This is a genomic window from Trichocoleus sp. FACHB-6, assembly GCF_014695815.1.
Taxonomy (GTDB): domain Bacteria; phylum Cyanobacteriota; class Cyanobacteriia; order Cyanobacteriales; family FACHB-T130; genus Funiculus; species Funiculus sociatus.
Window position 1 is genome coordinate 1 of the sequence record NZ_JACJOY010000072.1, and the last position, 57,671, is coordinate 57,671.

A 57,671-nucleotide genomic window follows, 5' to 3' on the forward strand; every position below is an offset into this window, starting at 1 on the left:
TTATGAGTTATTGCCAGAAACATCGGAGACTTTTATTTATCTGGCAATGATCCGTATCATGGTCAGGCGGTTGGCATAATATTTAACCCCTCACCACTTTTCAAACATCCTCTAACCTTGGTAGCCCGAAAATCAGAACCGCGATATATTCCACTCAACTCAGAAACGCTATACAGCGGCTTGCAGTCGGATGAAGTACAGGCTATGTGGAGAGATCCTAGACTTTTTGGAGAAGTTGGGGATCTGTGTATCTCACTCACCCGAACAGCGCTGTATAGAGAAATGTCACTGACACAAGCAGAGGCAGAAATTTATTTCCAGTTTAGGCCAATTAAATCCCATTCCCTGTATTGAGCAATATTTTAAGGGTATTGGTTAATATCGTTCACTTAAAGCTAAAAATACAAACCTTACTGCAACTTCAGCCGCCTTTGTCCGTGTAGCTGCGCCTTTAATGTTAAAGCAGAAGTATTGCGATTACTCCCATTTGTTACTCAAAGATTACCAATTTTCTCCAAAATAGGTATTTTTTTGGCATTTGGTTGTGATATTCCCTACCAAAGAACATAACAATTAATTCAGCCAAATTGCTGATAAAACACCCTACAAAATCAGCAATTTGGCTGAATTTTAGTAAATTAGGCTATTGTTATCTTGAGGTGCAAGTTACGTTGAAATAATTCTTAATCTTGAACCCAAGCATCTAATTCTCTGGATAGGTGTTAATATTATATCCGTCTGTTTGGTTCTCGATCCCAGCGGCAGTTACTATTACAGGGTGTAGAAGATTTGCCACCAATTGCAATTATGGTGTATTAGTACCTAAGTATGTACTTACCGGAGGTTGATGTCCGTCATGCTACGCTAGAAGCTTCATTGGTGTTATAGCCTTGCGTAGGGATAAAGCGATCGCTTTCTACCTTGTCTTTGAATCTGCTGTCATCAAGACAGCCGAACCAAAACAAGGCACTTATTCTTATAAGCACTGAAAGTAGGAAATTTAGCTCAAAGCAGAAGCAATAACTTTAGTGTAAAATTTTAAACGGCTCAGAAAATCCTCTTGCGAAGCAAATAAATTTCAGATATATTGTCGTAGCAACCTGGTCATGTTAAACTTTCACTTCATCGGGGATCTATTGTTATAAATCATCAGGTAATCTACGCCTCAAATTCTTGAACAGTCCAGCAATGGGGTGTTTTATTTAGTTATTTTTGCTGATGAAATACCTGTTAAATCTGTTAGAGCGTATCTACCTACCTCTAACAGTCATATTGACTTGTTCGATTGCCTATCAGTCGTTACCTGTTGGCTCAGTTGAAATCTTAAATTCAGCTTCAGCTAATGGTGACAATCTGCCACCAGGCGGCGTGCAATCGAATCAAACAACGCTTACAGCAGGACAAGCTGTACTAGAGTTGATTAAAACAGGCGATCGCGCGGCAGCTGAACCGGGCGATACCGTTATTTACCGCCTCGCGCTGAAAAATACTGGTACAGCAGCCGCCAGCAACATCGTCATCACAGACAAACTGCCTGTCGGTTTGCAATATTTGCCTAAAGCTTTGCAAGGCTCTCTCTCTACTGGCACCTCAACTACTCCAGTAACATTACAGCCAGCTAGCACCTCTAACCGGACAATTACCTTTATTTATCCCAGATTGGCTCCCAATGAGACATTGAACATTGTCTATGCCGCCGTAGTGACACCAGACGCAGTGCGGGGTGACGGGAAAAATCAAGCTCAGGAAGCCAGGAGCAACATCGCCACGCATCAGCTACGCATTAGACCCGGAATTTTATCAGACTGCGGCACCCTAATTGGGCGGGTATTTGTCGATAAAAACTTTGACGGAGAACAGCAGCCAGGAGAGCCTGGAGTGCCAAATGCCGTAATTTTTATGGATGACGGCAACCGCATCACCACCGATCCGAATGGGCTGTTTTCTCTAGCCAATGTGCTATCCGGTTATCGTACAGGCACTCTGGACTTAACCAGTCTGCCGGGATACACGTTGGCTCCAAACAAACGCTTTATTGAGCGCAATAGTCAGTCTCGCTTGGTGCAGCTGCAACCAGGAGGACTGGTAAGAATGAATTTCGGAGTGACACCCGCGTATGGCGAGGGGCAGCCATGAATAAGGCAAAAGGCAATCATGCCAAAGCAAAAGAAAAAATCTTTTCTTCGTTTTCTTTGTTTTTAGTTTTTACAGTTTATTTTCTGCTTCCCCGATCTGTTAAGGCTCTGGAACTGCCTGTAGAATCTTCGGATAAAGCAAACGAAGATGGATTTGAAATTTCGGATGCAGAAATTGCTCCCATTACTGAGGAGACAGCTACTGAAGAAACGACAACAGAAAATTTAGAAGTCTTACCAGCAGAGAATTTACCCCAAACGTTGCCTCTCTACGGACTTCAGGAAGCGATTGGGGAGGAGCCGGATACAGCAGCGCTACCGCTTAACTTGCTTTTGCATGAAAACTCTCTTCCTCAACAAACGCAGGTTGCAACACCAGCGGCTTTACCCGTTTTGCAGGAAAGGTTTTTATCTTCCCCGCGTTTTGAGGGGAAACAAGGAAATCAAACAGAAGTTAAAAAGTTAGCCCAATCCGAATCGCCCAGCAACCCAATACCCCAGGAAACACAGGGTTCTACAAAGGAAACGCCAACTAACAGCGAACTGAGGGAATCTGTATCGCCAACTAATGCTCAACCTGAAGAATCCGGCAATGAAAGCACTTTATCACCCACAGAAGTACGGATTCTTGCCCCCAAGAGTAAAGAAATAGGAGCGCGTTCCACTAACCTTGTAGTTCAGTACAATTCCCAGTCTCAGATACAAGTCACCGTCAACAACAAGCCTCTCGATCCTAAAATTCGCTCTAGTGTTGAGCGAAACGAGGCACAGAATATTACTACTCAGGTTTGGTATAACATTGCTTTGGAGAAAGGCGAGAACGCGATCGCCATCCAAGCTGCACAAGGCACGCCAGTTACTCTCCAATTAAATGTTAAAGACACAACCGAGCGCATAGAAATCTCTCCAGTCGGAGATGCCCGCGTTCGCGCTGATGGTCGTTCCACAATTAAGCTGGAAGGCAGAATCACCGATGAAAACGGAGAATTAATCCGCCAAGATGCGGTAGTAACTTTAACTGCCAGTGCGGGTAAATTTATCGGTGCTGACGACGACAAAGACTTACCCGGATTTCAAGTCGTTGCCAAGGAAGGACAATTTGCCGCCGAACTGCAATCCGGTTTGGAAGCTCAAAAAGTCCGCATTCGTGCTGCCACAACTACCGCAGAGAAACGAGAGCAGATTGAGCGAATCAATCGGACGCAAGAAAATAGCTCCACACCAACAGCATTGCCGCCTTTGACTGAAAATCGAGCCATCAGTCCTGAAGTTGGTGGATTACCTAGACAAAGCGATCGCCCCATCAATCCTCAAGTAGGATTACCTACCCAAAGCGACTACTTACTACCCACTAAACAGGCTAACTACAGCAACGAATTAGAAACTTTTACCCAGGTAGAATTTATTACCAACCTACGCCCATCCATAGCTTCGGGCGTGATAAATTTACGGATTGGATCTAGAGGTACAAATTACTGGGGTTCTCGTCGCGATTTCCTCGACCCCGACACCATCGACGAAGGCATCGGCATTGATTTGAGCGCTGCTGTCTTCGCCACAGGCAAAGTAGGGGAATGGCTATTTACAGGAGCATATAATAGCGCCCGCAACCTCAACGAAACCTGCGATGGCATCACCCGCCTATTCCGAGGCCCCCAATTCTGCGAACAACAATATCCCGTCTACGGCGATAGCTCCACAGTCGATTATCTAACCCCCTCCACAGATAGCGTCTATCTGCGGATGGAACGTACTTCTCCAGTTCCGGGTTCCGAACCAGACTATGGGATGTGGGGCGACTACAACACCACAGAATTTTCCCGCGCCTCCCAACTATATAGCGCCACTAATCGTCAACTGCACGGGTTCAAGGGCAACTACAACCTGGGCAATTTACAAATTACTGCCCTGTATAGCCCGGATGTCGAAGGCTTCCAGCGAGACACCATTGCTCCCAGTGGCACCAGCGGCTATTACTTTCTCTCCCGCCGCCTGCTGATTCCTGGCAGCGAAAATGTTTTTGTAGAAACAGAGGAAATTAATCGCCCCGGAACCGTTACGTCGCGCAAACAACTATTTCGCGGTGCAGACTACGAAATTGACTACGACCGAGGGACACTGCTGTTCCGCCGTCCCGTCTTTGCTACAGAGTTTGACCCCTTTGGTGTCACTCAGGTGCGGCGAATTGTGGTGACTTACCAGCATGAAGCTACACCAGGCGACAGCACGAATATCTATGCTGGGCGGTTGCAATATAACTTCTCGCAAGAGTTTGGGCAACAAAGTTGGCTGGGGGCGAGTTATTGGCGACAAGACGAAGGGGCGCAAGATTTTGAACTGTATGGGGCAGATTTCCTAGTCCCCTTGGGGAAAGACGGGCAAATTGTTGGGGAATATGCCCACTCAAGGAACAACAATCCCTTTTTGGGAAATGTGACAGGGAATGCCTATCGATTGGAAGCATATGGCGCGATCGCTCGTAGTATCTTAGCCCGTGGTTATTACCGTTCGGTGGAAGAAGGCTTTGCCAACAACGCTACCACCAGCTTCACCCCCGGACAAACTAGATACGGCGCTAGCGTCGCGACCCAAGTTACTACCAGCACCCAAGTAAGTGCCAGCTACGACCACGAAATTAACTTTGGCATTGCTCCCGCCGAAAGGATCAACTTTTTCGACATCTTCGATCCCCAACCCCAACCCATACCGGGAGAACGAGTCGATAACTCCCTCACCACCATCCGCGCAGGGGTTTTGCAAAGACTTGGTGCTGCCGATCTCAGCCTAGAATACGTCAATCGCTCCCGCGACGATCGCCTTGGCGATACCTTCGACAGTGATGCCAGCCAAATCGTCTCCCGCGCCAACATTCCCCTGAGTCGCGCCCTCACCTTCCGTGCCCAAAACGAGCTAAACCTGGACGACAGCGACCCGCTTTATCCCAACCGCACTACTTTCGGACTCGACTACGAGGTAATGAAAGGCGTAAGCCTGCGACTTGCCCACCAATTTGTAAATACAAGAGTATTTGGGCGCGACTCGATCAGCAGCTTAGACACAATCGTAGAACAGAAAATAGGCGAAAACACCTCTATCACAGGTCGCTACTCGATTATTAGCGGCTTCAACAGCATCACTGGTCAGGGAGCCGTCGGTTTAAATCATACCTGGGCGATCGCCCCAGGTTTACGAGTCCTGCTTGGTTACGAGCATATCTTCAGTGACCAGTTTGGGCGCACTGCTGCTGGACAACGATTTGCCCAACCCTATGCCACAGGTCAAAGTGCCTCTGCTTTGGGGATTATCGGCGGCGATGCCTACAGTGTGGGGCTGGAATACACTGATAACCCCAACTTCCAAGCATCCGCCCGCGTCGAACATCGTACCGGATCTGGTGGTAACAATACTGTTATCGCTGCGGGTGCGGCTGGGAAACTTTCACCTTCTCTAACTGCTTTGTTCCGCTATCAACAAGCCAATGGCGCAAACCAATTATTACGGGCATTGGGAGACACGGTAGATATCAAGCTGGGCATGGCTTACCGCAACCCAGCCTCAGATAAATTTAACGCTTTACTCAGCTATGAATATCGCCGCAATCCTTCAACAATTCCGGAAACATTGCTGTTAGGAACTGGTACGGGATACACAGAGCACGTTTTTGCTGCTGAGGCGATATATGCTCCTTCCTGGCGGTGGGAATTTTACGGTAAAGGGGCGGTGCGCCAAAGCGAAACTTATTTATCCAACAACTTCAGCAATTCTTCCACCGTGTTTTTAACACAAATGCGGGTGACTTATCGATTGGGCTACCGCTGGGATGTAGCGGGAGAAGGACGCTGGATTGGTCAGCCGGATGTGAATTTCAACGAAACAGGTTTTGCGGTAGAAGCGGGTTATTATGTAACGCCTGATTTGCGAGCTTCGTTGGGATATAGCTTTGGTAGTGTGGACGATCGCGATTTTAGCGGCTATCGGTCGGATGGTGGGATTTATTTCGGTTTGACGCTGAAGGTAAACGAGCTATTTGGCGGCTTTGGGCGACAAAAAGTTGCACCACCCCAACAGCAAGAATCTTTGGTGCAACCTGTAGCAACAGAAAGTCAAAAGTAAAAAGAAACATGAAAAAGAAAATTATTTTTACCTTCTTTCTTTTGCCGAGTTACTTTTGCTTTTTGCCTTTAACTGTAACTGCTCAAACAGCAAATTTTAGGATTGTTGTTAATAGTAATCAGGATGGGGCAGTCAATCCTGATAGCGCTCTTACTTTGCGCGAAGCTATTGAGATTTCCAATGGGACTTTGCCCTTAGAGCGTCTGAGTAGCACTGAACAAACCCTGGTTTCACCTATTAATGGCAGTAATTCACTAATTGCCTTTGATTTGCCAGCCGCAGAAACTACTATCCGCTTAGTTGATGTTTTGCCACCCCTATCCTCTCCGGGATTGGTGATAGATGGTACAACCCAGCCGGGGTATGATGCCGAAAAATCCGCAACTGCGGAAATTGCAATTCCAATTCCTTCGGTTACAATAACTCCCGCAGCCGAGCGAGAGGTATTTCGCGGCTTAACAATTGTTGCTGATGGGGTGACAATTCGCGGTTTGAGTCTTTACGGTTTCACGTCTCGTCTTGAGGCTACTGCCACTTTACCACCAGCAGATATTTTCATTGATAGTCCTCAGTCTGTTGCAGTTGTTGGCGATCAAGGAAAACAGACACCGGAAAATGCTCCAAAAAATGTAGTAATTGAGAACAACTGGTTAGGGATTCCACTAGATCAAAAAGTGCCTCAAACTACTTCGGCATTTGGGGTATATGTGTTTAACAGCTTAGGGACGACAATCCGACGAAACCGAATTTCTTACCACGACGGTAGCGGGATAATTAGCGCTGTAAAAGCCAACAATTTGCAGGTAACAGAAAACATCATTGTTGGTAATGGAATTGCTGGGATGCCGGATGCTATCCGATTGGAAGGAGAGATTGAAAAAGCTCAAATTAGCTCAAATTTGATTTGCGGAAACGATGGTAGTGGTGTCTATTTGTTCAAGCCGGAAGGCTCAGCGCAGATTAATGATAACCAGATTACATATAATGGTCGCCGCTTTCGTCGGGCAGGAGTTTATCTGATGGGAGATGACCACCAGGTGAATAATAATCAAATTAGCAATCAAACTGGCCCTGGTGTGGTGGTGGCGGCTTATCCTAAGAGCGATCGCAACATCATCCTTGGTAATCGTTTTAATAACTTAGAGGGTCTAAGCATTGACTTAGTAGCACAGGAAAATGTGAACGTACAAGCCTACCAACGGGGAGACGGCCCCAACCCACTACGCAATTCCAAAAATCGTCGTCTTGATACAGGTAACTCTGCCATAAATGCCCCGCAATTTATCAGTTCCGAATTTTATACGCTGGGTACTACAACTAATATCTTAGGCACCGCCGATCCGGGTTCAGAGGTGTCAATTTATCGGGTTCAGAAAGAAACCGGGATATCCTATGGCCCTTTAAGCGAACCCTTGACTAGAGTTGTAGCGGATGAAGAGGGGAAATTTAGCGCCAGTGTAGAGATGCAACCAGGGGAATTAGTGAGCGCGATCGCTACCATCCCAAAATACGGTACCTCTGAAGCCGCCGCCAATGCTGAAATTGTGTCCCCGTCACCAGTCGGCGACCGGGTAAACCTCTCTTCCACCACCAACTTCACTAGCAGGAATATATTGCGAAGCAGACTGGGGACAATTCCTCAATGTACCACCGAGCCTATCCCGCCTGTAGTACAGCAACCGCCGGAAGAACCAGAACCAGAACCCACACCGCCAGAACCAATCAGAATTAGCGTACCAACCAACGTACACTTTGCCCTCGATAAAGCCACCCTGAGTCCAGAGAGTGCCAGAATTCTCAACCGAATTGCCCAAGTTTTACGAGAAAATCCCCAAATCGTCATTGAACTTCGAGGACACACCGATCCTAGAGCCAGCGATGCTTATAATCTGAACTTATCAAATCGACGCGCGATCGCTGTGAGAAATTACTTACTGCGTCAGGGAATTCCCCCAGAACGAATGATAATTCGGGCTTTGGGTGAAAGTCAGCCGCGAGTAGTTGGAAGAAGCCGTCTAGATCATGCCCGTAACCGTCGCGTCGAATTTATCTTCAGGGATACCAGAGGTATCGATCTGTTTGTCCAAGAAGAAGATTTGCAGTTGGAGTAGGAAAAAGGCTCTCATGCTCTCATGCAAAAGAAAAAAGTAATTCTTTATGAGAGCCTTTTATTTTTTGATGATATTGCCAGACCAAGTGTGAGGAAACTGTTAGTTTGATGTTGAAACTTTACCCGCATTCCCCAACAAATCAAACTCCCTTTAGCCGCTGGAGTCGCCTTTGCGGTAGCCTTGCCCTTGCCATCTGTGCCATTAGTACTGGTAGTGAAGTTGCATATGCTGAAGGCAGTCGGGAACTGACCAACAACACAGGCGCTCGCCCATTTTTAGAATATCGAAACGATCCTTTTCTGGGTACTCCTATCCCGCGTCGAACCAGAATTCGAGTTTACGCGAATCCAGGAGAAACAATCTATCTTGGTTCCAGTGCCGCCGGTATAGGAACAAGTGGCAGGATCGAATATAGACCGCCCAATAGGACTACTTTTACCTCTTGTGGTGCAGTCGGTCAGATTGTCAACCGAGCGCAAGAGCTTGCAGGTCCAGCCCCCCTCAATCCCGTAGGTTACACTCCCTGTATAATTACCCCAACTCAGACTACAGAAGCAGGAGCGGGAATTTGGGAAATTGACTTTATCAGCCCAAATCCTAATGCCATTGGCAATGCTGACAACCCAACCGCACGCAATGCTGACGAGCCTTGGACTCAGCCCAATGTTGGTGTGGTGACAGCTTGGGATGTCACAGTCGCCAACGGAAATACAGCTATCCCCGGTCGAGCCTATGCAAATTATCTGTCTCTCAACCTGGGAGATAATGGGCAAAGTCTCGATGCCCAAGGCTTTGTTCTCACCGATGAAGGTTATCTCTACCGAATCGACCTGAACCGTCTCGACCCTTTTGGATTTATCTTCTTTGCCAATAACAAAGGTTTCACAGCAAATCCAACCAGCGGTCCAATTTACCAATCTGTTCCGCTTGCAGGAAGTAACGTATATAACCCGGATCAGCCAGATTTCGGGACGGATGTCACCTATAAAATCTTCTTTAATCGGCCCAGTCCAAGCCTGCCGCTGGAAGCGCCCATAAGTCCAGCTAGTGGCGGTCGCACATGGCTACTAACACCAGCCGTGGCACCCCCTACTCCCACTGATTTTACATTTACAGGCACAGAGGGGACTAGCGGTCAAGCTGGTACTACTGACCCCTTGGGAGGTACTTTCAGCTTTAACACCCCTTCACAGGGCAGTTTCAGAATTGTTCTCGATCTCAATGGAGACAGTACATACGGCAACGCCAACGATCGCGTACTGGTTGGTGTGGCAGAGCCTGGGGTCAACACTGTACCTTGGGATGGCTTAGATGCCAATGGAGTGAATGTTTCTGCTAGAGATATCCCTTACGGAGCGCAAATTGTACTCAGTGCGGGTGAAATTCATTTTCCGTTTCTAGACCCAGAAAACAACCCGGAAGGTCTGATTATCGAACGACTCAATGAGCCAGCTGCGCCAACACTACCGGCTCCCAATCCTTTTGAGGTCTACTATAACGACGCTCCTTTAACTAATAATCAACAAGTTGCTGGAGCGCCCACTCCTGTAAACGCTTTGGGAGGGGTTTCCAGTATTAATGGCGCTCATGGGTTTACTAACCTCTTTGGTAATGACAGAGGTATTGATACGTGGACATACTACCCCTCTACAGTCACTGATCTTACAACAGGCATCAGGATATCAGCAGCCGATTTGCAAATTCAAAAAAGCCTTACAACTAACCCAGTCGTTGCAGGGAGTCCCATTACCTACAACATCACCGTCACCAACAACGGCCCTTCTAACGTAACCGGAGCAACAGTGACAGACACTGTTCCCGCTCAAATCACCGGAGTAACTTGGACTTGCGCCATTACTACGGGTACTGGTAGTTGCGGACAAGCTAGCGGTACGGGGAATGCTATCAACACTACGGTAAATCTCAATAGCGGGGCTGTTGCCACTTTCACAGTACAAGGTGCCATCTCTCCCATTACCCTATCTGGAGAATTGACCAACACGGCAACGGTTACGCGACCTAATGATGTCACCGACCCCAATCCTGACAACAACACGTCAACCAATACTACAACTATTCAACCCAACCCAGTCACGCCCACTGGCATCAAATCAGTTCGTCTATCCAACGACGCAGATGCTAGCGGTTCCGTCACCACTGGGGATACTGTTGAATACACCATCACCTACTTTAATGGAGCTCCTACTCCAGTCACCAATTTGCTAGTGACTGACCGCATCGACACCAGTAAGTTGCGTTTCGTTCCAGGGAGTTACAGCTTTACCGCCTCTGGTGCTGGAACAACGGTGACAGGAAATCCTAATTTCAACGGCACAACTGACCAGAACCTGACTAACCCAACATCTTTGGGAAATTTAGGGGGAAATGGCTCCCAGGTGGTTATCAAGTTCCAAGCGGTGATCACAGCGCCAGCTGGTACACAGATTCTCAACCAAGCTACTGCTACATCTACAGGTGGAACCGTTGATTTATCTGTCAGCGATGCGACGCAAAATGAAGGCGATTTGCCTCAAGTCATAGATGACGGTAATAACCAGGGGAACCTTCCTAATCCTGCGGATGATGAACCAACTGTAGTCAACGTAGGTGGAAATGCTGGAAACCCGCGTCTGCGTTTGGTGAAGCGAATTACATCAATTAGTCGGGGTGGTGTGCCGCTTAGGGGGGTTAACTTTGCAAGCTTTGTGGATGACCCAACTGATGACAATGATAACGCTGCTGGCTGGTCGCAACTGTCGCCAGTAGGAGTTTCCCAGTTAGCTTCTGAGACATCTTTGCAAAGCGGCGATGAGGTGGAATATACCATTTATTACCTTTCTGATGGTACTGCTCCAGCTAACAATGTCAGACTATGCGATCCGGTTCCGGCTGCGACAACGTTTATCCCTGACAGTTTTGGAGTCGGTGCCGGAATTTCTGTGAATCAATCCGGAACTGTTGCTCCCCGAACTAATGTTTTAGATGCAGACGAAGGGACATTTTTCTCGCCCTTAACTCCTTTGCCTGCGGGTAATGCTTGCCCTAGCCAAACTAATTCTGATGGGGCGGCAATTGTTAATCTGGGCAATGTTTCTAATCAAAGTGGTAGCAATTTTGGTTTTGTACGCTTCCGCGTCAAAGTTAATTGATACGGACAATAGGTTGTTTTTTGCAAACTTTACAGTTTCTTCACATGGTTCGCTAAAAATTATTACAAAATCCTAGATTTAGCGATCGCATCCATGCTTTACTTTATGACGATCCAAGCAATTTATTTTGGCTTGAATTGGCTTTTTGATTGTCAGAGCGATCGCTTTTGAATATGGGATGATTCTGGAAATTTAATTTAGTAGCGATCTCTATTGTTTCTAGGCGCACAAAATGGTATTTTTTAGAAAAATATAAATAACTTTTTGAAAAAATAAAAGCCCTCATCGCGGAGTTTTTGCCGTAAAAGAGATTTTTATACCTCTTTATGGTGTCGGTTTTGTCTGTAAAAATATCCGAATATCAAAAATTTAACAATTAGAACTATTGCTAAATAAAAGTTATTTTTAAAAGAATTCGCAGCTTTGTTTTAAACTAATTTATCCAAAATTATTGATACCGAAGAAATCCGACTTAGGCACATTATGCACCCAACTATAAAAAAAACATGGCAGCAAACAAAACTTTGAATCACTGTAGAAGTTGGCTAGGTTGCAGCCTTTCCCTTTCCGTGTGTGCCTATACATTATGGGTGCAACCTGCTCATGCTGAAGGTACCAAACAAATAGTAGCGGGAGGGGGAGCCAGACCCCTAACAGAATGGAGACCTCAGGCTTTTATATCTGGTGTTCCTCGTCGAACTTTACTGCAAGTTTATGCCAACGCTGGAGAAGTTATTAACTTGGGTTCAAGTGCCGTTGGTGTGGGAGCCGGAAATGCTGTTGTATTTGCGCCTGGAGTCACCGTTACCCCGACAACAACCCCCCTATTAGATTGTCAAGCCTCCCAGCCTACTACAGGCAGAATTACCAGCCGCGCCCAAGAACTTGCTGGACCTCTTCCGGCCGCAGGCGGATATACTCCTTGCGTTTTTACAGTTACTACCCCTGGAATTTATCAGGTAGCATTCTATGGTCCGGCTGGAGGGAATCCGGCTCCCGACGTTCAGGGAACCCCTACAGCCAGGATTGCAGATAATCCTGGCAATTTTAATGCTAATCAAGCCAGTGGTGTTGCTATTTGGGATATTACAGTACGCGCCAATGCCGCCTCTACACTTGATATAAATGGTCGTGTATTTAGTAACTATTTGGCACTTCTTACAGGAGGTAATGGAGCAACTCGTAAAGTAAATTCAAACCTGTTCGTTCAGACAAGGGACGGCTACCAATACAACGTCAATACTAATAATCTCGATCCAAACGGATTTATATTTTTCTCTAATAACCGAGGCTTTACTTCCGGTGGACAGGCACTTTATCGCTCTATAAATATTGGGGGACCGCCTACTTTTCCCTTGCCTCCTGGGGTAACATTCCAGCAACCTGACGATCCAGACACGCCGCAGGATTTTACTAATAAACTATTCTTTAACAGTCCCAATCCGGCAGCAATATCAGGACTAAGTTCAGTGCTGGGCTATGCAACCAGCCCACAACTTCCTGCTGCTGGTACTGATTTCACTTTTACAGGAGCAGAAAATAATACTCCGAATCAAGCTGGTACTTCACCGCTAGGTGGAAACTTTAGGTTCAATAACCCTAATTCCTCCGCAGGAAGCTATACCATCACCATTGATGTTAATAACGATGGTGATTACCTCGACCAAATTGACAGAGTAATTGTAGGTACCGCCGTACCAGGATCTAATACAGCATTTTGGGACGGAAGGGATGGGCTGGGAAATCCTGTACCTGCGGCTACCTTTACTTACAACGCCCAACTATCTATCAATGCTGGGGAAGCGCACTTCCCATTGCTAGATGCAGAAGGTTCCGGAGGATTAATTATCACGCGAACTCAGCCAGGAAGCAGCCCTAATCCCTCTACTGTCTACTACGACGATACCGATGGAAATAATAATCCTCTAGGTACTACTGGTGGGCGACCGAATCCAATCAAGCTATTAGTGGGTGGGAACAGTGCTACTGGTAATGTGCATCAATTTGGCAACAATAGTGGTACAGGCTTTGGTGACCAAAAAGGTATTGATACTTGGACATACTTCCCCTCTGTCGCAACAGGTCTTATGGGCGGTATCAACATCAAAGCAGCTGACTTGCAGATTACCAAAACAGACAATCAAACTACTGTAGCAGCGGGTGCGCCGATTACCTACACGATAGAAGTTTTTAACGATGGGCCTAGCGACGTGACTGGTGTGGGGGTACAAGACACGGTTCCGGCACAAATTACTGGAGTAAGCTGGACTTGCGAAATTGCAACTGGTACGGGGGCTTGTGGTGCTGCTAATGGTACGGGAAATGCCATTGATACTACTGTAAATTTGAATAGCAAAGCTAGGGCGCGTTACACAGTAACAGGCACAGTGTCTCCCACAGCTACAGGGACATTAAGCAACACAGCAACGGTGGTACGACCCAAGGATGTAACCGATCCTGTTAACCAAGACGGTCAGGGTGGAAACACGAACATCAATGAAACCGCCACCGATACAACCACTATTGCTGCTGCTGCTGCTGTTGCTGGGACAAAATCTGTAGCACTAGCAGCAGATTTAGATGGAACAGGTTCGCTTACTCCGGGCGATCGCGTTCGTTATACAATTACCTACACCAATACAGGCTCAGGGGCTGCTACTAATTTCCAAATAGTCGATCCTCTCCCTGCTGGTTTAACCATATTTGGGACACCCACCGTCACCCCAACGGGAGTTGGTACCAATGCCGCCGTAAATCCAGCTTACAACGGTGCTGGGACAAATACTCTACTCGATATTGGGGCAGTGCTGGCAACAAATGGCACCATCACCGTAACTGTAGAGGCTACTGTTGGTAGTGGTGTTACTGGCAACATATTCAATCAAGCTACTGCCACCTCAGATGCCCCTGGATTCCCGCCTAGTGGAGTGCCTACCGATGCCAGCACGCCACCAGGTAACATCGACCAGACTCCATACCCCAATAATGGTGCTACCGATCCCACGGGTATTACAGTTGGTGCCGTCCCCGTACCCCTGGCAAACAAATCCGTCCGCTTTGTCACCGACAACGACGGCACCCAAACACTTACTATCGGCGATGACCTGCAATATACCATCACTGTTAGAAATACTACATCAAGTCCTATCAATAACTTAGTCATCAGCGATGCGATTCCGGTTCAGTTGCGGGTGCTGCGAAATACCATCAATGTTTCTGGAGGTTTTACAGTCGCCTCCAGCCTGCCTAACGATGATTTCGATGGCACCGGGAATCCAGTTGCCTTAACCAATCCCGGAACCCTGGCAGCGGGTGCTACCGTGACTCTTACCTTCAACGCCCGCCTCAAACCAGGATCTGCTAGTCCTATTACTAACCAAGGCAGAGTAAACTACGCAGGCGATGGTGGCAATCCTGTACTTACAGATGCCAGTGACAGCAATAATCCGACGGCACCCGGTACTAACAACGATCCGGGCGATCCTGGTGTTGGCACAGGCAACAATGTCAGTCAGCCCAACAGCAGTCCTAGCGACCCCACGATCATCAATTTTGTCAGCCCGTTTGAACCTAATGGAACTAAATCTGTACGTATATTCACGGACGCCGACAACAATGGTGTTTTGACCACAAACGATGTGGTGGAATACACCGTTATCTATACGAACTCCGATCCAAGCAACGTTATTACTGACTTTCTAGCAACTGACTCTCTCCCCAGTGGGTTAGCCTTTGTTCCGGGCAGTTATAGCTTTACTTTCTCTGGAACTGGAACAACGGTGACGGGGAACCCCAATTACAACGGCACAACCGACACGAACCTCACCAACGCTGACCCCACAGGGGCGTTAGGTTCAGGAGGCGGACAGGTGGTCATCAAGTTCCGTGCTACGGTGACGGCGGCGGCGAATACGACGATTGCCAACCAAGCTAGTGCAACATCAGTGGGAGGATTGAGTCCTTCGATTACAGATGCGGTAGCAGGGTCTAGGGATTTGCCGCAGGGATTGGATGATGGAACTAATCAAGGAAACCAGGGCAATACTGGGGATGACGATCCGACATTGTTGACGGTGGTGGCAACGCCTGTGGTTTCAGGGACAAAAGCTGTCGCTATAGCTACCGATGCAGATGGTACGGGTTCGGTGACGACCGGCGATCGCGTCCGCTATACGATTACTTACACCAATACGGGTGCCGGGGCTGCCAATAGTTTCCAAATCAACGATGTCTTACCTGCTGGATTGACTCTCGCGGCAACGCCTACTGTAACCCCTTCTGGAAGCGGTACAGTGGCAGCAGTAAACCCAAGTTATAACGGAACGAACGCACCTACTTTACTCGCGGCTGGGGCTGTCCTAGCGCCCAATGGCACGATTACCGTCACCGTAGATGCCACCGTTAATAGTGGAGTTACCGGAAATTTATTTAACCAAGCGATCGCGTCTTCTCCCGCACCCGGATTCCCACCCGCGGGAGTACCCACCGATGCAGTTACGCCGCCAGGTAGCATTAATCAATCCCCCTACGGCGATACAGGGCCAAGCGATCGCACCGGATTAACCATCGGCTTACTTTCCGTCCCCACCCTCAACAAATCCGTCCGCTTTGTCAGCGACAACGACAATACCACCTCACTCACCATCGGCGATGACATTCAATACACCATCATCGTCAGAAATCCCACATCGAGTCCCATCAATAACTTAGTGATCAGCGACGTAATTCCCGTTCAGTTGCTGGTGCTAAGAAATACCATAACTGTAGAGGGTCTTGCCCTTGCTGCAAGTCTGCCAGCTAGCGACTTCAACGGCACAGGCAACCCTGTGACATTAACCCAACTAGGAACCCTACCCCCTGGTGCCACCGTAACCCTAAGATTTAACGCCCGTCTCAGGCTAGGAGCAGCTAATCCGATTACTAACCAAGCACGCGCTAACTACGCTGGAGATAACGGCACACCCCTACTTTCTGATGCTAGTAACTCCACAAACCCCACAGCACCGGGTTCCGGAGATAATCCAGGCAATCCCGGTAATATTGGCTCTGGCGGTAACGTCAACCAACCCAATCAAGGTAGTGCTGACCCCACCATTATTAACTTTGTTAACCCTGTTTCCCCCAGTGGTTCCAAATCCGTGCGTCTGTTCGCCGACACCGATGGCAGTGGCACTATAACCACTGGCGATGTCATACAATACACCATCACTTACATCAACACTAACCCCACAGATGCCGTTAGCAACTTCTTAGCGATTGACCGCATCAACCCCAGCCAGTTGAGGTTTGTTCCCGGCAGTTATAGCTTTACGACAACTGGGACAACAGTAACCGGAAACCCCAGCTACAACGGCACAACCGACACCAACCTGACCAATCCCACCACTAGAGGTCAACTGAATGCAGGTGGCGGCAGGATAGCGATCGCATTCCGTGCCACTATAACGGCGGGGGCTGATGTCCAAATTAGCAACCAAGCCAGTGCAACATCCACAGGCGGAACCGTCAATAACTCTTTGACAGATGCTGTAGCCGGAGCAAACGATGTGCCACAGCTATTAGATGATGGAGTTAATCTTGGCAACTTAGCCGATCCTGGAGATGATGAACCTACTGTGCTGGTCGTCGCTTCCCCACCATCACCGCGTCTGCGTTTGATCAAGCGAATTACAAATGCCACCAGAGGCGGTGTACCACTGGGTGGTATCAATTTCGGTCAATTTGTGGATGATCCGGCTGATTCCAATGACAATGCTCCCGGCTTTTCTCAAGTGTCGCCCATCGGAGTGAGTAAGTTGGGAGAAGAAACCCCTTTGACAAGCGGCGATGAGGTAGACTACACCATCTATTTCCTCTCTGATGGTACTGGCTCAGTTAACAATGTTAGATTCTGCGACCTGATTCCACCTGGGACAACGTTTATCCCTAATAGTTTTGGAGTTGGTGCCGGAATTTCGCTAAATCGAGCCGGGACAACGGGTTCGGTGACTAACTCGACGGATACAGATGCAGGGACATTTTTCTCACCGCTAGCGCCTTTACCTCCGGGTAATGCTTGTCCTAGTCAAAATAATCCTGACGGTGCAGTTATTTTGAATTTGGGTAATGTTTCTAACACCTCTGGCAATAACTTTGGTTTTATCCGCTTCCGGGTCAAGATTAATTAATTTGTCAGAAATTTCGTAGGCTGGGTTGAAGAACGAAACCCAGCACACTAATAGACTTATCCGCTAATTAACCTAGAACCCTGATAAATCAAGGGTCAAAACCTAATTTTCGGATATGTCTGATATGCCAGTTGTCAGAAATTGAGTAGGCTTCTTTTGAAGAATGAAACCGATTACGCTTGTTGGGTTTCTCGCCAACCCCCAACCCCCAATCCCCAATGACTCCTGACTACCGATATTTGCTTTTTTACAAGCCTTATGGTGTCTTGACACAGTTCACGGACAATAGCATCGGAGAAGCTAAGCGTAGTACGCTAAAGGATTATATCCCGGTGCCGGATGTTTACCCGGTGGGTCGTCTTGACCACGATAGTGAAGGATTGCTGCTGTTGACTAATGATGGACAGTTGCAGCATCGTTTGAGTAATCCTCGATTTGGGCATCCTCGGACGTACTGGGTGCAGGTGGAAAGGATTCCGGATGAAGATGCTCTGGAGCGTTTGCGTCAAGGTGTGGTAATTCAAGATTACCGGACGCGACGGGCAAACGTGAAGTTGTTGCCAGCAGAACCATCGCTACCACCGAGAGATCCCCCGATTCGATTTCGGAAAAATGTGCCGACAGCTTGGTTAGAGATGACTTTGTTTGAGGGAAAGAATCGCCAGGTGCGGCGGATGACGGCGGCGGTGGGGTTTCCGACCTTGCGACTGGTAAGGGTAGCGATCGCTCATCTGAGTATTATTGGTCTAGACCCCGGACAGTGGCGGGATTTAAGCTTAGGTGAGCTAGAACTATTAAAGAAGCTATGTCAGACTAATGGTAGTCGCATTAAGTAGTTGTTAGTTGTCAGCGATCGGTGAACAACTGTCAAGCAGACCTCTAGGTAGTAGCTAGACTGCAAAGCCGTTGCTAGATTCTATCTAGCGCGATCACACAAAAGCAAAACTTATAGTCTAGGCATATCTCATCGGGTGCTATGCTTGCCTATTGCGTCAAAGTCGAATGGCATGCCCTACAATAAAGGACTCTTCGAGAAGCCACTGGGCATCTACGAGGCTGATAACTGACAACCCGTTTCAAGGTGTTGAAAGTTTAGCCTACTTTAGCTTTAAGCCGGAAATTTATTTTTTCCTCTCAACCAGCCAATGCCATTCCATCAAAGTCTATTGACGCATACTAGAAACTTCTGCCTAATGAGGTTGGAAGCTTCGAGTGCGACATGGCAAACTAGAAAAGCAGTTAGTTTGTCTTTATTTCGATTCAGCACACCACAAGGGAATTGAGGAAGTTCCGCCATGCTTGTTTGTCCCCAGTGTCAATTTGAAAACCCCAATACCAACAAGTTTTGTCAAAAATGTGGAACTTCCCTAACCCACAAAGTTTGTCCTCAATGCACTACTCATGTGCCTTTTAATCTAGAAAATTGCCCAAATTGTGGTGAAAAGACGGGAACTGTCAGATGGGCAATTCTTTCTATCGAGCCAAAATTGTCAGTTGTCCCACAAGCAACTTCAGAAGCGTCAGAAGATTCTACCGACAAGGTTGTAGAAATTGTTTCTACAACTGAAACAATACAGCCGTCGTCTGATGTCGCAGTCGTCCAGACAATACCACTAGAAATTCTTGTAGAACAGCAAGACATTACCACAGTCCCGTTACTGGATAACCCCAAGGTAGAGGTATCACCTGCATCTGTAGAGACCGCAGAAGACACTCTCGATTTGACCTCAACTGCATCTCCAGTATCACCAACGGTTTCTGTTTCATCAGGTGATGACCAAACACAACCGTTGGGAGCAAATGAAGCAATTGACCTAAGTCCGGCTGAGGAAACTTCTGATGAGCAACAGAGCGTTGATAGCAGTATTCCAGAAACAGACAAAGAAACAAAGCCACCAGAACAAACATACTTAGACCAGCAAAAGCGTTATCAATTGCTGGATAGTCCGCCTCAAAATTCTGGAGTCACTGAGGTGATGGTGAGAGTTTTGGATACTCAACCGTTTCAACAGTCTTTGCTGGAAGCTGTCGTTGATAGTGCAACGTCAGAATCAATGACAGCTTCAGAAGACACTCTCTCCGCCAAAAGCATTCCGGGCATAGTTAGAGCATATTTGGATTTACACAATAAGTTTTACCCAACTGTGCCAGCAATTCACGATGCGTGGCAAGAAAATGAAACTTCGGTGGTGCTACTAGAAGATCGCTCCGAATTGCCTCTGCTCATTGAGCTGTGGAAAAATGCCCAAATGCCAATGTTGCAGATTTTGTACTGGCTAGATGAGATGGCAAAATTGTGGGCATCACTCGAACCCTGGCAAATGCGTCGGAGTTTGCTGGAATTGTCGAATCTGCGGGTGGATGAAGACCAAACGCTGTGTCTGCAAAGGTTGTATGCAGAATCAGAAGATACGCCAATAACGTTACACGATCTGGGGCAAATGTGGCAGGGGTTATTCTACCAGTCCCAACGAACGCAATTTAATTCTTTGGATCAATTGTTTCGGGATTTGCGCGCGAGTAAGATTTCCACGGCTTCAGAAGTGCGATCGCGTCTAGAAGAGATCGCTAGTGAAATCGAATCCAACCAACAACAAAAAATCAGTCGTCAGGATTTGCCCACATCAGCAGACAGCAGCGAGGGCGATGATATGCCCACCATCATCCTACCCATGCAGTTGCTCAGTCTCGATGATGCTGGTTACACCGATATTGGGCGACAACGCGAACACAATGAGGACAACTTCGGCATCCAGACACAAGTCAAGAAGCAGGAAACCCCATTAGGCCGCACTGTGCAGGCGCGTGGTTTATACATTCTCTGCGATGGCATGGGGGGTCACGCTGGCGGGGAAGTAGCATCATTGATGGCTGTGGACACGCTGAAGCGATATTTCAAAGCTAATTGGCAAGACCATCTGCCATCGGAAGACAGCATCCGCGAAGCGATACATTTAGCCAACAAAGCAATTTACGATACTAACCAACAAAACGCCCGCTCTGGCAGCGGCCGCATGGGTACTACTCTGGTGTTGGTGTTGGTGGAGGATACTAAGGTAGCGATCGCTCACGTCGGCGATAGTCGTCTCTATCGCCTTAGCCGCAAACTCGGTTTAGAGCAAGTCACCGTGGATCACGAAGTCGGTCAACGGGAAATCCAGCGAGGAGTAGAACCCACACTCGCCTACTCTCGCCCGGATGCCTACCAGCTTACCCAAGCCTTGGGGCCGCGAGATGAACAGTTTGTTCGTCCTGATGTTCAGTTTATCGAACTTAATGAAGATACTTTGCTAATTCTATGTTCCGACGGTCTATCAGATAATGACCTGCTTGAAACTCATTGGCAAACTCACCTGTTGCCTCTCCTCAGTTCCAGAGCTAACCTGGATCAGGGGCTGATGCAATTGATTGATCTGGCCAATCAGCACAACGGTCACGATAACATTACAGCAGTGATAATCCGGGCGAAAGTGCGACCTGACCTGGAGCAACAGCAGCTTTTCTAAAAGTTGGGGGTTTTGGTTTTTGAGTTTTGAATTAAAGACTTAAAGCACAAAACTCAAAACTCCGGAGCAACGGAAATCTACCGCTCCGCAAAACTCAAAATGATTATGGTTACGCTGACCCTTCTAGATTCACAGTCATCCACCCCCCAAGAGCATTGGGAATTCCAGCACGACACCATTAGGATTGGTCGCGCTCCCGATAATGACGTGGTTCTCAATGATGGCATGGTTTCCCGGCATCACCTGGAACTCCGGAGAATTGGCAATTCTGAAGCAAACATTAATGGGACTCCTACATCCGGACAATGGCTGCTGGTTAATCAAGGTACGAATGGCACCTTTGTTAATGGCATTCTGATGTCCCAGGGAATTATATCTGATGATTGCCTCATCCAGTTGGCGCGAGGGGGGCCAGTGCTGAAATTTCAAATCAGCGCTCAGTCTTATGCGATCGCTCCAAGCTCTCTCCCAGCCCCAGTCCCCCTCCCCCTCATTCCCCCCTACAACCAAGGGGGGGACAAAGGAATTCTGCTAGGTGGAGGGCGTAAGCCTCTCCTATCCCCAATCTTCAACCCTTGCACCCACCAGGGAAATCCACCTGGTAATTTGTTCTGCATTCACTGCGGTCAACCTGTGGTTCAGGTGCAGCGATTCATTCATCATTACCAAGTTTTGCGGACGCTGGGACAAGGCGGAATGGGAACCACCTATCAAGCTTTGGACTCTCAACGTCCGCGTGGCGCATCTTTAGTGGTGCTAAAGGAAATGAACGCCGACATGGCTCAAAATTCCAAAGCTAAAGAACTCTTTGAACGCGAAGCCCGCACTCTAAAGACCCTGAATCATCCCGGAATTCCTCAGTATTATGACTTCTTTGTGGAAGAAGGCAAGAAATACCTGGCGATGGAATTAATCCAGGGTGAAGATTTAGAAAAGCGCATATATAAAAAAGGGCCAGTCATACTCAATCAGGCGATTGAGTGGATGATTCAAACCTGCGACATTTTGGGCTATATCCATAGCCAAAACCCACCCCTAATCCACCGCGACATTAAACCCGCTAATTTGATGGTGCGCTACCGCGACAATCAAATAGTCGTCTTAGATTTTGGGGCGGTAAAAGAAATTGGCACGCCTCCAGGGACGCGCATCGGTGCGCCAGATTACAGTGCGCCAGAGCAAGACCGAGGTCAGCCAGTCACCCAATCAGATTTATATGCCATTGGCCCGACACTGATTTTCCTTTTAAGCGGCGAAAGCCCCCAAAAGTATTATCAACGGCGGGGTATGGGATACCGATTTAATGTAGAAGGGGTGCCGACAATTACACCCCAAGTGCGGCAACTGATTGAAAAGGCGACAGAACCCAGACCAAGCGATCGCTATCAGACAGCAAAAGAACTGTCTGAAGCTTTAACCGCCTGCCTTTAGTCCTCGTCGTCCCAGGCTTCCACCTCTAAAAAGGCGCTGACTGGATCTTGCATCGTGAAGTCAAATTCAAGTAGTTCTTTTTTCCAGTGAGGCCACTCATCGCCGTAAAGGAAAGCAATTTTCCAGAGGCTATCAGTGGGCTTGAGGATATTGGATTCTACAAGTGAATGCACCTGACGCTGCATTTTCACCATTGGGTGAATAACTTGCTGTCTCATATAGTAGAAATCAGTTTTGCAAATACTAAAGTGAAAAAGCTTCCCGCTTCTTTTTATTGCGTGGAGTTCGGTGCGCTCGCGGAAGCAATCCTTATCTCTTGTAGCGTAAAATGGTGCATTCTGGCAAGTCTTTTTGGGACTAATGTACGGTAATTACTACCACCCGCCAATCGATTTTGGATTTTGAATTCTTGATTTTGGATTGTTAAATCTCAATTTTGGATTGGGAAATCCTTGCCCCTAGCCTGTTTGAGGAATTTAACCGAGAAAAATCTAACCCTGCTTGAGCGATTTGCAGCTTCCCCACATAATAAATACTACCTGATGCTGCAACCCTAAGCATATACTTGAGGCTTGGAGGATGGCGGTGATTTCTTTCTCCTACGACTGATTGCCTTAAAAAATGCAGATGAGTCAGCGGGCATTACTATTAATTAATCCTAAGTCTCGACGCGGTTACAACGCTCGGCAGCAAGCAATGCAACAATTGCAACACCTAGGCTTTGAATTGCTGGAGCCACACAGTGAAAACCCCAAACAGTATTCGGAATTGATCCGGCAATACCGCCAACAGGTTGATATGGTCATTGTTGGCGGTGGAGATGGCAGTGTCAATGCCTCTGTGGAGGGATTGTTAGATACAGATTTACCTTTAGGAATTCTACCTTTAGGTACAGCCAATAATCTTGCCAGAACCCTCGGCATTCCCCAGTCATTGCCAGAAGCTTGTAAAATTATTGCCAGTGGTCAAGTTCACCAAATTGACTTGGGCTGGGTGAATGGTCAGTATTTTTTTAATATTGCAAGTCTTGGGCTGAGTGCGGAAGTAAATCGCAGAGTTTCTAAAAAATTAAAGCGGCATTGGGGAGTTTTAGCCTATATTGTCACCGCGTTACAGGTAATCTGGACAGTGCGACCGTTTTGGGTAGATGTCCTGTCGGATGGACAATCTATCGAGTTTAAAACTTTGCAGATTACTGTGGCCAATGGTCGGTATTACGGCAGTGGCTTGGTGATTGCTGATGATGCCACCATTGACGACCAACGGCTGGATCTGCATAGCTTGGAAATTCAGCACTGGTGGGAAATGTTGCCGCTAATACCACCTGCATTATTGGGTAAATCTGTCAAGGGTAAGGGAGTGAGAAATATTAGCGGCAAAGACATCGAGTTACATACTCGCAAGCCTTACCCAATCAACACTGATGGCGAACGCACAACCGAAACGCCAGCACGATTCCGAGTTATCCCAAAAGCACTGTCAGTTATTGTGCCGTCATCTTTCCAGAGATATTAATCTGGATCTAGACCAAGCGATCGCAATCGTTCAGCCAGCAGTTGAGCGCGAAGGCGTTCTTGTTCTAGTTCCGCTTGAGCTTGTTGAGCTTGGGCTTGAGCTTGTTGAGCTTGGGCTTGAGCTTGTTGAGCGTTTTGGATTGCTTGTTGAGCTGCTTCCTCTGGTGTCGGTACGCGATCGCCTTCTGGAGTAAAATAACGTAGTTGCCCTTGTTCCACACCCAGATACAAGTCTAGTTCCTCACTCCAACGCCAGCCCATGTCGTTAAGGGCAATTTCCTGATACCGATTCCCCATCAGCCTCCAGCCCTCAAATTCCAGCGTATCTGGGGAAAACCAAAAGTATTCCGGTGTACGAAAGCGGTCTTGATACAAATCTTTCTTTAAAGTCCGGTCTGTCGTAGCGGTAGAAGTTGATAGCAACTCGATAATCAAATTGGGATACTTGCCATCTTCTTCCCAAACAACCCAAGCATTGCGAGGACGCTTTTGGGTTTGCTTGACTAAGAAAAAGTCCGGGCCGCGAAAATCGCGATTTCGCAGTTGTTGGCGACTAAAATATATTGTGAGATTGGCACCGATAAAAAAATCTTCTCTGTCACGCCACAGCCATTCTAGACAGCTAACGAGCAACAGCAGTTGCATATAGTGTAAGGAACTTTCCATTTCTGGCTCATCGCTATATAGCTGGGTAGCATCAGGCATCATCTCTTCTAGTTCCTGGGCAGATAGAACCATTTGCCTATACCTCGCAGTGACTTAATTTTATTGTCGCTGATTCAATTAATCGGAATCCGCCGCGTCAAGATACTCATCACCTCGCCAGGATTTGAAGCAGCTGACAGCAGACTTCACTCGCTAACTTCAGCAAAACCCAAGCGGTACAGCGTGAGAATCTTACATCTGACACCTTTGTTAGAACCAATCACCAACACCTTCGCTAGATGTTTCGCTTGCTTAGGAAAAAAGGCAAAAACGTTAACAAGTAAGTTCACATTTTAATCATACGTTACGTGAACAAATAAATTTACATTTACTAGGTCATGCTCCTATGACACGATTAGAGGCATGGGAAGAGCAGGTCAAGCCCTCAAGCAGACGTTAGAAACCTACAGTATCAGCCAGAACAAGTTAGCGGTGGTTTTAGGCATCGAGAGGACGATTGTAAATCGTTGGTTTCACGAACGAGCCGATCCCACCGCTGAGACGGTTGCAGATATTGTTAAAGCTTTGAAGGGAATTGAGCCAGCCGCCGCTAAAAAGTTTGTAGAACTGTATCTAGGCAAGCTGGTTGAGGATGAGGATGAGTAGTGATCCTGTTCTTTTTAGGACATCGCGCAGGCGAGATGCCTGCGCTACGGGATTGGTCATATCTTTGTAGGAGAGGGGTTTCGCCTGTCATTTCGCCTTGCTCCCAACAGCAAACCGTATTCAATCCCTTCGACAACTGCCTGATAAGAAGCTTCCAGAATATTGCTGGAAACGCCTACAGTAGCCCAGCGCTGATGCCCATTACTTGATTCCACCAGCACGCGAGTTTTCGCCGCAGTACCCGCGCCACTGTCTAAGATTCGCACTTTGTAGTCTGTCAAGTAAAAGGCGGCAATTTCCGGGTAGAAGTTCACCAACGCTTTGCGTAATGCTTCATCCAGCGCCGAAACTGGGCCATTTCCTTCCGCAGCTTCTAGAATGTCTTTGCCATTGACGGCGACTTTCACAGTAGCGAGGGCATTGGCATTCTGCACGATATCGCAGTGAACTTGAAAGCCTTTGAGTTCAAACATTTGCTCTCGCTGTCCCAAAGCTTCGCGCATCAGCAAGTCAAAACTCGCCTCAGCTGCCTCAAACTGAAAGCCTTCATTCTCCAGTTCCTTGAGTCGGCGCAGGATGTCGCGACAGGCGGGATCTCCCTTATCTAGGTCTATGCCAAAGCTACGCGCTTTTGCCAAAATATTACTTAATCCGGCTTGGTCGGAAACAACGATTCGGCGGAGGTTGCCTACTTGTTGTGGCTGAATGTGTTCGTAAGTAAAGGGGTTGCGTTCAACGGCGGAAACGTGAATGCCGCCTTTGTGTGCAAAGGCAGAACGTCCGACAAAGGGGGCGTATTCGTCGGGGGCGAGATTGACGATTTCGCTGATCAGGCGAGAAGCTTCTGTAAGTTGAGCTAGTTGTTCGTCTTGGATACAGCTATATCCCAGTTTTAGCTGCAAGTTGGGAATTACTGAGCAGAGGTTAGCGTTGCCGCAGCGTTCCCCGTAGCCGTTGATGGTGCCTTGAACCATTCTGGCTCCTTCCATGACAGCTGCGATCGCATTTGCTACCGCTGCATCAGAATCGTTGTGAGTGTGAATCCCTATCTGGGGAGTTGGGAATTGGGAATTGGAAATTGGGAATTGGGAAATTGCTGTGACGACATTTTTCACAATTTGGCTAATTTCGTGGGGAAGGGTGCCGCCGTTGGTGTCGCACAGTATCACCCATTCTGCACCAGCAGCGATCGCACTCTCTAAGGTCTGCATCGCATAATCTGGATTCTGCTTGTAACCATCAAACCAGTGTTCCGCGTCGTAAAACACTCGCCGTCCCTGACTTCGCAGATACTCAATCGTATCTCGGATCATCTCTATATTTTCTTCTAGGCTGGTCTTCAGCCCCTCTGTAACGTGCAAATCCCAGGATTTGCCGAAAATTGTCACCGAACGAGTACCAGCCGCCAGAATCGCTTGCAGCATCGGATCTTCAGCCGCACTGATGTTGGGGCGGCGAGTCGAACAAAACGCCACTACTTCCGCTTGGGTGAGTGGTTCTTCTTTGAGTTGCCAGAAAAATTGCACATCCTTGGGATTCGCCCCAGGCCAACCGCCCTCAATGAAGGGAATGCCCATTTTGTCCAACTTTCGGGCAATCCGCAATTTATCTTCCAACGACAGCGATAGTCCTTCGCGTTGTGCGCCGTCGCGCAGTGTCGTGTCGTATATCCAAATCTGGTTTGTTTTATCTGAGTTCATGGACAGGTTAGATGGGGAGATAATTTAGAAACTTTTTGTAAATAAATGTAAAAATATACTTAACAAAAGTAACCAGTTAGCAGAGCCATTGAATTAATCATTATGCCAAAGGTGACAGCTCAAGGAAAAACATTTGAGTGCAACAAGGGTGCGAATCTTCGCCAAGTTTTACTCTTAAATGACATCGACCTGTACAACGGCAACGCGAAAATTATAAATTGTATGGGAATTGGCACCTGCGGCACTTGTGCAGTCGAGGTAGAAGGGGAAGTTTCCCAACCGAACTGGAAGGATAAAACCAGGCGATCGCTTCCTCCCCATTCTCCCACTTCAAATCTTCGATTAGCCTGCCAAACTCAGGTTTTAGGCGATATCAAAGTCTCTAAATATGACGGCTTCTGGGGACAAGGTTCGTCCCTCGCCTGGAGTTAATTTCTCGTTCCCAGGCCTAAGCCCAAAGAATGTCAGTAGCAAGGCAAAAGCGTCGTTTGCGGAGCTTGCTTCATCTATATCAGTTTAAAGCCGTGTTAACAAACCTTGAATTAGAATCACAATCTATTTTCCGCATTTCGCCGCTGATTCGGATCACGCTAATGGCGCTATACTTGGCGCTAACGATTCCCTTACCGTTTTTGGCGCAAGTGTCCGATACTCCCATCTCGCCTAGGTTACTTTGGGTGGAAATTGGCTTAGGGTTTATGGCGCTTTATGCTGCCTTAAGCGAACGGGTAATTCTGGATGAGGAAAAAATCCAGGTGACTTATCCTAAATGGGTTCCCCGTTTTTTCCGCAAGGGTTGGTCGTTACCTTGGGCAGATGTGAAGGAATTAAAACTTCGCACTACTGGGCAAGGTGGAATAGTTTACTATTTTGTCAGCAAGTCGGAACAAAAAGCTTATTTGCTGCCGATGCGGGTAGTTGGTTTTGCGCGGTTGGTTAAGTTGGTGGAAGCGAAGACGGGAATTGATACAACCGATGTGCGTCCTTTGGCGCAACCCTGGATGTATCTAATTTTGTTGGGGTTTACGCTGTTGCTGTTGTTGATAGATGGTTGGACAGTGTGGACGGCGACGACTCAAGGAATCTTAGGAGGTGTCTAAGCTAACTACCTAACCCCCTAACCCCCTCTCTCCGCTGCCTAGAGGGGGGACAAGAAGAAAAATAATCTCAAGTTGTTTTATACGCCGTTTTAAGCTAATTTTTTGAACTACGAAGACACTAAGACAAAAAGAGAAGTGTTGCGGCTAGAACTGGTGAGTTTAGCGGCTTCGGTGGGTTCGCAGTATTTGCTTAAGGATATTTCTTTTGAGGTATTCTCAAGCGATCGCATTACTATCATCGGCCCTTCTGGTGCCGGGAAAACTTCGCTGTTGCGCCTATTAAATCGCCTGAGTCAACCAACATCTGGCAAAATTTATCTGGAAAATCAAGAATACGGTCAAATTCCCGTTATTCAGTTGCGACGGCAAGTGATGCTGGTTCCTCAAGAACCAAAACTTTTGGGTATGACTGTCAGAGATGCTTTAGCTTACCCTTTAGTTTTGAAAGGCAGCACCAAGCAGGAAATTAGTCAACAATTGCTACAGGTAAGCGAACAACTGCACATCCCCGAAGATTGGTTAGGCCGCACGGAGGTGCAATTATCGGTAGGACAACGGCAACTGGTAGCGATCGCGCGTGCTTTAGTCATCCAACCGAAAATATTATTACTCGATGAGCCGACATCTGCTCTAGATGCTGGTCGTAGCGATCGCGTTATGCAAGTTTTGACCCAGTGCCTAGAGGGATGTGCGGTGGTGATGGTCAATCACCAGTTAGATTTAGCCCAGATGTTTTGCGATCGCGTTTTATATTTGCAGGATGGTCGTCTGCTTAGCGACAAAACAGCACATCAGGTAAACTGGGCTAATCTACGCGAAACCCTGATTCAGGCAGAAGCTCAGGCAGCTGAAGAATGGAGTTAATAACTGGTAAGCGCCGAACGCTGACCGTTTCCATTTCTGGTGCGAGTATTACCATTTGTCTTTGGTTCCAGCGCATTGAGAATCTCCGGATTAAACCGATAGCCGACGTTGCGGACAGTTTGAATCAAACTGGGTTGTCGCGGGACATTCTCAATTTTTTTCCGTAGGGACAAAACATGAGTATCAATAGTGCGCGGGTTATCGATGGCATCAGGCCAAGCGCGGCGCAGCAGTTCCGAACGGCTTAAGGGCAGTCCCCCAGCCTGAGCCAGTACATAAAGTAAACTGAACTCCTGGGGCGTTAAGTCAATAAACTCCTCTTTGAAACGGACTCGACGCTGTACTAAGTCTATTTTCAGGTCGCCATAATCTAAATACATGGGCGCTGCTGTGACTCGCACGCGACGAACCAAAGCCTCAACCCGTGCCATAAATTCTTGCATCCCAAATGGCTTAGTTAGATAGTCGTCAGCCCCCGCTTTTAAACCATTAACGATATCTGCTTCTGTGTTGCGGGCAGACAGCATCAAGATGAGTGATTGTCCCTGTTCCTGGAGCCATCGGCAAAACTCGATACCATCACCATCCGGTAAGTCGGAATCAAGGATAACGACTGTAGGTTGGCGAGTGAGATATATCTCTCTAGCGTGATGAATTCCAGCGGATTGACACACCCAGTAGCTTGCTTGCTGTAAATGCCAGCCTAGTAGCGATCGCAGGTGCGGGTTTCCCTCAATGATCTGAATACAAATCGATCCCACGGCAGCAGGCTTCCTTCAAGCTGGTGTGTTTCACATTAACAAAGCTAATGTCATGATTCTGTAACTACTGCTACGGAGGCGCGTTGGTGCCACCCCATTTTTGATTTTGGGCTTTGATCCAAACTCAATAGTGGGATCGCCGCCCGCATCTAGCTAGAATAAAGTTAACGAAGCTTAACGTTTAGTAATTATCCCTTGAACGATGCTATGCCAGAACCCTAGAGTTAGTAAGAAATTTTCCCCGCTTACCTAAAGAGTGTCTCCCACTCTGGAAAATAGCTTAAGGAATCCACAAGCATATAGTAGAGAAGCGATCGCTCTCTAAAGCAGGTTGTAGCAGATGAATCCAAAATGGGTAGGTTGGTGGAAACAGAACATTGTAGAAATCGCCCAAGGGATGTATGCCACGGAGGCTCTACTTTTCTACCATAGAAGTAATCAAGGAAGCGATCGCTTTTGGTGTACGCGCTCTAAAAAGCACCTCGCCCCTATCGTTCGCCCCGGAGATATGAGTTTTGATGTTTCTCTGAGGTACAAAATCAAGGAAGTCCCGCAGCGGCGATGCTGGGTGTCTCCCGACGCTTGCCACAAAGGCACTGACACCTTTTTAAAGGCAATTACTCAAGGAACACAATTGAGATTTCCATCATCACAAAATTTGTATATAACAGAAGAGTGTTTTGGGCTATTCGGCTGAAGAAAGACCTGTAGCTCTGGCTATGGAATTTTCAGATAAAGTACGCGATCGCTATAGCCCACCGCCCAAACTGGCTAACAACCCGCAGAACCAAACTTTCCTTGTTCCTGCTTCACCCTTTATACTTCATAATTCACACTTCTTACTTCCGACCATGCTACAGGATACACAAACCATCCGCTACTACCAAAAACTCACCGACGCCCTCGTCGAAATGTGGAACCGGGGTTATCGCTTCGATGATTTGCGGCTGTATTTAGATGGCTATCTCGCCGCCCTGCGTCAAACTAGCGCCCTGGAACCGTTTCATATACACCGCTTAGAAGAAGAAGTCAGCAGATACATTTACGACCCGTCCAACTTTGAAATGACACAGACACAGACACAACCAAAATCGGACTACTATTAGCTATTTTGGATTGCATTGGTAAAAAGAAACATCTTTCAAGTCGTTGCCTGTGGATAATTAATAATTTTGTTACGAACTTGTCCACAGGTAGGCGATTTTAGGTTAATAGAATCCATTTTTTGAAGCCTCAGAAATCTCCTACTTTGAGTAGGATTGCCCTCCTATCAAATTGAATTAATAAAAATACCCTCAGATAAATCTTTATTTTAAAGAACTTTCTGAGGGTATTTTTTTGTTAGTCTCAGACGGTTCACTTAAAAATAATCATAGAACGAAACCTAACGAATGCTGATTCGTGTTGGCTTTCACTCCTCAACCCAACCTACGTAGGTTTTGGATTTTGAGCTTTTAAGTGAACCGTATCGAGGTTCGATAGAGTGGTAAAGAAACCCAAGGAGTATGCTGGGTTTCGTTCCAAGGGTTCAGTCTACAAAATTTTGCAAAACTGATGTACAGTCATGCAAAATATGAGTTTAAGAAGCCAGAGCAACTTCAACCATTTCCTGCAATTCACCCTTCTGGTACAGCTCAATCAAAATATCCGAGCCGCCAACAAACTCGCCATTAATGTAAACTTGGGGAATTGTAGGCCAGCTGGAATACTCCTTAATTCCCTGCCGAATTTCCCAATCATCCAGAATGTCAACCGTCTGGTAGGGAACACCCAGAGTATTTAAAATCTGCACCACATTGTTAGAAAAACCACATTGGGGCATCAGCTTGTTGCCCTTCATAAAGACCACAATTTTGTTTTCTTTGAGCAAGCTATCAATCCGCTCTTTTAGTTCTGGGGTCATAATTTTGCTTGAAATGCCTCTATTGTCTAGTTTACTTCTAGTGCGCTTGCATAGCACCGTCCTCAGCTAGGCTTACACAACCCTAACTGCCTCCCAATCCTGGGGAGTATAAGTTTTCAGGGCTAGAGCGTGAATAGCTTCAGTTGCCATAGCTTGCTGTACAGCGCCATAAACAATCTGGTGCTGTTGCACGAGCCGTTTACCTTCAAACTGAGACGAAACCACAGTCACTTGATAATGGTCGCCACCGCCAGTCAAATCTTGAACCTGTACCTGAGCATCCGGCAACTTTGCCTTGATCATTTCCTCTACTTGAGCTGGGCTAACCATTTCTACTCCCGTTTACACTTCACAATTCAATCTTTAACTCTAATTTAGCGTTGGGGAGCAGAAGAAGATGAGGCGGGGGGATTATTGCTGGCGGGAGTGGTACTAGGTGTATCGATAAAGCCTAGTTCCACTAGCTGCTGATAAGCCTTCTTCCCTAAGTCACGAGTTGGCTGCTGAGAGCGCACAATCTGAATCAACAAAGGTACTGCCAAATCTGGCTGATTTTGCGCTCGATGTACAAGTGCCAACTGATAAGTCGCCTCATCCCGAAGTTGGGCAGCTTGTACTGCCTTTTGACGTTGACTTTCGTAAACTCGGTTATCAATTCCCGAAAAACTAGAACCTAGTTGTTGATAAAAATTAGATAGCTGGTTGAAAACTTGACGAGCGTCTTGGAGTTTCTTGGCAGCGATCGCGTAGTTCTGCGACGAAATCGCACTATTGGCTTCCGATAGCAAACGCTGCCCTCCTGGCATACTCAGGAGGCTACTATCTTGACTCAAGGGACGGATATTGTTCGGATCAGTAAAATCCGGCTGTGACTGACTGGCGTCTTCTGGTAGAGCAGGAACCTGGTTCTGAGCCTGCACGGGTTGTAGCAGGGTCAAAGTCACACTCAAGGGTAAAAAAGCAAGGCAGGTAAAGCCGAGGCGGCAAGCAGTTCCAGAAGATACCATAAAGTAACTTAAGAGTTAGAGGGATGAAAACACGACGATGATAAACTTTGGGTATATTAACATTGCCTGGTTCTACTGCGAAAAGGAACAGCAGCAGTAAAAGCCCCAAAGCCTTGCATGGTCGGACTCACAGAAGGCTCAAAAAGTTCCTGAATTTCTAAGGACGCAAGCCGGGCATATCCATCCCCCCTAGCACCTCTAATCGCTAAATTTTTTTCCAAACAATCAGTAGAACTGACCCAACACCAGAAAACACGCTGGTAGCGTGTTTGTGAAAGTCTCAGTTTTATTTTAACTACAGAAAAGAAAGGGAAATTGATTTACACCTCTAGCCTTGATCAACCTTGTACCCTCAATGTTGGTAATATATAATATAGGATTTTAATTATTGGCACTTACGAAATATTTTTGATTATTGAATCTTAGTTTTAGCTACCCTATTAATTAAACCTTAGATAAAAATCCTTTGATGATTCCTACTAATGAACTAGAGCGACTAGCAGCCGTTCGTCGATATAATATCCTTGACACTCCCCCCGATGGAGCCTTTGACCGCATTACAGCCTTAGCTGCCCGTTCATTTAACGTCCCCATCTCAATTGTCAGCATCGTTGACCATGACCGAATTTGGTTTAAATCCCATCACGGATTAGATGTACAGCAGATTGGGCGGGAACCTGGACTTTGTGCTAGTGCGATTTTGCAGAACGAAGTTTACAGCGTCTTAGATGCCAAAGTAGACCCGCGCACCTTGGCTAATCCATTGGTAGCTGGAGAGTTTGGGCTGCAATTTTATGCAGCAGCTCCTTTGCTTACCAGGGATGGTTTTAGGTTGGGAACGTTATGTGTCATCGACTACCAACCTCGTGAGGTGACAGAAGCACAAATGCAAACTCTGCGGGAACTAGCCGCGATTGTTATTGATGAACTAGATTTGCGACTTGCTGCTCAAAGAACTGTGCAGGCTGAAGTTGCCTTACGAATGGCAGCAATGCAAGCTAGCCGTGCCAAAAGTGAGTTTTTGGCAATGATGAGCCATGAAATCCGCACTCCCATGAATGGGGTAATTGGCATGGCAGAGTTATTACTGCTGACCGACTTAACACCTCAACAAAAAAACTTTGCCGAAACAATTCGTACCAGTGGCGATGTATTACTGGCAATAATTAACGATATACTTGATTTCTCAAAAATAGAATCGAAAAAGCTGGAATTGGAAGAACAACCCTTTAGTTTAATAAGTTGCCTTGAGGGAGTATTAGATTTATTAGCACCTAAAGCAGCTGAAAAAGGTTTAGAGTTAGCATATTTGATCGAGCCAGGAACGCCTAACACAATTGTGGGCGATGTCACCAGGGTGCGGCAAATTTTGCTGAACTTAGTGAGTAATGCTGTTAAATTTACCGCCCAAGGGGAAGTGACAGTATTAGTATCAGCAAAAAAACTCATTGATAATCGAGAATCGGTAATAGGAAACGATGGTGAACCCCAATTATCAATTACCGATGGTAGATCGAAAGTCAGTCATTATGAAGTTCAATTTGTTGTTAAAGATACAGGCGTTGGCATTCCTTTAGACCGCCAAAATCGCCTGTTTCAACCATTTAGTCAGGTTGATTCTTCCACTACTCGTCAATATGGTGGTACCGGGCTGGGATTGGCGATTAGCAAGCAGTTGAGCGAAATGATGAGCGGGCGAATGTGGTTTGAAAGTGAATTAGGGCGCGGTTCTAGCTTCTATTTCACGATGCTTACTCAGTGTTCTGCTGAGAGCGTGGAAGATGATGATCTTAAGTCGCCATTAATTGGAAAGAGACTGCTAATTGTAAATAACAATGCCACTAATCGTAAAAATTTAATTTTAAAAGCCCAATCCTGGGGAATGGCTAGCCAAACAGTTGCATCAGGAGCTGAAGCTTTAAGATATTTGCGTTCAGGAAGCGGCCTTGATGTTGCAATTCTAGATATGCAAATGCCAGAAATGGAGCATTTGAGGTTAGCGAGAGAGATTCGCTCATTACCGGGTGGTAAGACGCTACCTTTAGTAATATTGACCCCGTTGGGTAGGCAAGAAAAAGAGCAGCAGGTAGAAGAACTAAATGCTACTTTGTTATACAAGCCGATTAAAGAATCCCAACTTTACGATGTTTTAGTAGGAATTTTAGCACCAAAACAACTGAAGCTACGAGAAAGTGATGAAACTCCCCAGCGATCGCTTTCTACTTCTACTTTATCTCAAGCTGACTTTTTAGTAGAGCAAAAGCTACCTTTGCGGATTCTCTTAGCTGAAGACAATCAGATAAATCAGCAAGTGGCGTTACATCTACTAAAAAAAGTGGGGTATGAAGCTGATATAGCTAATAATGGGTTAGAAGTGTTAGAAGCTTTGCGCCGCAAATCTTATGATGTGGTGCTGATGGACGTGCAGATGCCAGAAATGGATGGATTTGAAACAACAAGGCACATTTGTCAAGACTGGCAGTTATTTGGAAGCCAGGAGAATGCGCGGTTACAAAGACCTCGAATTATTGCCATGACAGCTAATGCTATGGAAAGCGATCGCTTAGCTTGTCTTGAAGCTGGTATGGACGATTATATCAGTAAGCCGATTCGGTTTGAAGAGTTGATTTCCACTTTAAGTAAGTGTCAACCTTTAAACAGAAGTGAGGCTAAAAAACTGATGGCTGAGCAAGAAGAATTGGTAAAAACGCCAATCAAAGAATCATCCTCTTCTTTGCCCTTAAACTTCAGAAATGCCATTAATACCGAAGTGCTGCAATCATTTTTGGAACAAATGGGTGGAATCAACTCGGATTTAGTAGAAGATTTGGTTGAGTGCTACTTAGAAGATTCCCCCAAATTACTACAAAAAATGAAAAAATCTATTAACAATGGAGATGCGATCGCTCTTGAGGGAGCAGCTCACACTTGGAAGGCAAACAGCGCTACTTTTGGAGCTATACAACTAGCTGAACTTTGTAGACAGATGGAAGCGATGAGTCATGGGAAAAAATTTTCTGCTGCTTCCGCTTTAATTTCTGCTATGGAATTAGAATATGACAAAGTTAAGGCTGCTTTGCAGATAGAATGTCAGCCCAGTCAGGTATGAATATAAATTCCTCGTCAACGCTGAATACCGCCGCAACTGGAAAACAACCTTACCTAGTCTTGATTGTCGAAGACGACAGATTAACCCGGCTTCAGCTGCGCGCCATGATGGAAAAAGAGGGATATCGGGTAGCAGAGGCGAAAGATGGTGATCAAGGTTTAGCTGAGTATATTCGATTGCGCCCAGATATTGTCTTACTAGATGCCTTGATGCCGACAATTGATGGCTTCAATTGTTGTACCCTGCTACGAAAACTTCCTCAAGGCGATCGCATTCCTGTTTTAATTATTACTGCTCTTGAAGATTCTGATTCAGTAGATCGGGCGTTTGCTGCGGGCGCTACCGATTACATTACTAAGCCTATCCACTGGGCAGTGCTACGTCAACGGGTGCGCCGTCTTCTCGATGCTAGTCGAGCTACAGCAGAATTGCAACAGCAAAACGATCGGTTGCGGTTGATGGGAAATATTACCCAGCAAATCCGTCAGTCTTTAGATTTAAAAGAAATTCTTCAGACTACAGTAGCTCAAGTAAGAGAATTTTTGCAAACGGATCGCGTCGTTATTTATCGTTTTCTATCCGACTGGAGTGGATCTATAGAAGTGGAATCTGTAGATGAACGTTACAGACCTATTTTAGGCTCAAAAATTACAGATCCCTGTTTTAATGAAAAATATATTAACCTTTACAAACAAGGTCGGATCAAAGCAACAACGGATGTTAACAATGCTGGGTTAAGCCGGTGTCACCTTGATTTACTAACCAGTTTTCAAGTCAGAGCTAATTTGGTAGTACCAATTCTGCAAATAGAAGCAATCGAAGATGACCTATATAATGCAGCCAATGCTCAAAGAAAAAGCATAAAGTATGAACAAGGTTCTGAGCTTCATTCCTCATCCCCAACGCCTAACAGTAGCAAGTTATGGGGATTGCTAGTTGCTCATCATTGTTCCTCAACCAGACAATGGAATGAGTTAGAAATTGATTGTCTTTCTTCATTGGCAAACCAAGCAGCGATCGCTATTCAACAATCTGAACTTTACCAACAAGTGCAGCGGCTTAACAGCAACCTTGAACGTCAGGTACAGGAACGTACAGCTCAGTTGCAGCAAGCTCTCAAATTTGAAGCGATGCTAAAACGAATTACTGACAAAGTGCGTGACAGCCTCGACGAAAGCCAAATTCTACAAACAGCCGTACAAGAATTAGCCATTGGACTTGAAGTAGGTTACTGTGGTACAGCCTTGTACAACCTTGAAGAAGCAACTTCCACTATTTGCCAAGAATATAGAACTTCTCTGCCTTCACATCACAATTATGCAGTGCAAATGGCTGCTTTTACTGAGATTTATTCTAACCTTTTGCAAGGTCAGTATCTGCAATTTTGCCAGTTAGATTCTAAACTTACAAATCCTATCCCTAGTCATGTTGCAGCACTGGCTTGTCCTATTTTTGATAACCAAGGAGTTTTAGGGAACTTGTGGTTACTTCATCACCAGGAATATCTGTTTAATGAATTAGAAATTCGATTGGTGCAGCAAGTGGCGAATCAATGCGCGATCGCAATTCGACAAGCCCGCCTTTACCAAGCGACTCTTGTTCAAGTAAAGGAACTAGAGAAAGTCAACCAGCTAAAAGATGACTTTCTCAGTACAGTTTCTCACGAATTACGCACGCCTATATCCAACATGAAGATGGCAATTGAAATGTTGGAAGATATAATAATTCAAACAAATAATTCCTTCGGTAATCCAACACCAGAAAATCCAGATAATAGCCAATCTCTTATCTATTTCGAGATGTTGAATGACGAATGCGAACGAGAAATAAATTTGATAAACGATTTACTGCAATTGCAGCAAGTAAATGCAGGTTTGTACCCTTTAGAAAGAACAGATATTGAACTCCAACACTGGATTCCTTATATAATTGAGCCTTTTGAACAGCGAACCAAAAATCAGCAGCAAATTTTCCAAGTAGAAATATCCAAAGAATTGCCTATTTTATATTCCGACTCCTTCAGTTTGGAGAGGATAATTACAGAGTTAGTAAATAATGCTTGTAAGTACACTCCCCCAGGCGAAAAAATAACCGTGGCTGTCCGTGAAGTGGCGGGAATGATTCAGATAAGCGTGAGCAATTCTGGTGTTGAGATTCCAGAAAGCGAATTACCCCGCGTTTTCGACCAATTTTACCGCATTCCCAGTAACGATCGCTGGAAACATGGTGGAACTGGTCTAGGACTGGCGCTAGTGCAGAAATTGATAACCTATTTAGGAGGTTCAATTCAAGTAGAAAGTAAATTGGGGAATACTTGCTTTTTGGTTGAGTTACCGATTACCTAAATGGGACTGGGTAAGATAATGAGCAATCTTTCAATCCTTCAATTAGCAATACTTCAATGACCAATTACCAATCCGCTAGTGGTGTACCAGAAGAGAGTGTAGGCAGTATTTTACAACGGGGAGGAGAAGAATTGGCGCTGGAGAAAGTGAGCGATCGCTTCACAGTCCGCCCAACTTCACAAGCAGCTGACGTAACCCAAAGTGTCCCCGCCGAACCAACTCTAGAAATTCCCAAAGCCGACTTACAAGAATTTATAGTAGACCCATCTGGGCGAGACAAAGCAATGCAAGCGGCACGAGCATCAGAAGATGTTGCCTTTGCCAGCCACGTCTACCAGCTCAAAGAGAATCCGCAAACGCTAGTTTACCTCACAGATCAGGTGACAATACAATTTGCGCCCTCCGTGGAGGAAGAAACAAGGAATGCGATCGCATCCGAACATGGTTTACAACTACTCAAACCAGTCAACGGCATTCCCAACACCTTTGTCTTTCACCTTACCCCACAAGCCACAGAAAACCCCGTCAAAATAGCTAACCGACTGATGGGGCGAAAAGAGGTACTAACCGCCGAACCTAATATCGTCGTGCGGCAAGAGCAACACTACCGCCCCAAAGATTCCCTCTATCCCCAGCAATGGTATCTCAACAACGCAGGCGCTAATCAAGTGGCAGCTAGTTCCCATATTTCAGTTGAGAAAGCCTGGGATATCACTCGCGGCGTGCGTTCCGTAGTCGTCGCCGTAACCGATGATGGCTTTGACCTCAACCACCCAGACTTTCAAGGTGCGGGAAAAATCGTCGCCCCCAAAGACTTCAAAGACCAAGACTTCTTGCCACTATCGGGAGAGGAAGACGAAAACCACGGTACCGCCTGCGCTGGAGTTGCAGTTGCCGAAGAAACTGGCAGCGGCATTGTGGGAGTTGCGCCTGGTTGTGCCTTCATGCCCCTCCGCACCACAGGATTCTTAGATGACGAAAGCATCGAACAACTATTTGAGTGGGCAATCCAAAACGGTGCCAGCGTCATCTCCTGTAGCTGGGGGCCAGCAGCCGTATACTTTCCTCTTTCCCTACGACAACGGGCCGCCCTCACCCGTGCTGCTACGATAGGACGCGATCGCAAAGGCTGCGTCATCGTCTTTGCTGCTGGTAACGCCAATCGCCCCATCAGCGGCACCATCAACGAGCAAGGCTGGCCTAATAACCTCCTAAAAGGCCCCACCCAGTGGCTAGGCGGTTTCACCGTTCATCCAGACGTAATCACCGTTTCCGCCTGTACCAGCCTGAGTAAAAAATCCGCCTACAGTAACTGGGGCAACGTAACCATCTCTGCCCCCAGCAACAACGCCCCACCGGGGATGTGGTTTGAACAAACCGGATATATCAGCACCGCCCCCGAAGTCCGAACCGCCCTGCCCGGACTAGGCGTCTTAACCGCTGACCGACTAGGCGCAGCCGGATACTCCTCCAACAACTTTACCAACGATTTCGGCGGCACCTCCAGCGCTTGTCCCGTCGTCGCAGGTGTCGCCGCCCTAGTTTTGTCAGCCAACCCCGATTTAACTGCACAAGAAGTCAGGCGAATTCTGCAACAAACCGCCGACAAAATTGTAGACCCCGGCCCTGACCCCCAGCTTGCTTTTCGGCTAGGCACTTACGATGTCAACGGTTACTCCCAATGGTTCGGTTATGGCAAAGTCAATGCTTTTAAAGCCGTTCAAGCTGCCAAAGAACAGCGAGTCCAACAGTCCAAACCCTCCCAAGTCTTAAATGGACGTAACAACAACAGCCTAGCCATTCCCGACGACAACCCCCAAGGTATCACCAGTCCCATTCAAGTTCCCCAAACCGGAAGCGTTCGGGATATTCAGATTGGTGTCAATATTGAACACAGCTTCCTGGGGGATATCGAGGTGAGTTTAATCCCACCCACAGGACAAACTGTACTGTTGCAAGGTCGCACCTTGGGTTCTGCAACCCAGTTGCAAGGCACCTACACCCTGCAAAACACACCCGCACTCAAGCAACTACTAGCTTCACCCGCAGCAGGAGTTTGGCACCTGTTAGTAGTGGACTATGCTCAGTTAGACACAGGTACTGTAAAAAGCTGGGAATTAACCTTGGGTATCTAATGTTTTCCTCATCCCTCGTTCCCAGTCGGGGGCTGGAAGGAGAACCTATCCTTGAGCGCTTGATACCTTCTCTAATGGAGTTGGCGCACAGACCGTATCCACTGCCACCGCTTCGCTTTCATCTAACTGTATCAGCGCAGCTTCTAAATCAGCAGTCAATTTTTTCGCACTTCGTTTCGGCGTACCAGTACAAGAATAATTCGCCACTGAGATCGGAGTACCGATGTTAACCTTGACACCGCAACCCCAGTGTGGGACTCTGCTGCCGTAACGGACGCTGATTGGAACAATTTTAACGCCCAATCCTGGATTTTCCGATTCCACTTGCACCGCGATCCGCGCCAAACCCGGTTTCAAGGGATGAAGTCGCCCATCCTGGTAGATGTTACCCTCTGGGAAAATGACCATCACTTCCCCTCTTTCGAGAAGTTCGACACCATGACGAAAACTGCCTAAGCCCGGATTTCTCGTATCTACCGGGAAACCTCCCATGCGACTGATAAACCAGCCTTGTAACCCCGTCATTTCATCCGCTGATACCATAATCCGCAAGTCACGACCCGTGACTGGTTTCCCAACTGCGTAAGGTACGACAAAGGCATCCCAGCGAGAGCGATGGGTAGGAGCTAGGATAACAGGGCCAGTAGCGGGGATATTTTCCTGTCCAGTTATTTCGCTGCTGCCAATGTAAAACGGCATGACAATGCAGCTTGTCAGCTTGTAGCCTGCGGAGGCTAGCCAGGGTAAGACGCGGGAATTAACTGAAACTCCTTTGGCACGGGTTGCAGTTGCTATGGTTGTTTCAGAGGGGTCGAGCTGAGTCATCGCGGATAAAATTTCTCACGGCATCCATAATTACACCTTAAGTATTCTTAAGGCATCTGTCTTCTATAAAATGGACAGTTTCCCGGCTGTCATTGATAAGACAAAATAAAGGCAAAATTAAAAACCCAAAAGAAAAGAATTTGTCTTTTTTTCGGTTCCAATTTTTAGTTTGTACTTTTTGAGCGCCGTTGAGCAAACCAGGATTGCAGTTGTTGGCGACAGACAGATTCTAAGATACCACCCAATACAGGCAAGTGGTGATTAGAGCAGGCACTATCTGGGATATTAGCAACTGTACGAATGGCACCAGTTTTTGCGTCGTCGGCTCCGTAAACTAGAAGCCGCAGACGTGCTAGGACAATTGCACCAGCGCACATTGGACAAGGCTCCAAGGTAACGTATAGGGTGCATTGATTGAGGTGCCAGTTTTGCCTCGCTTGCCCCGCTGTTCTAATAGCAATAATTTCGGCGTGGGCTGTGGGGTCTTTGTCGCGCTCTTTGCGATTTTCACCTTCTGCTATTAAGTTACCATCCACGTCAACTATCACTGCTCCGACTGGCACTTCCCCAGCTTCACCAGCATTTTGAGCGAGTTCTATAGCCCGGCTCATCCATTGTCGATGAATTAGATATGCCGGATCGTCAATTGTCATAGTCGCTCCTTGCCCTCAGCCGTCTATGCTACGGCTACGCCCCTTTCACTCCGCCGTAAACGGGAGACAGAGGGAGGTTTTGCCTGTCTAAACAGCTGCTTGAACCAGTAGGGGGTCTAGTTTCCCTTCTTTATCCATCTGATACATATCATCACATCCACCAATGTGCTGCTCGTTGATGAAAATCTGGGGGACGCTGCGCCGCCCGTTGGCACGTTGGGCCATTTTCGCTCTGGCTGCTTCATCGCCATCAATTTTATATTCTTTGTAGTTGACTCCTTTCCACCAGAGGAGCATTTTGGCGCGGATGCAGTAGGGGCAAGTTTGCCAGGTGTAGATTTCGACGTCGGCTTTGATGCGCTCTGGATCACGCCCTAACAGAGGATTAAGAAAGTTTAGCATTTTCATTTTCCCAAGTTGTGAATCTTTTGTGTGCTATGAAATCTAGTTTTTCATATTTAATTTTCCATTTTTAATAATTTCCGTTGCTGCTTGGGCGGCTACAGGTGGACTAAATAAATAACCTTGCAAACCATCACACTCAACCGAGCGCAAAAACTCCAATTGTTCTGGTGTTTCCACTCCCTCAGCAATCACTTTTAAATTCAGCCCATGACCCAGAGCCATGATTGCCTTGACAATAGCCGCATCATGGGGATTCCTCATCAAGTCACGAATAAAAGAGCGGTCGATTTTCAGCGTATCTAGAGGAAAATGTTTCAGATAACTGAGCGAAGAATAACCAGTTCCAAAATCATCCATTGAAATTTGGATCCCCATGTTTTGCAACTTTCGCAACACAGAAATGGTCAAATCCACATCCTGCATAGCAATACTCTCAGTAATTTCCAGCTCCAAAAAATAAGGTTCCAGACCCGTTTCAGCGAGAATCTGATCGATAATTTTTAGCAGGTTATTTTGCTGAAACTGACGTGCTGAAAGATTTACCGCAATGCGGAATTGCGGCAATCCTTGAGACTGCCAGAGGCGATTTTGGGCGCAAGCTGTCCGCAAAACCCATTCCCCAATTGGGCAAATAAGACCAGTTTCTTCTGCCAGTGGAATAAATTGATAAGGCGAAATAAATCCCAAATCGCTAGAGTTCCAGCGAATCAGCGCTTCCATCCCCACAATCTGACCCGTGATTAAATTCACCTGCGGCTGGTAGTGCAACAGAAATTCCTCGCGTTCCAACGCTTTGTAAAGTCTGTTTTCTAACACCAATCGCTCTAGCGCTCTTGCCCCCAGTGCTGGCGTGTATAGCTGATAGTTATTTCGACCTTGCTGCTTGGCTCTATACATAGCAGCATCGGCGTTTTTCAAGAGAGTTTCTGCATCTTCTCCATCGTAAGGAGCCAGAGCGATTCCCAAACTTGCTTTAATATAAAGTTCCTGTTCCTCAAAACGAAAAGGAACATTTAGTCCGCCTAAAATTCGCTGGGCAATTTTGGTGGCATCATCGGCACAGGTGACGGGGGAAAGCATAATAGTGAATTCATCTCCACCCCAACGAGCAACAATGTCAGTGTCCCGCAGACAGTCCTTTAAGCGTCGCGCCGCAGCTTGCAGTAGCTGGTCGCCTACGGCATGACCCAGAGTATCGTTGATCCGCTTGAAGCCATCCAGGTCGAGAAACACCACCGCCAGCATTTCATCGCGGCTTAGATGGGCATTTGCCAGCGCTAAAGAAAGTCTGTCATTAAATAGCAACCGATTCGGCAACCCCGTCAGGAGGTCGTGAGATGCCTGATGCCGGATTGTATCCTCCACGCGCCTTTGCATCACAGCCATGTAGAGGTGAGTTCCAATAGCTTGAGCTAGTTTGAGTTCTTCGGGACTCCATTCTTTGGCTTGTGCTTGCTTGATTTCTCGCCATGCTTCAAAAGATACGCGGGGGCGCAGGTTGCGGTCGTCGAGATTGTGTTTTCCCGCCCATAAGGTTTCGGTACTGATCTCATTGCGGAAGATGGTGAGGCACCCGACGCACTGCTGATGATACCTCAGAGGCACGATGAGAATAGACCGAATGGTAGTTGACCCGAAACTAGAGGCTAAAGACTTTAGTTGCGGTTCTCGGTAGAGATCCTTAATGGTGTAAGGGGAGGATGAAGGATGAAGGATGAAGGATGACTTTATGCTTCTGCCTTCGCAATTGTGAAGATTGTGAGGCTGGATATCTTGATTGTTTTCTCTGTAAGACTGACTAGCGACACCTTTTTCCCCATTAAGGATGCTTTGCCACAAGGAAGTTTCTTCTAGCCAGGGCAAACTGGGCTGATCGCCATAGGTATAAATTTGAGCAGGTCTTCCTGTGGTATCTGCGGTAATAAACAGTCTGCCACCATTGCCCTGTAAGGCTTGGACGGTTTCTTCTAGAACGGCCTGCCGGATTTCTGTAAGTTTAAGTGGGGAGTGAAGCAGGCTGCTAATGTGGTTGATCGCTGCTTCATGGTGAGCCTGTTGTCTGGCTGTGTGGAGAAGATTGGATTGAGCGATCGCAATCGACATCTGATCCACCAACAGCTGCACAACTTGCAACTCTTGTTCGCTAAATCGTCGCTGTATCGCGTTGTGGCACGCCAACAGCCCCCACAAGCTATTTTGATGCAAAATCGGAATGGTTAGAGAGGATTTCACCCCCATCGCCATCAGATATTCGATATGGCAAGGATCGACTGGGGAATAGCGGATGTCTTCGCTGGCAAAAGTTTTGCCAGTTGAGGGGCAATCTAACTGCTCTTGAGTCTTGTGTCCAGTGGCTACATCTATAATCACTCGCTGACGAGCTTTGACAAACATTTTGCGGGCTTGGGGAGGAATGTCCTCGGCTGGAAACCGCAGCCCCAGAAGGGAAGGCAGGCGATTTTCCCGGATCGACTCGGCAATAACTTCGCCACTCCCCTCCAGAGTAAATCGGTAAATTTTGACCCGATCCATGCCCAAAAAAGTACGGATTTCTCGCGCCGTTGTCGCCAAAATCTCTTGCAATTCCAAAGACTGGCGAATTCGGGTAGTAATCCGATTCAGCAAACTCTCCCGATCGTAGGAGCGAGCTGGCATTGTCCGTACTTTTTGCTGTATGGCTTGTGTCTTTTTTCGTCGAACCATTCAGTTAAACCTACCCGTGGAGAGTGTTATTTACCCCTACTACAAGTATGGAACCTTGGGCTCTATCCTAAGAAATAAAATACAAATTTATTATTAATATTACAAAGGATTAAGTGTTCCTTATGTGTAAAGCTCGTGCAATGCTCGTATTTAGCTCCACCTTAAATGTGTTTTAGCCTAGCTGTCTTTATAAGCCATGAATAGCGTAGCCCAAAAATTGAAAAGCATCCTCAGCAACTCAACCATTATTCCGTGGGAAGATGCAAAAGTCGCCCGGAAATCAGAAATATCCCAAGCCGTTACACCCTCAACCACCGTTGATTGCCTAGTCTATCCGGATACCCTGGAAGAACTCGCCTTAGTTATGACTTTTGCCCACCAGCAGCGATCGCGCGTCCTACCCTGCGGCAGTGGTAGCAAAATTAGTTGGGGTGGATTAGTAGATGGGGTTAATTTAGTTGTCAGTACCGAACGCCTCAATCGTTTGATAGATCATGCTGTCGGTGATTTAACCGTCACAGTCGAGGCAGGCATGAAGTTTGCCGAATTGCAAAAAATTTTAGCGCAACAAGGTCAATTTCTCCCCCTAGATCCAGCTTATCCTGAAACCGCTACTATTGGTGGCATTGTCGCCACGGCTTCGGCTGGGTCTTGGCGACAACGTTATGGGGGGGTTCGGGATATGCTTTTGGGGCTTTCTTTTGTCCGAAGCGATGGTCAAATTGCTAAAGCTGGGGGGCGGGTGGTAAAAAATGTTGCTGGTTATGACTTAATGAAGTTATTTACTGGCTCTTTTGGAACGCTAGCAATTATCTCTCAAGTGACATTTCGAGTTTATCCCCTGCCAGAGCTGTCTGGAACTGTGGTGCTTATTGGTACAGCCGAAGGAATTGCGGCGGCAACTAAAACTTTGCTGGCTTCTGCTTTGACTCCCACTGCGGTTGATTTGCTATCGCCGACTCTAGTGGCAAAGGCAAATTTAGGTGAGGGTATGGGTTTAATTGTTCGCTTCCAAAGTGTGGCGGCGAGTGTTAAGGAACAGTCGGCTAGACTTCTGGAAGTAGGGCAACATCTGGGTTTACAGGGGACAATATATTCTGATGCCGATGAGTCAAAGCTATGGCTGTTGTTACAAGAACAAATGTGGATAACCCCCCAAGATGCTGCTGTTACTTGCAAAATAGGAGTAGTACCCTCGTCGTCAGCGGCAATCCTTGCTGAAATCCCGTCTTTATTGTGTTTGATTCACGCTGGTAGTGGGTTAGGAGTCGTCCGTAATAGTACAGATGTTAAGCCAATTTTGGAGATGCGATCGCGTCTATCTTCCCAAGGCGGTTTTTTGACTATTCTGGAAGCACCCATCGCTTTGAAGCAGCAGTTAGATGTCTGGGGTTATACGGGTAATGCTCTTGATTTAATGCGGAAAATTAAAACACAGTTTGATCCAGAAAATATTTTGAGTCCTGGTCGGTTTGTGGGAGGAATTTAAACGAACCGCTGAGGCGCAGAAGACGCAGACTTACGAGAACAAAGAAGAGAGAGAAGATGCAAAGTTTATCTGAAGAGTCTAGTTTTGATGCTAAACATCCGCCAGATCCGAAGTTAATTGATAGTTGCGTTCATTGTGGTTTTTGTCTTTCTACTTGTCCGAGTTATCGGGTAATTGGTAAGGAAACTGATTCGCCAAGGGGTCGTATCTATTTGATGGATGCGATTAATGAGGGGAAAATTCCTCTTAATACTGCTACTGTGCAGCATTTTGATTCTTGCTTGGGTTGTCTTGCTTGTGTAACAACTTGTCCTTCTGGCGTTCAGTATGACAAGTTGTTATCTGCTACTCGTCCTCAAATTGAACGAAATTATCCTCGCAGTTTGCCAGAAAAGTTATATAGGCAACTCATTTTTTCCCTATTTCCTTACCCTAATCGATTGCGAGTAATGCTTGCTCCTCTGATGGTTTATCAGAAGTTGGGGTTGCAAAAAATTGTGCGTTCTACTGGCTTACTTAAGCGGATATCTCCTCATTTGGCGGCGATGGAATCTAATCTGCCAGAACTTTCTTTAAAAGCTTTTCAAGATACTTTACCAGAACTTATTCCGGCTGAAGGTGAGAAACGCTATCGGGTAGGTGTAATTTTAGGTTGCGTTCAGCGTCTTTTCTTCTCAAAGGTGAATGAAGCGACGGTGCGCGTCTTAACTGCGAATGGTTGTGAGGTGGTGATTCCCAAGAGCCAGGGATGTTGTGCGGCGCTACCACATCACCAAGGACAGGAAGAACAAGCGAAAGCGATCGCTAGGTCTATGATTGATAGTTTTGCCGACACAAATGTAGACTACATCATCATCAATGCTGCTGGTTGCGGTCATACTTTAAAAGAGTACGGACACATCCTACAAGATGACCCAGAATATAAAGAAAAAGCTGCAAATTTTGCCTCTAAAGTTAAAGATGCACAAGAGTTTCTTTATGAAGCAGGCGTGACAGCAAAACTTTCACCGCTTTCTGATAAACCCCTAACCTTAGTTTATCAAGATGCCTGTCATTTATTGCACGGGCAAAAGATTAGTTTGCAACCCCGCCAACTTTTGCGACAAATCCCAGGCGTACAACTTCGAGAACCAATTGATGCTGCTTTGTGTTGTGGTAGCGCAGGTGTTTACAATATGCTTCAGCCAGAAGTTGCTGAAGAATTAGGTAAGCAAAAAGTAGAAAATTTGCTCAATACTGGTGCTAAATTAATCGCTTCTTCCAATCCCGGTTGTACTTTGCAAATTACTAAGCATTTACCGAATCAAGGTAAAGACATTTCCATTTTGCACCCGGTGGAGTTACTAGATTACTCAATTCGCGGCGTAAAGCTGTAGTAACCGGAAATATCTTGCACTGCCTTCAACACGGTAGCAAATTAGGCTGGCTGCTCGATCCAGATGAACGCTCCGTGCTACTCTACCCACGCGGACAGCAACCAGAATTATTGCAAGAAACAGGTGATGTGCTACCCGTTCCAGACCTGGTAGCAGAACTACGGCTAACGGTTGGGGATTTGTTTGGATGGTTAAAGTTGAGAGGATAAATAGGAAAGACAAAAGATTGAGCAAGTAAAAATAAAGGTGAATGGCGAATACCGGAAGTAAACCGTAGGGCAGCAGGAGAGCCTTTCGCTCTCGTGATGCCTGCGGTACAATGCTTAGGAATTTCGTTTAATTTTTTCATGACTTCCGATACACCATTAATTCAATTTTTTGAAGGTATTCCTGAAGAAATCAGTAATGTCAGCTTACGCCGGAACAAGAGTTCTGGAGTTCGTACCGTATTGATGACGTTTAAAGAGTTGAAATCCATAGAAAGATTCAACAGCTTTAGAAAAAAATTTTCTAATTCGCTGCGCTTAAGTGATGAAGAAGGTGTGATTAGTGTCGAGCCTTCCTCGGTTAAATTTATTTTCTCAGGGCCAGAAGGGGATGATTTCGAGCGGCTGGACTGCGAATTTGAAATCCCGCGAGACGACCACTGGGAAAGATTTATGCGGTTTATGAATCGCTATGCTGAAGCGAATGACATGGCTTACAGCGAAACCCAAAAAACAGCAGCTAGCCAAGCAGGTGCATCATGAAAGTAGCGATCGCAGGAGGAACCGGATTTGTCGGCTCTCGTTTGGTAGAGCGACTACTAGCTGAAGGTCATCAGGTGCTAATTTTAACTCGCAACCCCGCTTCTGTGAAACCCGCTCCAAGTGTAGAGGTTGTTGCCTATAATCCCAAAGAATCGGGAGCTTGGCAACAGTCGATTTCTGGATGCGATGCGGTGGTGAATTTGGCGGGGGAACCCATCGCCGAAAAGCGCTGGACACCAGAACACAAGCAGGAAATTATCAATAGTCGCAAAATTGGCACTCAAAAAATTGTAGAAGCCATTTCTAAAGCCAACCCGAAACCATCAGTTTTGGTGAGTGCTTCCGCAATTGGTTACTATGGCACCAGCGAAACCGCCACGTTTGAAGAAAGCAGTCCTTCTGGTAATGATTTTTTGGCACAAGTTTGTCAAGAATGGGAAGCAGAAGCCCAAAAAGTAAAAGACACGGGTACGCGGCTGGTGATTGTGCGAATTGGGATAGTTCTGGCTATGGGAGGAGCAATTGGTAAAATGATTCCTCCCTTTAAAATGTTTGCTGGCGGCCCTATCGGCACAGGGAAGCAGTGGTTCTCTTGGATACACCGAGATGATCTAGTTAACCTAATTTTATTCGCACTCCAACAAAGAGAAGTTGAAGGTGTTCTCAACGCCACAGCTCCGAACCCAGTCCGCATGAACGAAGTATCGCAAACTTTGGGGGAAGTTTTAAATCGTCCCTCCTGGTTGCCAGTTCCCGCCTTTGCTTTAGAAGTTCTTTTGGGAGATGGGGCCCAAGTCGTTTTGGAAGGACAACAAGTTCTACCAAAACGCACCATTACCCAAGGCTTTGACTATCAATATCCCAGCCTCAAACAGGCGTTGGAGGAATTCTTGGATTAATGCTAATTGCTAATTGCTAATTGTGTTCCTGGGTACTGGGTACTGGGTACTGGGGCAGTATTTTTCCTAGTCCCTAGCCCCTAGTCCCTAGTCCCTCTTAGCCATTAGCCAACCTTTACAGTTTCAACTGGCAAAGTATCCTCATCCTGCACCCGCTCTAATTTAGCTCCCAGTTGCCGCAGTTTCTCCTCCAGCTTCTCATAGCCTCGGTCTAGATGCTGCAATCCTTGAATCGTCGTTTTTCCTTCTGCCGCCAGCGCCGCCAGCACCAGCGCCGCCGAAGCGCGTAAATCTGTCGCTAATACTGGCGCGCCCGATAGCATCGGCACACCCCGCACTAGCGCATGGTTGCCTTTGACGCGAATATCTGCACCCATGCGATTTAATTCGGCAACGTGACGCAAACGATTTTCAAACACGGTTTCACTGATGGCGCTATCGCCATCGGCAAGTGTCAGCAACGCCATAAACTGCGCCTGCATATCTGTCGGGAAACCCGGATAGGGCAAGGTTTCGATATCAGTACCTACGTATTGGTGTCCGCCGATAATCCGCAGACAGTCGGGTGCATCTTCAATCACCTTAGCGCCAATTTCTCGCAGCTTAGCGATCGCTGCTGTCAGATGATCTGGAACCACAGGCGAGATACTGATTTCTGAGTGCGTAATTGCCCCTGCTACTAGCAACGTCCCCGCCTCAATCCGGTCGGGAATAATGTTGTAGTCGGTAGAATGCAATTTGGGAACACCGGAAATTACAATTGTGTTGGTGCCTGCACCGCGAACTCTCGCGCCCATCGAATTGCAGAAATTAGCCAGATCCGCGACTTCAGGCTCTTGTGCGGCGTTCTCTATCGTAGTTTCGCCTTCCGCCAAGGTCGCCGCCATCATCAGCGTCTCTGTAGCACCGACGCTGGGATAATCTAAATAAATTTTTGCCCCTTTTAACTTTCCGCTGCTTCCATTGACATAAGCATGGACAATTCCATGCTCAATTTGCACATCTGCCCCCATGTCCCGCAAACCCCGGACGTGGAGATCAACTGGTCTGGCACCAATAGCGCAACCGCCGGGTAAAGGCACCCTTGCCACCCCCAGGCGCGCCAGCATCGGGCCTATGAGAAAGAAGCTTGCCCGCAGTTGCGAAACCAACTCATAGGGCGCTTTTGATTCTCCGATGTGGCTGGCGTTGATGTCGAGAATGTCGCCATTTCGTTCTAGCTTTACACCCAAGGACGACAAAATTTGACCCATTCGTTCCACATCGACAAGCGAGGGAACATTCCGGAGGCGAAAATCTTCCGGACAAAGCAATGCTCCCGCCATGATCGCTAGGGCTGAGTTTTTGGCACCGCTAATTTTGGCGTGTCCTTTCAGAGAGTTTCTGCCCCAAATCTGTAGGACGGATTTGTCTTCTTCGGGCAGAGAGTAGGTGTTGGTCAGGTTGAGAGAGGGGTTAATAGGTCTATCCTCCAAATTTCCGGAAATAGTGTTGCATTTTTTTAAATTTGGTTTTGATTCTACAGTAAAGATTTTAAATGTCTACATTATTGGCACTCCAGATATCATTTTCAGCCGAGTTAAGCATTTTACCTTGTCCTGGTTCCAATTTCCGGAGCAAACAAATTAGTTGACTAATGCCAAAACTTGCGGCAATATGATAATTTGGAAATGTAGTCAAGGCTACGCGGAACTGGCGGAATTGGCAGACGCGCTAGATTCAGGTTCTAGAGTCCGCAAGGATGTCCGGGTTCAAGTCCCGGGTTCCGCATCTCAATTTTGGATTTTTGTGGGATTACTAGGCTAGTAATCCCAAATTTTTTTGTACTAAGCAAGTTATCCCCAATCCAAAATCTAAAAATCCAAAATCGAATGTTGACCAGTCTCCAGAATCCTCTGGTAAAGCAAATCCGCAAGTTGCATACTGCTAAAGAGCGGCGAGAGCAGCAGATGTTTTTGTTGGAAGGGACGCACTTGCTGGAGGAAGCGATCGCAGTTGATTATCCTTTGGTGACAGTTTGCTGTACGCTGGAATGGCAGGAGCGTCACCCGCAACTGTGGAACAGCATTTGTCAACGTTCCCCGCGCACCGAATTGGTGAGTCCGGAAGTCTTGAAGGCTCTTGCTACCACAATTCAACCAGATGGTGTAGTCGCTACAGCACCGCGAGTCTCCAATCGGGCGCAAAGTCTACCTGTCACTGGTTTGGGGCTGGTATTGGAAACAATACAAGATCCCGGAAACCTGGGGACAATGATTCGCACCGCTGCCGCATCTGGTGTAGATTGGCTTTGTCTGAGTGCAGATAGTGTAGATTTAGATAATCCGAAGGTGCTGCGAGCCTCAGCCGGACAGTGGTTTCGGCTACCGATGAGCGTCAGTTCCGATTTAATAGCTGACATTTCCCAGTGTCGGAAACAAGGGATGCAGGTAGTAGCAACTGTTCCCACCGCAACTTTAACTTATTGGGAAGTTGACTTGCGCCGTCCGACGCTGATTTTGATGGGCAATGAAGGCGCTGGGTTGTCAGATAATTTAAGTATAATGGCGGATGTGCAGGTGAAAATTCCCCTGAGTCCGGGGGTAGAGTCTTTGAACGTAGCTGTAGCAGCTGCCTTGATGTTATACGAAGCGCAGCGTCAGAAAAGTTTTAGCCATTAGCCATTGGTTTGCTACAAAATCAGACTTTGAGCGGAAAATGCCCAAAGACCAATTATCCATTCCCGATTTCTTGGAAATATTGCTCAATGTCAGCAACGGCATCCTCTAAATCATCTACGGCAATCGGATATTGTTGATGATTATTCCCCTTAACGGCCTGCAACTTTGAACTATCTCTCTGAATTTCCTGAGATAGCAACAATTCCTGCAATTCGTCGAGGGACTTGCTGAAAGAATCATCGGTATCGCGTTCGTTCTCTTGGTGACTGTAATTCATGCGTCTGATTCCTAAAACACTGCTCATCCTAGCAGCGCACTCTGATAGTTATGAGACGATCGCCAAAACTCGACAATCGCGATTATGTTAGCTTCTACAATACAACAGAGACTTTAAAGATGTCCCCCGTCAAATTACTGACTAATAACTGATCGTTTGGGACTTGCGCTCACTGTTGGTCAAGTTCAAAATAAGTAGGGCATCGCGCACCGGGAGAGTAACGTGACTGAGGGATTTGATTACGATTTAGTGATTATTGGGGCGGGCGTAGGCGGACATGGTGCTGCATTACACGCCGTCAGCTGCGGACTGAAAACCGCTATTGTAGAAGCAGCAGATATGGGCGGTACTTGTGTTAACCGGGGCTGCATTCCTTCAAAAGCACTGCTTGCGGCATCTGGTCGGGTACGGGAGTTACATAACGCCCATCACCTGAAATCGCTGGGTATTCAAGTATCTGGCGTTGAGTTTAACAAAGAAGCGATCGCGTCCCACGCCAACAACCTTGTTTCCAAGATTCGCGGTGATTTGACAAATAGTCTACAACGATTGGGTGTAGATATCATCCGAGGTAGGGGTAAAGTAGCTGGACAGCAAAAAGTATCTATTACCACAGAATCGGGTGAAAAAACTGTCACCGGAAAAGACATTATCATTTCCAGTGGATCAATTCCTTGGGTTCCTCCAGGTATTGAAATCGACCACAAAACCGTCTTTACCAGTGATGAAGGCGTAAAATTGGAATCGCTACCACCGTGGATCGCAATTGTTGGCAGCGGTTACATCGGTCTGGAGTTTTCGGATATTTACACAGCTTTAGGCTGTGAAGTGACGATGATTGAAGCTTTAGACCAGCTGATGCCTGGTTTTGACCGCGACATTGCAACTATAGCTGAAAGGATACTGATTAAGCCGCGCGACATCGAAACCAAAGTCGGCATTTTGGCAAAAAGTGTCACCCCTGGAACGCCAGTAGTTATTGAGCTAGCCGATGCTAAAACTAAAGAAGTGGTGGACGTACTGGAAGTAGATGCTTGTCTGGTTGCTACGGGACGCATTCCAGATACTAAAGACCTGGGATTAGAATCGGTGGGCGTAGAGACAGATAGAAAGGGCTTTATCACCGTCGATGACCGGATGGCAGTTTTGTCAGGCGGCGAAGTAGTACCCCACCTGTGGGCGATTGGAGATGCCACTGGTAAGATGATGCTGGCTCATGCTGCGTCTGCTCAAGGTGTCGTGGCAGTAGAAAATATCTGCGATCGCCATCGATTGGTAGACTATCACAGTATCCCAGCCGCAGCATTTACCCACCCAGAAATCAGCTTTGTCGGCTACACAGAAACAGCAGCAAAGGATTTGGGGAAAGAACAGGGATTTGAAGTAGGGGTAGCGAAGAGTTACTTCAAAGGTAACTCGAAAGCGATCGCTGAAGGAGAAGCGGACGGCATGGCAAAGGTCGTCTACCGCAAAGACACCGGGGAAGTGCTGGGCGTTCATATTATCGGAATGCACGCAGCAGATTTGATCCACGAAGCCGCAAATGCGATCGCTTCTCGTAACACTGTCAACACCTTAGCCTACTATGTCCACGCTCACCCTACCCTCTCGGAAGTGCTGGATGAAGCCTACAAACGGGCTGTAGGAAGTCACTAGCCAATGCCAGGATTTTAGATTTTGGATTTTGTTTTCAATCCAAAATCTAAAATCATCGGAGGCGGAGAAACTCCGACCTCCGCAAAATCCAAAATCGAATTGTGCCAAACTATATCTATGCAAATTCGCCGTCGTCCACCAAACCCATCTGTTTCCATCAGCAATTTCGGTTATCGAGTTGTCGTACCTGGTAATGAACCAAGTCACATTTTGGAGGAAATTGTCTGGCATAAAGAGACGGAAGTTGACCGGATGCGAGAACGTCTCCCCTTGAACGAGTTGCAGCGTCAAGTACAGACAGCGCCAGCAGTGCGTGACTTTGTTGGGGCATTACGACAAGGTAAGACAAAACCTGCCTTAATTGCGGAAGTAAAAAAAGCCAGTCCCAGTAAGGGAATAATTCGGGAAGATTTCGATGCAGTAGCGATCGCTACCGCATATCAGCAGGGACAAGCGAGTTGTTTATCGGTACTCACTGATAAAAAATTCTTTTCTGGTAGCTTTGAAAACTTGACTGCTGTTCGCGCTGCCGTAGACTTGCCCGTATTGTGTAAGGATTTTGTAATATATCCTTATCAAATCTATCTCGCCCGACGACACGGAGCTGATGCCGTCCTGCTAATTGCGGCAGTTCTTAACGACAAAGACCTGCAATACTTTGTCAAAATTACCAACGCTTTGAGGATGACACCCCTGATTGAAGTGCATACTCTAGCAGAACTAGACCGCGTATTATCCCTGAAAGACGTTACCCTAGTTGGTATAAATAATCGCAACTTGCAAGATTTTTCTGTGGATCTGCAAACAACCTGTCAGATTCTGGCAGCACGAAGCAGCGAGTTGCAAGAGCGCGGCATTCTTGTCGTTAGTGAGTCCGGGCTGCACACCCCATCTGACCTTAGCACGGTTCAGGCTGCTGGTGCAGATGCAGTGCTAATTGGTGAATCTTTGGTAAAACAGCCTGACCCGGCTGCGGGTATCGCCAAGTTGTTTTCCAAGTGACACGCTTTTGAATCAGGAAGAAGGATGAAAGAGGAAATATAAATAAATTAAATCTGGCTAATTGCCCATAATTAAATAGTTCATGGTTCATAGTTCATCAATAGACTTGTTGCATTAATTCTGCCCCGAACTGAACAGGGCATCATAGCTAAAATCATCGCCGCGATCCTTTAGTAAATGTTTCAACCCGTTGTAACGGGTTGAAGTTTTGAACCAGAAATTTATTTTCAAGGCGATGACTGCAAGAAGTCTAATGAACAATCAACCATCAACAACCTGAGAAATAATATGGGTAATAAGACGGATTTGAGCTAAAAAATTTCTTCCTTCAGCCCCCATCCTTGCGCTTTTATCCTTAACTTAGATATCCGTCCCCTTGAGGTAAATCAGGTTTCATGGAGCCAATTCCCCTTCCGTCTCACATTCACTACGAACTACTGCTGCAACTTTTAGAACGCCAAACCTCCTTTGCTGCAAGACAACAACCAGCAGTGCGGGAGCAAGTTCACCAGCTTATAAGTACCCTACGCAAAGCGATGGCTCAACAAAAGCAAATTGAGCAAACCTGCGCTAGAGCAAATTTACCAATTGATTACCGTTGGTCTGTGAATAATATCGCTTTTGAGGAGACACCGCCGCCTGATGTCGTCACCGGACAACGGGAACCGAAGGGTTAGAAAGTTAAAAGTTATGAGTTTTGAATACACTGAGAGATATAACTCATAACTTGTAACTACGAAATGGCTGCTGGATGCACCAAAACTATTATTGATTTCTGGGAGGTTAGGAGTGACTGAACCAGATTCAAGTAATCGTTTCTGGTGGGACTCCCAGGAAGCGTTAGCAGAAGCAGAACAAACGAATGCTGATGCTACCCAACAACCTCACGAACCAGACCAGGGACAATCTTGGGAGCAGGAACGTCAAGCTTTACTCAAAGAGTTGGAACAATGGCGAGAAGCAGCTAAGGCGGCGGATGCTCGTGTAACCCATGACCAACAGCAATTAGAGCGCATTAATCAGTTAGAGCAGGCTTTGCAAGAGTCCCAAGCTTGTGTAAATGAACTCAGACTCGAACTTGGCGAACGAAACCTTTTGAAAGCCCAGCTAGCCTCAACAGAGGAAGTAGCTAACCTTCAACAGCAGGCCCTTTCTCAACTAAAACAAGAATTAGCCGAGCAGCAAAAGGCTCTGGAAGCGCAAGAAACACAAGCGCTACTCAAAGACCAAACTGTTCAAGAATTGTTGGCGATTATTGAAAAAAACGCTTTATCGCAGCAAGGAGAACTGGGACACCTGCGAAAAGAGTTGGCTCAAAGCCGTCGAGCTGTTCAAGCTGGTCAAAAGTTGTTGCAGCAGGAGATAGAGACGAGACAAACATCTCTGGAAGCTCAAGTTTTACGAGTGCAGGAGCTAGAAGCAGAAATTCTGGAGGCTCGAAGCTTGAGGAGAAGTGTGGAGGTGCAGCTAGCCGAGTCTCATCAACAAATTGAGGCGCTGTATCGTCGGTTAAGCGATCGCGCTGCTACTCTAAATCAGCTAGAAGATCATCTCCAACAAGCCCACGCAGCCCTGGAAGACCAACAACAACTAACGGTGACACTCCACCAGACTGAAACCCTCGTCTCGGAACAAAATGCCACCATTGACACCCTTTACCGCCAAATTGAAGCATTAGAAATTCAGCTGGAGCAACAGCTGAAGATTCAGGCTCGACTTCAACAAGCTTGTCATGAACTGGCAGAATCACGCGATCGCCATTCCTCCCGCACCGCCGAACTTGAGTTACAAATAGGCACCCTGCAAGAGCAAATTCTTAAATCTGCCCAGCAAGCAGGCGAATATGAAGCAGCTATCCAGTATTGGAAAGATCGTTACGGTACAGCCAACGCCTTTGCTCAACAACTCAAGGAGGTAATGGAAAAAGTCATCGCAGACTGTCCAGATGAACTCTTGGAACTGCTGATGACAACCCAATCCGCCGCCGCTTCTCAACTCTCTAAGCCAGTTTCTCCAACACCTATAGCATCTCCTCCACCAAACAAAAATTTGCAGGTAGATTTGCCAGCTTTCTTAAGAAAGACTCCGCCAGCGAACCCAGAAGTTAGTTAGTATTTATTTGCTAATGGCTAATGTAGCAATTCTAAGTTACTCGTTAAATCTTCCTAAGCGCGATCGCTTACGCCAACGCTCCACCAAAGCGGTTCATGAATTTTTACAACTCATTTATTAATTGCTAATAGCTGATGGTAATTGACAACCTGGTAATTAGCCATTAGCAATCAGCTATAGATGTGCGATCCTAAATAATGCGCTCTTCAACTTTAAGGACAGATCAATGGATGACAAGCTAATGCTGATGATTCCCGGCCCTACGCCAGTGCCGGAACAGGTACTCCTAGCCTTAGCCAAGCACCCCTTCGGACACCGCAGCGGCGAATTTGGCAAGTTGATGGCAGAGGTGACAGAAAACCTCAAATGGTTGCACCAGACACAGAATGATGTACTGTGTTTAACTGCCAGCGGTACCGGGGCGATGGAAGCTGGCATTATTAACTTTTTGAGTCCAGGCGATCGCGTGTTGGTTGGCTGTAACGGCAAATTTGGCGATCGCTG

41 protein-coding genes, 1 tRNA gene and 1 pseudogene (1 of these 43 running past the window's edge) are annotated in these 57,671 nt (G+C 46.8%); 30 read left to right on the plus strand and 13 right to left on the minus strand.

Annotation, left to right across the window (positions count from 1 at the left end; translation table 11 throughout):
* Window positions 1-1,218 precede the first annotated feature (1,218 nt).
* The 8 genes from H6F66_RS13235 to H6F66_RS13270 all read left to right on the plus strand — a co-directional run bounded on the left by H6F66_RS13235 (window position 1,219) and on the right by H6F66_RS13270 (window position 22,612).
* On the plus strand, window positions 1,219-2,136 hold the full coding sequence (locus tag H6F66_RS13235; RefSeq protein WP_190421945.1) for a DUF11 domain-containing protein: 918 nt from the start codon (window positions 1,219-1,221) through the stop codon (window positions 2,134-2,136).
* Window positions 2,133-6,248: a hypothetical protein gene (locus tag H6F66_RS13240; RefSeq protein WP_190421947.1), complete on the plus strand. Its 4,116-nt coding sequence runs from the start codon at window positions 2,133-2,135 to the stop codon at window positions 6,246-6,248. The genes H6F66_RS13235 and H6F66_RS13240 overlap by 4 nt, the downstream gene beginning before the upstream one ends.
* Window positions 6,249-6,256: 8 nt before the next feature.
* Window positions 6,257-8,359, plus strand: a complete 2,103-nt coding sequence (locus H6F66_RS13245; protein ID WP_190421949.1) for an OmpA family protein — start codon at window positions 6,257-6,259, stop codon at window positions 8,357-8,359.
* 107 nt (window positions 8,360-8,466) lie between these two features.
* Window positions 8,467-11,508 (plus strand): DUF11 domain-containing protein, encoded by a 3,042-nt coding sequence (locus H6F66_RS13250; protein WP_190421951.1) that lies wholly within the window; start codon window positions 8,467-8,469, stop codon window positions 11,506-11,508.
* Between the two features lie 506 nt (window positions 11,509-12,014).
* Window positions 12,015-17,675, plus strand: a complete 5,661-nt coding sequence (locus tag H6F66_RS13255) for an isopeptide-forming domain-containing fimbrial protein (RefSeq protein WP_190421953.1) — start codon at window positions 12,015-12,017, stop codon at window positions 17,673-17,675.
* Between the two features lie 218 nt (window positions 17,676-17,893).
* Entirely contained in the window at window positions 17,894-18,511 is a 618-nt protein-coding gene (locus tag H6F66_RS13260; protein WP_190421955.1) for an rRNA large subunit pseudouridine synthase E, read from the plus strand.
* A 459-nt stretch (window positions 18,512-18,970) separates the two neighbouring features.
* Window positions 18,971-21,181, plus strand: a complete 2,211-nt coding sequence (locus H6F66_RS13265) for a serine/threonine phosphatase (RefSeq protein ID WP_190421957.1) — start codon at window positions 18,971-18,973, stop codon at window positions 21,179-21,181.
* A gap of 105 nt (window positions 21,182-21,286) precedes the next feature.
* The gene (locus H6F66_RS13270) at window positions 21,287-22,612 is read left to right on the plus strand and encodes an FHA domain-containing serine/threonine-protein kinase (RefSeq protein WP_190422138.1); all 1,326 of its coding nucleotides are present in this window, start codon (window positions 21,287-21,289) and stop codon (window positions 22,610-22,612) included.
* Here the strand turns inward: H6F66_RS13270 and H6F66_RS13275 are convergent.
* A complete protein-coding gene (locus H6F66_RS13275) occupies window positions 22,609-22,830 on the minus strand; it encodes a DUF4327 family protein (protein ID WP_190421959.1) in 222 nt (73 codons plus the stop codon). The two genes, H6F66_RS13270 and H6F66_RS13275, sit on opposite strands and share 4 nt — an antisense overlap.
* A gap of 409 nt (window positions 22,831-23,239) precedes the next feature.
* Here H6F66_RS13275 and H6F66_RS13280 point away from each other — a divergent pair, with 409 nt between their 5' ends.
* Window positions 23,240-24,127, plus strand: a complete 888-nt coding sequence (locus H6F66_RS13280; RefSeq protein WP_190421961.1) for a lipid kinase — start codon at window positions 23,240-23,242, stop codon at window positions 24,125-24,127.
* On the opposite strand, the gene H6F66_RS13285 is transcribed toward H6F66_RS13280, so the two are convergent.
* Complete coding sequence (locus tag H6F66_RS13285; protein ID WP_190421963.1) at window positions 24,124-24,864, minus strand: Uma2 family endonuclease; 741 nt, start codon at window positions 24,862-24,864, stop codon at window positions 24,124-24,126. The two genes, H6F66_RS13280 and H6F66_RS13285, sit on opposite strands and share 4 nt — an antisense overlap.
* A gap of 330 nt (window positions 24,865-25,194) precedes the next feature.
* Between H6F66_RS13285 and H6F66_RS13295 the strand changes: the two genes are divergently transcribed.
* Entirely contained in the window at window positions 25,195-25,437 is a 243-nt protein-coding gene (locus H6F66_RS13295) for a helix-turn-helix transcriptional regulator (protein WP_190421965.1), read from the plus strand.
* Between the two features lie 56 nt (window positions 25,438-25,493).
* Here the strand turns inward: H6F66_RS13295 and cimA are convergent, their stop codons facing one another.
* The gene (gene cimA / locus H6F66_RS13300) at window positions 25,494-27,137 is read right to left on the minus strand and encodes a citramalate synthase (RefSeq protein WP_190421966.1); all 1,644 of its coding nucleotides are present in this window, start codon (window positions 27,135-27,137) and stop codon (window positions 25,494-25,496) included.
* 102 nt (window positions 27,138-27,239) lie between these two features.
* Between cimA and H6F66_RS13305 the strand changes: the two genes are divergently transcribed.
* The 3 genes from H6F66_RS13305 (at window position 27,240) to H6F66_RS13315 (ending at window position 29,101) form a co-directional block, all read left to right on the plus strand.
* On the plus strand, window positions 27,240-27,569 hold the full coding sequence (locus H6F66_RS13305) for a 2Fe-2S iron-sulfur cluster-binding protein (RefSeq protein WP_190421967.1): 330 nt from the start codon (window positions 27,240-27,242) through the stop codon (window positions 27,567-27,569).
* Window positions 27,570-27,730: 161 nt separating this feature from the next.
* Window positions 27,731-28,237 carry a hypothetical protein gene (locus H6F66_RS13310; protein ID WP_199295469.1) on the plus strand — a complete coding sequence of 169 codons (507 nt, stop codon included), beginning with the start codon at window positions 27,731-27,733 and terminating at the stop codon, window positions 28,235-28,237.
* 102 nt (window positions 28,238-28,339) lie between these two features.
* Entirely contained in the window at window positions 28,340-29,101 is a 762-nt protein-coding gene (locus tag H6F66_RS13315; protein WP_190421972.1) for an ATP-binding cassette domain-containing protein, read from the plus strand.
* Here the strand turns inward: H6F66_RS13315 and H6F66_RS13320 are convergent.
* The gene (locus tag H6F66_RS13320; protein WP_190421974.1) at window positions 29,098-29,862 is read right to left on the minus strand and encodes a winged helix-turn-helix domain-containing protein; all 765 of its coding nucleotides are present in this window, start codon (window positions 29,860-29,862) and stop codon (window positions 29,098-29,100) included. The genes H6F66_RS13315 and H6F66_RS13320 overlap by 4 nt on opposite strands.
* Before the next feature lie 340 nt (window positions 29,863-30,202).
* Here H6F66_RS13320 and H6F66_RS13325 point away from each other — a divergent pair, with 340 nt between their 5' ends.
* The gene (locus H6F66_RS13325; protein WP_190421976.1) at window positions 30,203-30,559 is read left to right on the plus strand and encodes a hypothetical protein; all 357 of its coding nucleotides are present in this window, start codon (window positions 30,203-30,205) and stop codon (window positions 30,557-30,559) included.
* Window positions 30,560-30,713: 154 nt separating this feature from the next.
* On the plus strand, window positions 30,714-30,968 hold the full coding sequence (locus tag H6F66_RS13330; RefSeq protein ID WP_190422140.1) for a DUF6761 family protein: 255 nt from the start codon (window positions 30,714-30,716) through the stop codon (window positions 30,966-30,968).
* 473 nt (window positions 30,969-31,441) lie between these two features.
* Here the strand turns inward: H6F66_RS13330 and grxD are convergent, their stop codons facing one another.
* The 3 genes from grxD to H6F66_RS13345 all read right to left on the minus strand — a co-directional run bounded on the left by grxD (window position 31,442) and on the right by H6F66_RS13345 (window position 32,772).
* On the minus strand, window positions 31,442-31,765 hold the full coding sequence (gene grxD, locus H6F66_RS13335) for a Grx4 family monothiol glutaredoxin (RefSeq protein WP_190421978.1): 324 nt from the start codon (window positions 31,763-31,765) through the stop codon (window positions 31,442-31,444).
* Between the two features lie 72 nt (window positions 31,766-31,837).
* Entirely contained in the window at window positions 31,838-32,095 is a 258-nt protein-coding gene (locus H6F66_RS13340) for a BolA family transcriptional regulator (RefSeq protein ID WP_190421980.1), read from the minus strand.
* A gap of 44 nt (window positions 32,096-32,139) precedes the next feature.
* The gene (locus H6F66_RS13345) at window positions 32,140-32,772 is read right to left on the minus strand and encodes a hypothetical protein (protein WP_190421982.1); all 633 of its coding nucleotides are present in this window, start codon (window positions 32,770-32,772) and stop codon (window positions 32,140-32,142) included.
* Window positions 32,773-33,241: 469 nt separating this feature from the next.
* On the opposite strand from H6F66_RS13345, the gene H6F66_RS13350 reads away from it, so the two are divergent.
* Genes H6F66_RS13350 through H6F66_RS13360 form a run of 3 tightly spaced genes read left to right on the plus strand, consistent with a single transcriptional unit; the run spans window position 33,242 to window position 40,361 of the window.
* Window positions 33,242-35,881 (plus strand): response regulator, encoded by a 2,640-nt coding sequence (locus H6F66_RS13350; protein ID WP_190421984.1) that lies wholly within the window; start codon window positions 33,242-33,244, stop codon window positions 35,879-35,881.
* Window positions 35,860-38,226, plus strand: a complete 2,367-nt coding sequence (locus H6F66_RS13355) for a GAF domain-containing protein (RefSeq protein ID WP_206755790.1) — start codon at window positions 35,860-35,862, stop codon at window positions 38,224-38,226. The genes H6F66_RS13350 and H6F66_RS13355 overlap by 22 nt, the downstream gene beginning before the upstream one ends.
* 56 nt (window positions 38,227-38,282) lie before the next feature.
* Window positions 38,283-40,361, plus strand: coding sequence for a S8 family serine peptidase (locus H6F66_RS13360; protein ID WP_190421988.1), 2,079 nt, complete (start codon window positions 38,283-38,285; stop codon window positions 40,359-40,361).
* A 45-nt stretch (window positions 40,362-40,406) separates the two neighbouring features.
* On the opposite strand, the gene H6F66_RS13365 is transcribed toward H6F66_RS13360, so the two are convergent.
* The 4 genes from H6F66_RS13365 to H6F66_RS13380 all read right to left on the minus strand — a co-directional run bounded on the left by H6F66_RS13365 (window position 40,407) and on the right by H6F66_RS13380 (window position 44,947).
* Window positions 40,407-41,186, minus strand: coding sequence for a lysophospholipid acyltransferase family protein (locus H6F66_RS13365; RefSeq protein WP_190421989.1), 780 nt, complete (start codon window positions 41,184-41,186; stop codon window positions 40,407-40,409).
* A 164-nt stretch (window positions 41,187-41,350) separates the two neighbouring features.
* On the minus strand, window positions 41,351-41,839 hold the full coding sequence (gene tadA, locus H6F66_RS13370) for a tRNA adenosine(34) deaminase TadA (protein WP_190421990.1): 489 nt from the start codon (window positions 41,837-41,839) through the stop codon (window positions 41,351-41,353).
* Between the two features lie 87 nt (window positions 41,840-41,926).
* Window positions 41,927-42,241 (minus strand): glutaredoxin 3, encoded by a 315-nt coding sequence (gene grxC, locus H6F66_RS13375; protein ID WP_190421992.1) that lies wholly within the window; start codon window positions 42,239-42,241, stop codon window positions 41,927-41,929.
* Between the two features lie 42 nt (window positions 42,242-42,283).
* Complete coding sequence (locus H6F66_RS13380) at window positions 42,284-44,947, minus strand: EAL domain-containing protein (RefSeq protein ID WP_199295462.1); 2,664 nt, start codon at window positions 44,945-44,947, stop codon at window positions 42,284-42,286.
* Between the two features lie 196 nt (window positions 44,948-45,143).
* Here H6F66_RS13380 and H6F66_RS13385 point away from each other — a divergent pair, with 196 nt between their 5' ends.
* The 5 genes and pseudogenes from H6F66_RS13385 to H6F66_RS13405 all read left to right on the plus strand — a co-directional run bounded on the left by H6F66_RS13385 (window position 45,144) and on the right by H6F66_RS13405 (window position 49,460).
* Complete coding sequence (locus tag H6F66_RS13385) at window positions 45,144-46,436, plus strand: FAD-binding oxidoreductase (RefSeq protein WP_190421994.1); 1,293 nt, start codon at window positions 45,144-45,146, stop codon at window positions 46,434-46,436.
* A 56-nt stretch (window positions 46,437-46,492) separates the two neighbouring features.
* Window positions 46,493-47,812, plus strand: a complete 1,320-nt coding sequence (locus H6F66_RS13390) for a heterodisulfide reductase-related iron-sulfur binding cluster (RefSeq protein ID WP_190422001.1) — start codon at window positions 46,493-46,495, stop codon at window positions 47,810-47,812.
* Window positions 47,812-48,021 (plus strand): annotated as a pseudogene (locus tag H6F66_RS13395) (Uma2 family endonuclease); the annotation flags it as partial. The gene H6F66_RS13390 and the pseudogene H6F66_RS13395, both read left to right, overlap by 1 nt.
* A 138-nt stretch (window positions 48,022-48,159) precedes the next feature.
* Window positions 48,160-48,561 carry a photosystem II reaction center protein Psb28 gene (gene psb28 / locus H6F66_RS13400; RefSeq protein WP_190422003.1) on the plus strand — a complete coding sequence of 134 codons (402 nt, stop codon included), beginning with the start codon at window positions 48,160-48,162 and terminating at the stop codon, window positions 48,559-48,561.
* A complete protein-coding gene (locus H6F66_RS13405; protein ID WP_190422004.1) occupies window positions 48,558-49,460 on the plus strand; it encodes a TIGR01777 family oxidoreductase in 903 nt (300 codons plus the stop codon). Before psb28 ends, H6F66_RS13405 begins: the two co-directional genes overlap by 4 nt.
* Before the next feature lie 104 nt (window positions 49,461-49,564).
* On the opposite strand, the gene murA is transcribed toward H6F66_RS13405, so the two are convergent.
* On the minus strand, window positions 49,565-50,935 hold the full coding sequence (murA, locus tag H6F66_RS13410) for a UDP-N-acetylglucosamine 1-carboxyvinyltransferase (protein WP_206755406.1): 1,371 nt from the start codon (window positions 50,933-50,935) through the stop codon (window positions 49,565-49,567).
* Between the two features lie 211 nt (window positions 50,936-51,146).
* Between murA and H6F66_RS13415 the strand changes: the two genes are divergently transcribed.
* Both H6F66_RS13415 and H6F66_RS13420 read left to right on the plus strand, forming a co-directional pair.
* Window positions 51,147-51,230 (plus strand) — tRNA-Leu (locus H6F66_RS13415).
* 101 nt (window positions 51,231-51,331) lie between these two features.
* A complete protein-coding gene (locus tag H6F66_RS13420) occupies window positions 51,332-52,120 on the plus strand; it encodes an RNA methyltransferase (RefSeq protein WP_190422006.1) in 789 nt (262 codons plus the stop codon).
* 52 nt (window positions 52,121-52,172) lie between these two features.
* On the opposite strand, the gene H6F66_RS13425 is transcribed toward H6F66_RS13420, so the two are convergent.
* Entirely contained in the window at window positions 52,173-52,397 is a 225-nt protein-coding gene (locus tag H6F66_RS13425) for a hypothetical protein (RefSeq protein ID WP_190422008.1), read from the minus strand.
* A gap of 222 nt (window positions 52,398-52,619) precedes the next feature.
* Between H6F66_RS13425 and lpdA the strand changes: the two genes are divergently transcribed.
* From lpdA to H6F66_RS13450, 5 genes are all read left to right on the plus strand, one after another.
* Window positions 52,620-54,053, plus strand: coding sequence for a dihydrolipoyl dehydrogenase (gene lpdA, locus H6F66_RS13430; RefSeq protein WP_190422010.1), 1,434 nt, complete (start codon window positions 52,620-52,622; stop codon window positions 54,051-54,053).
* A gap of 117 nt (window positions 54,054-54,170) precedes the next feature.
* Window positions 54,171-55,055 (plus strand): indole-3-glycerol phosphate synthase TrpC, encoded by an 885-nt coding sequence (trpC, locus tag H6F66_RS13435; RefSeq protein ID WP_190422012.1) that lies wholly within the window; start codon window positions 54,171-54,173, stop codon window positions 55,053-55,055.
* A 395-nt stretch (window positions 55,056-55,450) separates the two neighbouring features.
* Window positions 55,451-55,732: a DUF5340 domain-containing protein gene (locus H6F66_RS13440; RefSeq protein ID WP_190422014.1), complete on the plus strand. Its 282-nt coding sequence runs from the start codon at window positions 55,451-55,453 to the stop codon at window positions 55,730-55,732.
* 112 nt (window positions 55,733-55,844) lie between these two features.
* Window positions 55,845-57,167 (plus strand): hypothetical protein, encoded by a 1,323-nt coding sequence (locus H6F66_RS13445; RefSeq protein ID WP_190422016.1) that lies wholly within the window; start codon window positions 55,845-55,847, stop codon window positions 57,165-57,167.
* Between the two features lie 226 nt (window positions 57,168-57,393).
* Window positions 57,394-57,671: the beginning of an alanine--glyoxylate aminotransferase family protein gene (locus H6F66_RS13450; protein WP_190422018.1), read on the plus strand. It continues 877 nt past the right edge of the window; 278 of the gene's 1,155 nt are visible here — the first part of the coding sequence; its start codon is at window positions 57,394-57,396; the stop codon falls past the right edge of the window.

Coding starts and splice junctions, on each gene's coding strand:
- H6F66_RS13295 (WP_190421965.1), top strand. CDS start 25,195: ATGGGAAGAGCAGGTCAAGCCCTCAAGCAGACGTTAGAAACCTACAGT.
- trpC (WP_190422012.1), top strand. CDS start 54,171: ATGCAAATTCGCCGTCGTCCACCAAACCCATCTGTTTCCATCAGCAAT.
- H6F66_RS13355 (WP_206755790.1), top strand. CDS start 35,860: ATGTCAGCCCAGTCAGGTATGAATATAAATTCCTCGTCAACGCTGAAT.
- H6F66_RS13245 (WP_190421949.1), top strand. CDS start 6,257: ATGAAAAAGAAAATTATTTTTACCTTCTTTCTTTTGCCGAGTTACTTT.
- psb28 (WP_190422003.1), top strand. CDS start 48,160: ATGACTTCCGATACACCATTAATTCAATTTTTTGAAGGTATTCCTGAA.
- tadA (WP_190421990.1), bottom strand. CDS start 41,839: ATGACAATTGACGATCCGGCATATCTAATTCATCGACAATGGATGAGC.
- H6F66_RS13390 (WP_190422001.1), top strand. CDS start 46,493: ATGCAAAGTTTATCTGAAGAGTCTAGTTTTGATGCTAAACATCCGCCA.
- H6F66_RS13385 (WP_190421994.1), top strand. CDS start 45,144: ATGAATAGCGTAGCCCAAAAATTGAAAAGCATCCTCAGCAACTCAACC.
- grxC (WP_190421992.1), bottom strand. CDS start 42,241: ATGCTAAACTTTCTTAATCCTCTGTTAGGGCGTGATCCAGAGCGCATC.
- H6F66_RS13240 (WP_190421947.1), top strand. CDS start 2,133: ATGAATAAGGCAAAAGGCAATCATGCCAAAGCAAAAGAAAAAATCTTT.
- H6F66_RS13345 (WP_190421982.1), bottom strand. CDS start 32,772: ATGGTATCTTCTGGAACTGCTTGCCGCCTCGGCTTTACCTGCCTTGCT.
- H6F66_RS13255 (WP_190421953.1), top strand. CDS start 12,015: ATGGCAGCAAACAAAACTTTGAATCACTGTAGAAGTTGGCTAGGTTGC.
- H6F66_RS13340 (WP_190421980.1), bottom strand. CDS start 32,095: ATGGTTAGCCCAGCTCAAGTAGAGGAAATGATCAAGGCAAAGTTGCCG.
- H6F66_RS13275 (WP_190421959.1), bottom strand. CDS start 22,830: ATGAGACAGCAAGTTATTCACCCAATGGTGAAAATGCAGCGTCAGGTG.
- H6F66_RS13260 (WP_190421955.1), top strand. CDS start 17,894: ATGACTCCTGACTACCGATATTTGCTTTTTTACAAGCCTTATGGTGTC.
- H6F66_RS13440 (WP_190422014.1), top strand. CDS start 55,451: ATGGAGCCAATTCCCCTTCCGTCTCACATTCACTACGAACTACTGCTG.
- cimA (WP_190421966.1), bottom strand. CDS start 27,137: ATGAACTCAGATAAAACAAACCAGATTTGGATATACGACACGACACTG.
- H6F66_RS13360 (WP_190421988.1), top strand. CDS start 38,283: ATGACCAATTACCAATCCGCTAGTGGTGTACCAGAAGAGAGTGTAGGC.
- H6F66_RS13305 (WP_190421967.1), top strand. CDS start 27,240: ATGCCAAAGGTGACAGCTCAAGGAAAAACATTTGAGTGCAACAAGGGT.
- H6F66_RS13325 (WP_190421976.1), top strand. CDS start 30,203: ATGAATCCAAAATGGGTAGGTTGGTGGAAACAGAACATTGTAGAAATC.
- H6F66_RS13265 (WP_190421957.1), top strand. CDS start 18,971: ATGCTTGTTTGTCCCCAGTGTCAATTTGAAAACCCCAATACCAACAAG.
- grxD (WP_190421978.1), bottom strand. CDS start 31,765: ATGACCCCAGAACTAAAAGAGCGGATTGATAGCTTGCTCAAAGAAAAC.
- H6F66_RS13285 (WP_190421963.1), bottom strand. CDS start 24,864: ATGGTTCTATCTGCCCAGGAACTAGAAGAGATGATGCCTGATGCTACC.
- H6F66_RS13310 (WP_199295469.1), top strand. CDS start 27,731: ATGGCGCTATACTTGGCGCTAACGATTCCCTTACCGTTTTTGGCGCAA.
- H6F66_RS13270 (WP_190422138.1), top strand. CDS start 21,287: ATGGTTACGCTGACCCTTCTAGATTCACAGTCATCCACCCCCCAAGAG.
- H6F66_RS13405 (WP_190422004.1), top strand. CDS start 48,558: ATGAAAGTAGCGATCGCAGGAGGAACCGGATTTGTCGGCTCTCGTTTG.
- H6F66_RS13250 (WP_190421951.1), top strand. CDS start 8,467: ATGTTGAAACTTTACCCGCATTCCCCAACAAATCAAACTCCCTTTAGC.
- H6F66_RS13365 (WP_190421989.1), bottom strand. CDS start 41,186: ATGACTCAGCTCGACCCCTCTGAAACAACCATAGCAACTGCAACCCGT.
- H6F66_RS13350 (WP_190421984.1), top strand. CDS start 33,242: ATGATTCCTACTAATGAACTAGAGCGACTAGCAGCCGTTCGTCGATAT.
- H6F66_RS13425 (WP_190422008.1), bottom strand. CDS start 52,397: ATGAATTACAGTCACCAAGAGAACGAACGCGATACCGATGATTCTTTC.
- H6F66_RS13235 (WP_190421945.1), top strand. CDS start 1,219: ATGAAATACCTGTTAAATCTGTTAGAGCGTATCTACCTACCTCTAACA.
- H6F66_RS13280 (WP_190421961.1), top strand. CDS start 23,240: ATGAGTCAGCGGGCATTACTATTAATTAATCCTAAGTCTCGACGCGGT.
- H6F66_RS13380 (WP_199295462.1), bottom strand. CDS start 44,947: ATGGTTCGACGAAAAAAGACACAAGCCATACAGCAAAAAGTACGGACA.
- H6F66_RS13330 (WP_190422140.1), top strand. CDS start 30,714: ATGCTACAGGATACACAAACCATCCGCTACTACCAAAAACTCACCGAC.
- H6F66_RS13420 (WP_190422006.1), top strand. CDS start 51,332: ATGTTGACCAGTCTCCAGAATCCTCTGGTAAAGCAAATCCGCAAGTTG.